This window comes from Catellatospora vulcania, assembly GCF_009720385.1.
Classification (GTDB): domain Bacteria; phylum Actinomycetota; class Actinomycetes; order Mycobacteriales; family Micromonosporaceae; genus Catellatospora; species Catellatospora vulcania.
Window position 1 is genome coordinate 277,567 of sequence record NZ_ML769304.1, and the last position, 43,420, is coordinate 320,986.

The 43,420-nt window shown below is 72.6% G+C and carries 37 protein-coding genes and 1 tRNA gene (1 of these 38 cut by a window edge); 20 read left to right on the top strand and 18 right to left on the bottom strand.

All coding sequences use genetic code 11. The features are described 5' to 3' along the window. From F6W97_RS11510 to F6W97_RS11535, 6 genes are all read right to left on the bottom strand, one after another. Nucleotides 1–256 carry the start of an NAD(P)H-hydrate dehydratase gene (locus F6W97_RS11510; protein WP_155370239.1) on the bottom strand. The gene continues 605 nt to the left of window position 1, outside the view, so only the first 256 of its 861 coding nucleotides appear in the window; its start codon is at nucleotides 254–256; the stop codon falls past the left edge of the window. Then, entirely contained in the window at nucleotides 240–962 is a 723-nt protein-coding gene (locus F6W97_RS11515; protein ID WP_155370240.1) for a histidine phosphatase family protein, read from the bottom strand. The genes F6W97_RS11510 and F6W97_RS11515 overlap by 17 nt, the downstream gene beginning before the upstream one ends. Nucleotides 963–1,110: 148 nt before the next feature. Then, nucleotides 1,111–1,899: an SDR family NAD(P)-dependent oxidoreductase gene (locus tag F6W97_RS11520; protein ID WP_230686608.1), complete on the bottom strand. Its 789-nt coding sequence runs from the start codon at nucleotides 1,897–1,899 to the stop codon at nucleotides 1,111–1,113. Nucleotides 1,900–1,958: 59 nt separating this feature from the next. Next, nucleotides 1,959–3,392 (bottom strand): uracil-xanthine permease family protein, encoded by a 1,434-nt coding sequence (locus F6W97_RS11525; protein WP_230686590.1) that lies wholly within the window; start codon nucleotides 3,390–3,392, stop codon nucleotides 1,959–1,961. Between the two features lie 169 nt (nucleotides 3,393–3,561). After that, complete coding sequence (locus F6W97_RS11530; RefSeq protein WP_196279089.1) at nucleotides 3,562–5,304, bottom strand: putative bifunctional diguanylate cyclase/phosphodiesterase; 1,743 nt, start codon at nucleotides 5,302–5,304, stop codon at nucleotides 3,562–3,564. Nucleotides 5,305–5,466: 162 nt separating this feature from the next. Then, a complete protein-coding gene (locus tag F6W97_RS11535; RefSeq protein WP_230686591.1) occupies nucleotides 5,467–8,100 on the bottom strand; it encodes a discoidin domain-containing protein in 2,634 nt (877 codons plus the stop codon). A 431-nt stretch (nucleotides 8,101–8,531) separates the two neighbouring features. Here F6W97_RS11535 and F6W97_RS11540 point away from each other — a divergent pair, with 431 nt between their 5' ends. Beyond that, nucleotides 8,532–9,392 carry an MEDS domain-containing protein gene (locus F6W97_RS11540; protein ID WP_155370243.1) on the top strand — a complete coding sequence of 287 codons (861 nt, stop codon included), beginning with the start codon at nucleotides 8,532–8,534 and terminating at the stop codon, nucleotides 9,390–9,392. Further along, a complete protein-coding gene (locus F6W97_RS11545; protein WP_155370244.1) occupies nucleotides 9,389–9,820 on the top strand; it encodes an ATP-binding protein in 432 nt (143 codons plus the stop codon). Before F6W97_RS11540 ends, F6W97_RS11545 begins: the two co-directional genes overlap by 4 nt. A gap of 6 nt (nucleotides 9,821–9,826) precedes the next feature. Here the strand turns inward: F6W97_RS11545 and F6W97_RS40590 are convergent, their stop codons facing one another. Next, nucleotides 9,827–10,426 carry a response regulator gene (locus F6W97_RS40590; protein ID WP_230686609.1) on the bottom strand — a complete coding sequence of 200 codons (600 nt, stop codon included), beginning with the start codon at nucleotides 10,424–10,426 and terminating at the stop codon, nucleotides 9,827–9,829. Between the two features lie 50 nt (nucleotides 10,427–10,476). Continuing rightward, nucleotides 10,477–11,715: a sensor histidine kinase gene (locus F6W97_RS40595; RefSeq protein WP_230686592.1), complete on the bottom strand. Its 1,239-nt coding sequence runs from the start codon at nucleotides 11,713–11,715 to the stop codon at nucleotides 10,477–10,479. A 133-nt stretch (nucleotides 11,716–11,848) separates the two neighbouring features. On the opposite strand from F6W97_RS40595, the gene F6W97_RS11555 reads away from it, so the two are divergent. The 3 genes from F6W97_RS11555 (at nucleotide 11,849) to F6W97_RS11565 (ending at nucleotide 14,869) form a co-directional block, all read left to right on the top strand. Then, on the top strand, nucleotides 11,849–12,751 hold the full coding sequence (locus F6W97_RS11555; protein WP_155370245.1) for an ABC transporter ATP-binding protein: 903 nt from the start codon (nucleotides 11,849–11,851) through the stop codon (nucleotides 12,749–12,751). Beyond that, nucleotides 12,748–13,524 carry an ABC transporter permease gene (locus F6W97_RS11560; protein ID WP_155370246.1) on the top strand — a complete coding sequence of 259 codons (777 nt, stop codon included), beginning with the start codon at nucleotides 12,748–12,750 and terminating at the stop codon, nucleotides 13,522–13,524. The genes F6W97_RS11555 and F6W97_RS11560 overlap by 4 nt, the downstream gene beginning before the upstream one ends. Nucleotides 13,525–13,684: 160 nt before the next feature. Further along, on the top strand, nucleotides 13,685–14,869 hold the full coding sequence (locus F6W97_RS11565; RefSeq protein WP_155370247.1) for a DUF2207 domain-containing protein: 1,185 nt from the start codon (nucleotides 13,685–13,687) through the stop codon (nucleotides 14,867–14,869). Nucleotides 14,870–14,929: 60 nt separating this feature from the next. Here the strand turns inward: F6W97_RS11565 and F6W97_RS11570 are convergent, their stop codons facing one another. Continuing rightward, nucleotides 14,930–15,805, bottom strand: coding sequence for a CE1 family esterase (locus F6W97_RS11570; RefSeq protein WP_155370248.1), 876 nt, complete (start codon nucleotides 15,803–15,805; stop codon nucleotides 14,930–14,932). Nucleotides 15,806–15,860: 55 nt separating this feature from the next. Here F6W97_RS11570 and F6W97_RS11575 point away from each other — a divergent pair, with 55 nt between their 5' ends. From F6W97_RS11575 to F6W97_RS11590, 4 genes are all read left to right on the top strand, one after another. Then, entirely contained in the window at nucleotides 15,861–16,472 is a 612-nt protein-coding gene (locus tag F6W97_RS11575; RefSeq protein WP_155370249.1) for a PadR family transcriptional regulator, read from the top strand. A gap of 22 nt (nucleotides 16,473–16,494) precedes the next feature. Next, on the top strand, nucleotides 16,495–17,106 hold the full coding sequence (locus tag F6W97_RS11580) for a hypothetical protein (RefSeq protein WP_155370250.1): 612 nt from the start codon (nucleotides 16,495–16,497) through the stop codon (nucleotides 17,104–17,106). Between the two features lie 143 nt (nucleotides 17,107–17,249). Next, nucleotides 17,250–18,437: an RtcB family protein gene (locus F6W97_RS11585; protein WP_155370251.1), complete on the top strand. Its 1,188-nt coding sequence runs from the start codon at nucleotides 17,250–17,252 to the stop codon at nucleotides 18,435–18,437. Between the two features lie 233 nt (nucleotides 18,438–18,670). Next, nucleotides 18,671–19,789, top strand: coding sequence for a DUF3103 family protein (locus tag F6W97_RS11590; protein WP_155370252.1), 1,119 nt, complete (start codon nucleotides 18,671–18,673; stop codon nucleotides 19,787–19,789). A 46-nt stretch (nucleotides 19,790–19,835) separates the two neighbouring features. On the opposite strand, the gene F6W97_RS11595 is transcribed toward F6W97_RS11590, so the two are convergent. Beyond that, nucleotides 19,836–22,637: a poly(A) polymerase gene (locus F6W97_RS11595; RefSeq protein WP_155370253.1), complete on the bottom strand. Its 2,802-nt coding sequence runs from the start codon at nucleotides 22,635–22,637 to the stop codon at nucleotides 19,836–19,838. Nucleotides 22,638–22,781: 144 nt separating this feature from the next. Here F6W97_RS11595 and fdhA point away from each other — a divergent pair, with 144 nt between their 5' ends. Further along, on the top strand, nucleotides 22,782–23,984 hold the full coding sequence (fdhA, locus tag F6W97_RS11600; RefSeq protein ID WP_155370254.1) for a formaldehyde dehydrogenase, glutathione-independent: 1,203 nt from the start codon (nucleotides 22,782–22,784) through the stop codon (nucleotides 23,982–23,984). Here fdhA and F6W97_RS11605 read toward each other — a convergent pair whose 3' ends face one another. Continuing rightward, complete coding sequence (locus tag F6W97_RS11605) at nucleotides 23,985–24,926, bottom strand: ornithine cyclodeaminase family protein (RefSeq protein WP_155370255.1); 942 nt, start codon at nucleotides 24,924–24,926, stop codon at nucleotides 23,985–23,987. Further along, on the bottom strand, nucleotides 24,923–25,705 hold the full coding sequence (locus F6W97_RS11610) for an IclR family transcriptional regulator (RefSeq protein ID WP_230686593.1): 783 nt from the start codon (nucleotides 25,703–25,705) through the stop codon (nucleotides 24,923–24,925). The genes F6W97_RS11605 and F6W97_RS11610 overlap by 4 nt, the downstream gene beginning before the upstream one ends. Nucleotides 25,706–25,784: 79 nt before the next feature. Here F6W97_RS11610 and F6W97_RS11615 point away from each other — a divergent pair, with 79 nt between their 5' ends. The 4 genes from F6W97_RS11615 to F6W97_RS11630 all read left to right on the top strand — a co-directional run bounded on the left by F6W97_RS11615 (nucleotide 25,785) and on the right by F6W97_RS11630 (nucleotide 30,585). Next, a complete protein-coding gene (locus tag F6W97_RS11615) occupies nucleotides 25,785–27,092 on the top strand; it encodes an amidohydrolase family protein (RefSeq protein WP_155370256.1) in 1,308 nt (435 codons plus the stop codon). Then, nucleotides 27,089–28,156 (top strand): dipeptidase, encoded by a 1,068-nt coding sequence (locus tag F6W97_RS11620; RefSeq protein WP_230686594.1) that lies wholly within the window; start codon nucleotides 27,089–27,091, stop codon nucleotides 28,154–28,156. Before F6W97_RS11615 ends, F6W97_RS11620 begins: the two co-directional genes overlap by 4 nt. Before the next feature lie 56 nt (nucleotides 28,157–28,212). Further along, entirely contained in the window at nucleotides 28,213–28,884 is a 672-nt protein-coding gene (locus tag F6W97_RS11625; protein ID WP_155370257.1) for a class I SAM-dependent methyltransferase, read from the top strand. 615 nt (nucleotides 28,885–29,499) lie between these two features. After that, nucleotides 29,500–30,585, top strand: a complete 1,086-nt coding sequence (locus F6W97_RS11630; RefSeq protein ID WP_155370258.1) for a TerC/Alx family metal homeostasis membrane protein — start codon at nucleotides 29,500–29,502, stop codon at nucleotides 30,583–30,585. 48 nt (nucleotides 30,586–30,633) lie between these two features. Here F6W97_RS11630 and F6W97_RS11635 read toward each other — a convergent pair whose 3' ends face one another. Then, nucleotides 30,634–31,182, bottom strand: coding sequence for a hypothetical protein (locus F6W97_RS11635; protein WP_230686595.1), 549 nt, complete (start codon nucleotides 31,180–31,182; stop codon nucleotides 30,634–30,636). An 80-nt stretch (nucleotides 31,183–31,262) separates the two neighbouring features. Further along, nucleotides 31,263–32,162, bottom strand: coding sequence for an NAD(P)-dependent oxidoreductase (locus F6W97_RS11640; RefSeq protein ID WP_155370259.1), 900 nt, complete (start codon nucleotides 32,160–32,162; stop codon nucleotides 31,263–31,265). A 153-nt stretch (nucleotides 32,163–32,315) separates the two neighbouring features. Between F6W97_RS11640 and F6W97_RS11645 the strand changes: the two genes are divergently transcribed. The 6 genes from F6W97_RS11645 (at nucleotide 32,316) to F6W97_RS11670 (ending at nucleotide 38,578) form a co-directional block, all read left to right on the top strand. After that, entirely contained in the window at nucleotides 32,316–33,512 is a 1,197-nt protein-coding gene (locus tag F6W97_RS11645) for an MFS transporter (RefSeq protein WP_230686596.1), read from the top strand. 35 nt (nucleotides 33,513–33,547) lie between these two features. Continuing rightward, nucleotides 33,548–33,928 carry a DUF1304 domain-containing protein gene (locus F6W97_RS11650; protein ID WP_155370260.1) on the top strand — a complete coding sequence of 127 codons (381 nt, stop codon included), beginning with the start codon at nucleotides 33,548–33,550 and terminating at the stop codon, nucleotides 33,926–33,928. 149 nt (nucleotides 33,929–34,077) lie between these two features. Beyond that, nucleotides 34,078–35,835 (top strand): DEAD/DEAH box helicase, encoded by a 1,758-nt coding sequence (locus F6W97_RS11655; RefSeq protein WP_155370261.1) that lies wholly within the window; start codon nucleotides 34,078–34,080, stop codon nucleotides 35,833–35,835. 234 nt (nucleotides 35,836–36,069) lie between these two features. Then, nucleotides 36,070–37,035: an aliphatic sulfonate ABC transporter substrate-binding protein gene (locus tag F6W97_RS11660; RefSeq protein ID WP_155370262.1), complete on the top strand. Its 966-nt coding sequence runs from the start codon at nucleotides 36,070–36,072 to the stop codon at nucleotides 37,033–37,035. Beyond that, on the top strand, nucleotides 37,032–37,886 hold the full coding sequence (locus F6W97_RS11665; protein ID WP_155370263.1) for an ABC transporter permease: 855 nt from the start codon (nucleotides 37,032–37,034) through the stop codon (nucleotides 37,884–37,886). Before F6W97_RS11660 ends, F6W97_RS11665 begins: the two co-directional genes overlap by 4 nt. Further along, nucleotides 37,859–38,578, top strand: a complete 720-nt coding sequence (locus F6W97_RS11670) for an ABC transporter ATP-binding protein (protein ID WP_155370264.1) — start codon at nucleotides 37,859–37,861, stop codon at nucleotides 38,576–38,578. The genes F6W97_RS11665 and F6W97_RS11670 overlap by 28 nt, the downstream gene beginning before the upstream one ends. A gap of 95 nt (nucleotides 38,579–38,673) precedes the next feature. Here F6W97_RS11670 and F6W97_RS11675 read toward each other — a convergent pair. The 4 genes from F6W97_RS11675 to F6W97_RS11690 form a co-directional block, all read right to left on the bottom strand. After that, nucleotides 38,674–38,746: transfer RNA gene (locus tag F6W97_RS11675), tRNA-Cys, on the bottom strand. 42 nt (nucleotides 38,747–38,788) lie between these two features. Then, the gene (locus F6W97_RS11680; protein ID WP_155370265.1) at nucleotides 38,789–39,328 is read right to left on the bottom strand and encodes a flavin reductase family protein; all 540 of its coding nucleotides are present in this window, start codon (nucleotides 39,326–39,328) and stop codon (nucleotides 38,789–38,791) included. 129 nt (nucleotides 39,329–39,457) lie between these two features. After that, the gene (locus F6W97_RS11685) at nucleotides 39,458–41,407 is read right to left on the bottom strand and encodes an ABC transporter ATP-binding protein (RefSeq protein ID WP_155370266.1); all 1,950 of its coding nucleotides are present in this window, start codon (nucleotides 41,405–41,407) and stop codon (nucleotides 39,458–39,460) included. A gap of 95 nt (nucleotides 41,408–41,502) precedes the next feature. After that, nucleotides 41,503–43,314: an ABC transporter ATP-binding protein gene (locus tag F6W97_RS11690; protein WP_155370267.1), complete on the bottom strand. Its 1,812-nt coding sequence runs from the start codon at nucleotides 43,312–43,314 to the stop codon at nucleotides 41,503–41,505. Between the last annotated feature and the right edge of the window lie 106 nt (nucleotides 43,315–43,420).

The window sequence follows — 43,420 nt, forward strand, 5'->3', positions numbered from 1 at the left end:
GCAGGTCGAGCACCAGCGCCTCGGGCACCTGGATGCTGAGCGCCGTCGCGGTCGACTCGGCCACCGCGAGCTGGAGCACGCCCGCCCCGGCGCGCAGCGCGGCGACCCCGGCCAGCAGCACCGCACCGGGTGTGTGCCGCGAGCCGCCGACGATCAGGGCGGTGCCGCGGCTGTCCTTGGCCCCCGCGACCTCGGGCAGCGGCCAGTCGCGCAGCAGCTGGACGGTGACGATGGCAGGTTCAGACCGGTTCGGCACGCAGGCCCTCCTCGCGGGTCGGGGTGGTGTCGCGGGCGCGCAGGTGGGCGACGTCGTTGAACTGCTGCGGCGTCAGGCGGCCGGCGCCGTCGCGAACCCAGGTGCTGACCGAGGTGTTGACGATCGCCTCGGCCCGGCTCAGGTCCAGCAGCCGCGCCTCGTCCAGGTCCTCGACGAGATAGCGGATGATCTGCACGACCACGTCGTGGGTGACCAGCAGCACCCGCCGGTCGCCGTGGTCGCGGCGCAGGTCGGACAGCAGCGTCCGGATCCGCAGCGCGACGTCGGCCCACGACTCGCCGCCGGGCGGCCGGTAGTAGAACTTGCCGAGCCGCTGGCGGCGGTCGGCCTCGGTCGGGTGCAGCTCCTGCACGCCGCGGGCGGTGAGCAGGTCGAGGATGCCCAGTTCCCGGTCGCGCAGCCGCTCGTCGTAGGACAGCCGCAGGTCCAGGCCGTCGGTCATGGCCTTGGCCGTCTCCGTGGTGCGCAGGTAGGGCGAGACCAGCACCAGGTCGGGCCGCGGCACGCCGGCCAGCCAGCCCCGCGTGGCGGCGGCCTGTTCGCGGCCGAGGTCCGACAGGGGCACGTCCGGGTCGCGTGGCGCGAGGTCCAGCCGCTGTGCCCCCGAGCCCTCGGCGAGCACCGCGGCGACGTTGCCGACGCTCTCGGCATGCCGCACGGCCCCCAGCCACGCCAACTCGCCCATCTCTCCCCCTGTCCACGCACGAGGTGATTGAGGTACCCGCCCACTGCCCGTTGACACCTGCCGAACGGCCCCAGGTACGTGATCATGAGGTTGTGCCGGGGACACGCCGTCGAGCCGTGCCATAGGCTCATGATCAACGTGGAGGGGGTCAGGGCAGGATGGCGTCGACGTAGCCGCCGTCGACGCGCAGGGCGCCGCCGGTGGTGGCGGAGGCCTGGTCGGAGCACAGGTAGGCGACCATGTTGGCGATCTCCTCGGGCTCGATCAGGCGCTGGATCAGGGAGTACGGCCGGTGCTCGCGCATGAAGCGCTGCTGCGCCTCGTCCCAGGGCAGGTCGTCGCCGACCAGTTCGGCGACGAAGGTCTCCACGCCCGCGGTGTGGGTGGGCCCGGCGATCACCGAGTTGACGGTGACCCCGGTGCCGGCCGCCGCTTTGGCGTACCCGCGGGTGACCGCGAGCAGCGCCGTCTTGGTGACGCCGTAGTGCACCATCTCGACCGGGGTGACCACGGCGGAGTCGCTGGCGATGGACTGCACGCGACCCCAGCCGCGCGCCATCATGCCCGGCAGGTACAGCCGGATGAGCCGGACCGCCGAGAGCACGTTGACCTCGAAGAAGCGGAGCCACTCGGCGTCCTCGACCTCCAGCACCGGCTTGGCTTCGAAGATGCCGAGGTTGTTGACGAGGATGTCGAGCTGCGGCACCGCTTCGAGCATGGCCGCCGCGCCCTCGGCGGTGGCCAGGTCGGCGGCGACCGCGGTGACCGTCGCGTCCGGCACGGTCTCGCGCAGCCGGGCCGCGGCGTCCTCGGTCGACGCGCCGCGGCCGTTGACCACGACGTGCGCGCCGCTGCGGGCCAGCCGCTCGGCGATGGCGTACCCGATGCCCTGGGTGGAGCCGGAGACGAGCGCCGTGCGCCCGGACAGATCGATCATCACCGGACCATCATGGCAGCGGGCAGGCCCCCGGCAGGGCCGATCGGGACATGGCGCGGTTACGCGTCGGCGGCGCCGCGCTGCTCGGCCGGCGACACCCCGACGCCGGGGCAGGGCCGTTCCAGGTTCTGCTGCTCGCGCAGGTGCGCCGGGGCCAGCCAGCGGGCCAGGTGGTAGCCGGCGATGGTGACGATGGTGCCCAGGGCGATGCCGCTGAGCTGGAACGTCGGGCTGAACACCAGGGAGGTGTCGCCGATCGCGATGATGATGCCCGCGGCCAGCGGCACGAGGTTGATCGGGTTGCCGAAGTCGACCCCGTTCTCCTTCCAGATCTTCGCGCCGAGCAGGCCGATCATGCCGTACAGCACGACGGTGATGCCGCCGAGCACCCCGCCCGGGGTCGCCGAGATGACAGCCCCGAACTTCGGCGAGAAGCCGAACAGGATCGCCACGATCGCCGCGATGAAGTACGCCGCCGTCGAGTAGATCCGGGTCGCCGCCATCACCCCGATGTTCTCCGCGTACGTGGTCGTCGGCGAACCGCCCACGGAGCTGGCCAGCACCGTGGCGACGCCGTCGGCCCCGATGGCCTTGCCCATCACCGGGTTCAGGTCGCGGCCGGTCATCTCGGCGACCGCCTTGACGTGCCCGGCGTTCTCGGCGATCAGCGCGACCACCGCGGGCAGCACCAGCAGGATGAACGCGAACGTGAAGGCGGGGGCGTGCCAGCCGGCGACCTCGTTGCCGTCGGCTCCGGTGGTGGTGTGCGGCGGGAAGCCGAGCCAGGGCGCGGCGGCCACCCCCGACCAGTCGACCCGGTCATGGGTGGTCGGGCCGGCCGACCCGGGCAGCACCGAGGTGATCGGACCGATGACCCGGTCGAGCAGCCACGACAGCAGATACCCGAAGATCAGGCCGAGGAAGATGGCGATCCGGCCCACGAAACCGCGCGCGGCGACCGCGACCACGATGACGAACGTCATCGTCACCAGGGCCGTCCACTGGTCCTGCGGCCAGTAGACCGAGGCGACGACCGGGGCCAGGTTGAAGCCGATCAGCATGACCACCGCGCCGGTGACCACCGGCGGCAGCACCGCGTGCAGCACCCGGAAGCCCAGCAGGTGGATGAGCAGGCCGACCAGCGCGAGCACCAGACCGGCCACCAGGATCGCGCCGGTGACCTGGGCGGAGTCGCCGCCCTGGGCCCGGATCGCGGCGACGGCGCTGACGAACGACGCCGAGGTGCCAAGGTAGCTGGGCACGATGCCCTTGACGATGAGCAGGAAGCAGATGGTGGCGACGCCGCTCATCATGATCGCGAGCTGCGGGTTGAGTCCCATGACGACCGGGAAGACGAACGTCGCCCCGAACATCGCCACCACATGCTGCGCCCCCAGGCCCACCATGCGCGGCCACGACAGCCGCTCGTCGGGCGCGACGACCTGGCCGGGCGGTGGCGTCCTGCCCCCGTAGACCTCACGCCATCCGAACACCGGCCACCCCACGCCCCGCTCGCGCCACTGGAATCCGCCCTGCTCCGGCCTGCACGGCCGGCCGGGCTGATCACCAGAATGCACGGCGCGGGGCCGAACGGCGGCCGGGCCACGCCGGACGGGTACCCGTCGCGGGCAGCGGCCCGGCGCAAGCGCGGGGCCGTCGGGCTCAGCGAGCCGTGCGGGCGGTGTGCGGCCGCGCCTTGGTCTCACCGGCCAGCAGCGTGGTCAGCGCGTTCAGCGGCATCGGGTGGGCGAGGTGGTAGCCCTGGGCGTGGACGACGCCGAGCCGCGCCAGCTCGGACAGCTGTGCCGCGGACTCGACGCCCTCGGCGGTGACCCGCAGCCCGAGGCCGTGCGCGAGGTCGGTGAGCAGCTTGACGACCGCGTGGTCGCGCGGATTGTGCAGCATCCCGGACACGAACGCCCGGTCGATCTTGATGCCGTGGATGGACAGCGTCGACAGGTAGCGCAGGTTCGTCGACCCGGCCCCCATGTCGTCGAGGGTCAGCCACACGCCGAGCGAGATCAGCCGCTCCAGCCGCGGCCCGGCGTCGGCCAGCGTCTGCAGGTCCGCGTCCTCGGGCAGCTCCAGTCGCAGCCGAGAGGCGGGCAGACCGGTATCGGCCAGCGTCCGCACGACCGTCTCGTCGAACGGGCCGGCCAGGGTCGGCGCGGACAGGTTCACGTTGACCCACTTGGGCGACTGCTCGCCCAGCTCCTCGTCCATCGCGACCAGGTCGGCGCAGGCACGGCGCAGCACCCAGCGGTCCAGCGCGGGCAGGTGCCCGGCTCGGCGCGCCCCGGGCAGGAAACGGCCGGGCGGCAGCAGGCCCATGGTCGGGTGCTGCCAGCGCACCAGCGCCTCCACCGAGGCCACCGACCGGTCGTTGACCCGCACGATCGGCTGGTAGTGCAGCCGCAGCTCGCCCTGCTCGACGGCCTGGGCGACGGTCCGGTCGACGAGGTCGACGTCGCCGGCCAGCCCGGCCTCCACGCCGACGGCCAGCTCGACCTGGTTGCCGCCGGCCTGCTTGGCCCGGTACATGGCCATGTCCGCCTCGCTGACCAGCGTCTGCGGGTCGGAGCGGTTGCCGGACACGGCCACCCCGACGCTGGCGTACGGGTGCAGGTCCGGGTCGTGGCGGCCGTCGCGGGCCGAGATCGCCAGCAGGCACCGGCGGCCGAGTTCGAGCGCCGCCTCCTCGGCCGGTGCGCCCCGCCGCACCCGGGCGAGCACGGCGAACTCGTCGCCGCCGAGCCGGGCCGCGATCTCCCCCGGTCGCATCGCGTCGCACAGCTGGCGGCCGACCAGGGTCAGCACCGCGTCGCCGGCCTGGTGGCCGTGCGAGTCGTTGATGCGCTTCATGCCGTCGATGTCGAGGAAGGCCACCGCGACGCGGTCGCCGTCCGCCCCGGCGTCCGTGCACGCCGCCGTCAGCACATCGAGGAAGTGGGCCCGGTTGGCCAGGCCGGTGAGGTCGTCGCGTACGGCGCGGTCGGCGAACTGGGTGGCGAGGGCGTCGAACAGGTGCGCCGCGGACACGGTGCCCACCCGGCCGCCGTCGAGGTCCACGACCAGGTCGTCGTACCGGCGCTCAGCGGGCCGCGTGCGCAGCAGGTGGGACGCGGCTACCACGGTGGTCGCGCCCGGAAGGCGCACCGGGGACCAGTCGGCGATCGCGGAAACCGGACGTTGCCGCCACAACAACCGTCCATAGCCCATAGGCCCCGACATGGCCTGGTCGAAGCGTCCCCGCATGATCAGGCCCAGCCGGTCGCCGTCGGCGACGATCACCGCCATCAGGTCGCTGCGCGCCCGGAACGTCGACTCCAGCGACTCGCACGGCGTACCTGCCTCCACCACCAGCGCGGCACGCGCCAGCGTTCCGATCTCCCCCGCGATCGTCACCCCGTCACCTCCATGTGCACGGCTGACCGACCCCACGAAGACTAGCCACGACCTGTACAAACATCCAGGTCCATCGGTGTTTTTCCCGGGACGCGGAAAGGCCGACCCGGCACACCGGCCGGGTCGGCCTTCGATCATTCACCTAGTTGCGGACCACCCGGGTCACGGGTAGTTGGTGACGGTGCTCGGCACGGTGGCGGTGCCCTGCGCGGGACCACCGGTGGTGTTGATGACGTTGTCGATCACACCGTTGCCGCCCAGCGACACCGTGGAGATGCTGTGGAACTTGACGTTGGGGTTGTTCGGCGTCTCGATGCCTCTCGCGGCGTGGATCGTCGGATCCACGTTGAAGTAGCAGTAGACGCCCAGACCCCAGGCCTCGTGGCTGGTCACCGTGTCGGCCACCTTGTACGCGGCGTAGCCTCTGGTGGCCCCGTTCATGTAGGCCGCCTGGTTCGGCGGGTCGTAGGGCAGCTCGTTCTGGAAGAAGATCGTCTTGCCGCCCTGGCCGTTCCAGACCACGTTGTACTTCTGGTAGTGCTCGACGAACAGGCCGGTCGCCAGCACGTTGTTGCCGTTGACGATGACGCCGTAGTCGGCCGTGTTGACGGTCCAGCCGATGCCCGCGCCGTGGTCGCCGCGCCATGCCCAGATGTGGTCGACGATCACGTTGTTGCTGTTGACCAGCAGGCTGGTGGTGGCCTTGCCGGCGTGCGCGCCGCCGATCCGGAAGAACACGTCCGAGATCGAGGTCGGGTTGCCGGCGTGGCTGGCCGCCGACCCGTTCGGGCCGAGCTGCAGCAGCACCGGCGAGTTGACCGGGCCGGCGTCGAACAGCAGGCCGGCGATCTTCACGCCGTCCACGTCGGCGACGGACATCGGGATGGCGCCGGTGTCCGGGATGATCGTCGCGTAGCCGAGACCTAGCACCACGGTGTCGGGGCGGTTGATGTTGATCGTGCCACTGGTGTGGTAGACGCCCGGCGTGAACAGCAGGTGCAGGCCCTGGGCCAGCGCCTGGTTGATGCGCGCCGCGCTGTCGCCCGGCTTGGCCACGTAGAACGAGGTCAGCGGAAGCGAGGTGCCCGGGGTGGAGCCGCCGGCCCAGGTGGTGCCGGAGGCGTTGGTGCGCAGCGACGGGACGAAGACGCGGTAGGCGCCGCCGCCGTCGATGTACAGGTACGGCTTCTCCCGGCTCTGCGGGGTGTTGGCCAGCGTGGTGTAGACCGGGTTCGGGAAGCCGTTGGCCGGCGCGCCCTGCACACCCGAGAACACCATGTTCCACACGCCGTTGACCCAGCTGCCGATCTGGCTGTCCCGGGTGTACCACTGCTGCTGCGAGTAGGGCCCGACCGAGCCGGAGACCCGGCTGTCGGCGATGTAGCCGCCACTGGCCCAGCCGTAGCCGTTCGGGGCCAGGTTCAGGTCGCCGTGGATGTCCATGCGCCGGAACGGAGCGGCCTGCGAGACGGCCCACCGGGTGAACCCGGCCGACGGGTAGACCGACAGGTTCTCGGCCGAGCGCCAGAAGTTCTGGGTCGCGTTGCCCTGGAACCAGCCGGCGTCCACGGTCACGTCGCCGTTGATGCGGACGTCACCGGGGTTCTGACCCAGACCCATGATCGAGGTGTAGAAGCCGATCTGGGCGTTGAACCCGCTGTAGGTGCCCGGCTTGAACGCCAGCGCGTAGCGCTGCAGGCCGAACTGGTTCGACTCCATCTCGTTGAAGACGGCGTCGACCTGCGACTGGATCGTCGCTCCGGACATGGAGGGGTCGAAGACCTTCACGTTCGGGCCGAGCGAGCCGCCACCCGGGATCGGGTCGCCGCTGGGGCTGGGCGACGGCGATGCGCTGGGGCTGGGCGACGTCGGGGTGCCGGAGCGCACGGCGACCTCCCACAGCGAGTAGCCCCAGCCGGTGGCCCGGGCGGTCATGTAGATGCGCACGTAGCGCGCCGAGGCCGACGCGTTGATGGTGGCGGTGCCGCCGGTGCCGGTCGTGGTGCTCCAGACCGTGGTCCAGGTGGTCGCGTTGCCCGACACCTGGATCTGGTACGCCGTGGCGTAGGCCCCTTCCCAGGTCAGGATGACCTGACAGATGGGGGTCGCCACGCCGAGGTCGATCTGCAGCCACTGCGGGTCGGCGAAGGCGCTGGACCAGCGGGTGGTGCCGCTGCCGTCGACGGCGTTGGAGGCCGGCGTGCCGGCGTTCTCGACCGAGGACGCGGTGGCGGGCTTGCCCTGGGCCACGTTCGTGGCGCCGCAGCCGCCGGTGCCGCCGCCGATCTCGCCGTAGACCTGGAACTCCCACAGCGAGTAGCCGTAGCCGGTCGCCCGCGCGGTGCCGTACACCCGCACGTAGCGGCCGGAGCCGGTCACGTTGATCGTCTGCACGCCACCGGTGCTGGTGGTCGTGCTGTAGACGGTGGTCCAGCTCGTGCCGTTGGCCGAGGTCTGGATCTGGTACGCGGTCGCGTAGGCCGCCTCCCAGCGCAGGATGACCTGGCTGAGGGTGGCGGTGTCACCGAGGTCCACCTGGATCCACTGCGGGTCGCTGGCCGCGCTCGACCAGCGGGTGCCGGTGTTGCCGTCGACCGCGGCCGACGCGGGCGTGCCCGCGTTCTCCACCGACGACGCGGTGGCGGGCTTGCCCTGCGACAGCAGCGTCACCGCGGCGTTCGCCGTGCTGTTGCCGATCACGACGAAGTAGGCCATGAGCATCACGCCGACGACTGCGAGGACGAGGGCGTAGAGGGGTCTGCCGCGGGATACGGCCAGACGGGGGACGGGTTGCATCTCTTCTCCCTGCTAGGGGACTCCGGACGGGGCCGGCCGGCCTGTGCGATCAGGACGGTCGGTGGACGGTAGAGAGCGCTCTCTGAAACAGAGGGTTGTCGTTTGTTCGATAGCTGTCAAGGGCATGTTTCCGCCGTGTGACACGGAGATCCGCTCAGAAGGTGCCCTGGCAGCGCTTTTGTTGCCGGGTACAGCATTCCGGCGGGCGAGTTGGCACGACCCGGATATGTGGATCATGGGAGAGCGATTGCCCACGATCGTCGGCGACCGGGACGGGACAGCCACCTGCCCGGCTGGACGTCAGGGTGGGGAATGTCCGATCATGTGGCGGAAGATGTGGCGTATGCCGCAGAACATGCAGGCCGACATGGTTAGGCGGGCAGACCGCCGGGTAATGACGGCTTGCCAGCCGCGCCGAGGAAAGGAACCCCATGGCGGATGCGGTGACCGTTGACGAGATCAACCCAGGCGACCACGCGTGCCTGACGTTCACCGACCCCGATGAGCGTCTGGACCTGGTCGCCGAGTTCGTCGCGGACGGCCTGCACCGCGGCCAGCGGGTGATCTGCTTCACCGACGCGCTGACCCCCGACGAGCTGGCCGAGGAGCTGGCCATGCGCGAGGTCGCCACCGCGGCGGCCATCGGCCGCGGCCAGCTCACGATGTACACCAGCCAGGACGCCCCGGCCGTGGACGGCGGCGCGACCGCCGAACGCATGGTCGCCCTCATCGCACAGGAGCGCCACCAGGCCGCCCGGCGCGGCATGCCCGGCCTGCGGGTCAGCGCGGACATGTGCTGGGCGGGCCGTCCGATCGCCGTCGACCAGCTGGTCACCTTCGAACGGCAGGCGGCGACCCTGTTCACCGACGGGCGGCTGACCGCGATCTGCCAGTACGACCGGGAGACGTTCGACTCCGTGACGCTGGCCTTCGCCACCGACGCCCACCACAAGACGGTCGCGGCGCTGGCCTACCACGACACTCCGCTGCTGCGGATCTGCCGCCAGCACCGCCCGCCGGGGGTGCGCGTCGCCGGCGAGATGGACTACACCCACCTGCAGCCACTGCAGCAGGCGCTGACCGAGACACTGCGCCTCGACGACAACATCCACCTCAACCTGGTCAAACTGCGGTTCATCGACGTCACCGCGGCCACCGCGATCATCAAGGCGGCCGCGGCCCTGCCCGCCGGGCGGCGCATGACCGTGGCCTGCCCGCCGACGGTGGCCGCGGTGCTCGACGCGGTCGGCGCCGAACACGTGCCGCAGCTCGCACTGCAGAGGCAGTCATGACCGCCGAAGCCGACCGGTTCCCGGATCCCTCACCCGCGATGGCCGATCCGCCCGGGCTCGACACCGTCTTCGTCGCCGACGACCTGTACGCCCTGCGGGCCTCGGTCGCCGCCCATGCGGGCGAGTTCGGCCTGGCCGAACCGGGCCTGGGCCGGCTGCTGGTGGTGGCCACGGAACTGGCCACCAACGCGATCCGGCACGGCGGCGGGCGCGGGCGGCTGCGGCTGTGGCGCCAGGACGGCGCGATCTACTGCGAGGTCAGCGACGACGGGCCCGGCATCGCCGACACCGCCGCCGCGGGTATGCAGCAGGTGCCGCTGAGCACCGAGGGCGGCCGCGGCCTGTGGGTCGTCCGCCAGTTCACCGACGAGGTGCGCTTCACCGGCCGCGACCCCGGCATCGTCATCACCGTCAAGATCCAGCTCTGACCGCGGTCACGGCGCGAGGCCCGTGTCGTGGGCCAGCAGCGCGATCTGCACCCGGTTGTTCAGCTCCAGCTTCGCCAGCAGGCGCGACACGTACGCCTTGACCGTGGCGACGCTCATGTGCAGGCGCACGCCGATCTCGGCGTTCGACAGCCCCTGCCCGATCGCCACCGCCACCTCCCGCTCCCGCTCGGTCAGCCGGGCCAGCAGGTGCTCCGCTCGCGCCGCACGAGCCGCCCCCGTGCCCGAGGTCACCTGGTCGATGAGCCGCCGGGTGACCGACGGCGACAGCATCGGCTCCCCCGCGGCGACCCGGCGCAGCGCGCGTACCAGCTCCGCGGGCGGGGTGTCCTTGAGCAGGAAACCGCTGGCCCCGGCCCGCAGCGCCCGCAGCACCTGCTCGTCGGCGTCGAAGGTCGTCAGCACCACCACGTCGGGCGCGTCCGGCCGCCGCCGCAGCAGCTCGGTGGCGGTCAGCCCGTCCAGGCGCGGCATCCGGATGTCCATCAGCACGATGTCGGGCGTGTGCGCGGCCACCGCAGCCGGCACCTCGCTGCCGTCGGCGGCCTCACCGACGACGGTCAGGTCGTCCAGCCCCGCCAGCATCATCGACAGACCCGCGCGCACCAACGGATCATCGTCGACGATCAGCAGCCGGATCAGGCCGGCCACGGCTGCCACGTCCACAGCCGGAAGTCGCCCGCCGGGGTGCGCCCGTGCTCGATGCGCCCGCCGGCCAGCGACACCCGCTCGGCGAGGCCGACCAGCCCGGTTCCGGTCCCCGGGATGCCGGGTCCGGCCGTCGCGCCGACCGGCGCGCGGCTGAGCACCTCGACGGTGATGCCGTGCTCCGGCCCGCCCTCGACGGCGACCCGCACCGCCGCGCCGGGCGCATGCTTGCGGGCGTTGGTCAGCCCCTCCTGGACCACCCGGTACGCGGTGCGCCCCGCATGTCCCGGCAGGGCGACCGGATCGGGCAGCCGCTGCGTCAGCTGCACCCGCATCCCGGCCGACTGCGACTCGGCGACCAGCTCCGGCAGGTCGGACAGGGTGGGCTGGGGACGTTCGGGCTCGTCGCCGGACTCGTCGGGCGCGCGGAGCACGCCGATGACCGCACGAAGATCCTGCAGGGCCTGGTGGGCGCTGTCGCGGATCACGCCGGCGGCGCGCGAGACCTCCTCCGGCGACGCGTCCGGCCGGAACTCCAGCGCCCCCGCGTGCAGGCTGAGCAGCGAGATCCGGTGCGCCAGCACGTCGTGCATCTCCCGGGCGATGCGGGTGCGCTCCAGCTGGCGGGCCTGCGCGACGCGCAGCTCCTGCTCGGCCTCGGCGCGTACGGCGCGCTCCCGCAGCGTGTGCACCAGCTGCCGGCGGGCCCCAACCACCAGCGCCCAACCGGTGATCATGGCGAGCACCAGCCAGGTCCACGCCACCGACGGCCAGAACGACAGCTCGCGGTCCGGGTACAGCCGCAGGTAGGGCAGCGACAGCACGGCGTGTGCCGCCCCGACGGCCAGCACCGCCCCCAGCCGCCCCCGCGCACCGAGCGTGATCAGGGCGACGACGGCCGCCCCGCCCGACAGCGGCGAGAACGCCCCCGCCACCGCCGTGGCCACGGCCAGCGCGAGCGGGAAGCGACGCCGCCAGAACAGCGCCACGCACAGCACCGCGCCGGCAACCACGTCGGCGAGCTGGATCACGTCCGGCACCGGCCGCCCGGCCGCCTCCAGGTCGTACACGGACAGCCCGATGAGCACCGCGACGGCGAAGCAGGCGAGGTCCACGGCCCAGTCCCGGGCGGTGCGCCGGCGGGCGGCTCCGTCCGGGTGCAGGTCGCCCGGCAGCAGGTGGCGCAGCAGGCGCGCGGGGTGGGCGGGGGTGGCGGCGGTGCTCGTCATGGTGGCTCCCAGGGTACGGGCGGCCTGGTCGGGCGGGTACCGACTTTGGTCTACGCCTGCCGTCGACCAAAGTCCGCGATCGTCGCCCTGCGGCCGCTGCGGGCCGGGTCCCGCGCCCGCCACGCTGGTACGCATGATCGAAGTCGCGCATCTCACCAAGCGCTACGGCGCGCAGACGGCCGTCGACGACGTGTCGTTCCGCTGCACGCCCGGCACCGTCACCGGCTTCCTCGGCCCGAACGGGGCCGGCAAGTCCACCACCATGCGGATGATCTGCGGGCTCACCCCGCCGACCGGCGGCCACGCCACCGTCGCCGGGCGGCCCTACCGGCAGCTGCCGAACCCCGGCCGGGAGGTCGGCATCCTGCTCGACGCCTCCGCCCAGCACCCGGGCCGCACCGGCCGCGAGACCCTCACCCTGGCCGCGCACCTCCTGCGGGTGCCCACCAGCCGGGTCGGCGAGCTGCTGACGCGGGTCGACCTGCCGGCGGCGGCCGCCCGCAAGCGGGTGGGCGACTACTCGCTGGGCATGCGCCAGCGCCTCGGCCTGGCGCAGGCGCTGCTCGGCGAGCCGCGGGCGCTGATCCTCGACGAGCCCGCCAACGGCCTGGACCCCGAGGGCATCTTCTGGATGCGCGGCCTGCTGCGCGACTTCGCCGACCGCGGCGGCACCGTGCTGCTCTCCTCGCACCTGCTGCGCGAGGTCGAGGCGGTCGCCGATCGCCTGGTCATGATCGGCAACGGGCGGGTCGTGGCCCAGGGCGCCAAGGACGAGCTGCTGTCCGGCGCCGGGATGCGGGTACGCGCCCTGGACCCCGCCGCGCTGCACGCCGCGCTCGCCGCGGCCGGGCTGTCCGCCTCCCCCGCCGACGGCGGCGCGCTGCTCGTCGACGCCGAGGCCGAGGCTGTCGGCCGGGCCGCCGCCGCCGCGGGCGTGGTGCTGCTGGAGTTGCAGCCCGGCCGGGCCCGCGGCCTGGAGGAGATGTTCCTCAGCCTCACCAACGGCGCCACCTCTCCCGAAAGGACCGCCCGATGACCGTCACCGCCGTGCGCGAGGCCCCCGCCGTCGCGGCCACGTCCTTCTCCCCCGTCCCGCTGTGGCGGCTGACCGCCGTGGAGCTGCGCAAGATGGCCGACACCCGGTCCGGTGCGTGGCTGCTGGCCGTCGTCGGGCTGCTCGCCGCGGCCGTCGTCACGGTGCTGTCGCTGACCTCGGACGCCCCCGCGTTCGACTTCGCGGGCCTGCTCGGGCCGACCGTGCTGCCCGCCGCCGTGCTGCTGCCGGTGCTCGGTGTGCTGTCGGTGACCAGCGAGTGGTCCCAGCGCACGACCCTGACCACGTACGCGCTGGTGCCGCGGCGGATGCGGGTCGCGGCCGCGAAGGTGCTCGCGTCGCTGGTGCTGGCCGTGCTGGCGTACGCGGCGTGCCTGGCCGCCACCGCGGCGGCGCTGCCGTTCGCGGGCGGCCCCGACCCGTGGCATCTCAGCGCGACGGCCTTGGGCAAGGCGGGTTTGTTCCTCGTCGTCAACGTGCTGCTCGGGGTGGCGTTCGGCATGCTGCTGCTGAACTCGGCCCTGGCGATCGTGCTGTACTTCGTGCTGCCGATCGCGTGGAGCATCCTCGGCGAGATGGTCACCGCACTGGCCCGCCCGGCGCAGTGGCTTGACCTGTCGGTCACCTCGGGCCTGCTGCTGGAACCGGTGATGACGGGGCGGGACTGGGCCCGCCTGGGGACCTCGGTCGCGGTCTGGATCGTGCTGCCGCTGGTGCTCGGCCTGATCCGGGTCGCCCGCCGCGAAGTCAAGTGAGCCGGCGTCCCGGCAGCGGTTCACCTGCTGCCGGGACGTTCCAGCAGGTCCCGGTGCAGGCCGCTGCCCCGCCTGTGACAGCGGGATGACCTCGCCCGTGGACGTGCGCCCTCCGCCGTCCGTCCACGACGAGGTGGACGGTGCTCGATATCGTCGCCGCATGGCCGACTCCTTGACGGATCTGACCGTCGCACCCCCGGCCGTGGCGGCCCTGCTCGTGCAGCCGCGACGGGTCGCGGCCGCCGGGGCGTACGCGACCATGCTCGACCTCATCGCGCGAGGTGTCCTGGTGACGGACGTGGCGGCCGGGACGGTCCAGGCGCCCCAGCCGCAGCCCGCGGGGCTGGCGCCGTACGAGAAGCAGGTCTTCGACGCCGTCGTCGCCCGGGTGCCGGGCGGATCCGGGCCGGTCCCGCTCGGCGCGATCGACCTCGGCTCCCCGGAGCAGGCAGCGCAGTGGCGTGAGCGGTTCACCGACCTGGTCGCCGAGGCCGCGACCGCCCGTGGGCTGGTGCGCCCGCGCGCTCCGCTGAGCGTGCGGGTCGCGCTCTGGAGCGTCTTCACGGTCCTGTGGGTCGGCGCGGCCGTCGTGGTGTGGCAGGCCGACCGCGCCCCGCTCGCCATCGCCGTGGTGCTCGTCGCGCGCCTGGTCTCCCTGCCGTTCCGGCTGCTGAAGCGGCTGGTGCCGGACGGCCGTGGCGTGGCCCTCGCGGCCCGGTACGCCCGGCTGCGCGCCGAGCCGGGCATCGGGCCCGGCGACCCGCGCGTGGCGTACGCCGTGGCCGCCGGGGCGCGCCCGCCCTGGCTGGGCACGTCTCCGTTCGCCGACGGCAGGCAGTCGTTCGCGTGGTCGCGGCGCGACGGGACGTGGCGGCGGGTCGCGGTCGTCGACGGTCGCGGGTTCACGTTCGGCTGGTCGCCGTGGGCGGCGCTGCTGTCGATGATACCGGCTGCGGTGTTCTTCGGGATCTGGCTGCTGCTGCTCGGCATGTTCTCGGCCGACCTGCGCGTCCAGGGGGCGGTGAGCTGGCCGGCGCTGCTGCTCGCGGCAGGCTGGGTGCTCTGGATCCTCGCGGTCGCCGGGATCGCGCTGCTCGGCTACCGCGGCCTGCACGACGTCCTGCGCCCAACACGGATCGTCAGCGGACCGGTGATCTGGCTGGAATCCGGTGTCGGCGACGAGACCACGACGTACCGCGTGGCGGTCGACGACGGCGGCGACGTCGCCGTCCGCTACGAGATCGCCGCCTCGCTCTACCACCGGCTGCGCAAGGACGGATGGCTGCGGCTGGAGGTGACCCCGAAGCTCGGTCACGTACGCCGGGCGGAGATCGTCGACGGTTAGCCGGCCCGCCCGGCCCGCCCGCCCGGCCCGCTCGTCGCGGCGGCCGGGCAGGCCGTGGCGCTACGGCAGGCTATGGCGGGCGAAGAACTCGGCGATCAGGCTGGACGCGTCGACAGGGTGCTCGCGGCTGTTCGGCCACTCGTGGGCCATGGCCGGGATCGCATACACGACATGCTCGCCGCCGTTGGCGCAGCCGGACACGCGGCGCTCGGCCTTGCCGCGCGCGCCGGCGATCGGGGTGACCACCGGCTCGGCACAGCCCGCGGCCTCCCGCCAGGACTGGTTCGTGGTGCTCCACGCGGGCGAGAGGATGTCCTGCCCGCCCTGGAACGTCACCACCGACACCGGGTTGGCCGCGCCGAGCGACGCGGTCCACGCGGCCACGTTGTCCATCCGGCCGCTGACCGGCGCGATCGCCGCGAAGCGGCCAGGCAGCTCCCGGGCCAGCCGGTAGCTGAACGCGGCGCCGGCGGAGAAGCCTGCGACGTGAACGCGCTTGCGGTCGGCGTGCCAGGTGGACACGAGGTGGTCGACGAGGGCGGCGATGAATCCGATGTCGCCGCTGGCGGGGTCACCGGCGGTGCCCGGATCCCACGAGCCGCCCGCGCCCTGCGGGTAGGCGACCAGGAACCCGGCCCTGTCCGCGAGCGGGCTCATGCCGCTCTGGCCCGCCGCGCCCGCGCTGGTGCCGGGCCTGCCGTGCAGCACCAGGACCAGCGGCAGCGTCTGTCCCGGCTGGTAGCCGGGCGGCGCGTGCAGGGTGTAGTCGCGTTTCACCCCGGCGTGCACGATCGCGAGACGGTGGTCGCCCGGTCCGGGCTGGTCCGGCGGCAGGCTCAGCGCCGGGCTCGGGCTCGCCGCGGGCGGCGTCGGCGCGGCGGGGCTACAGGCGGTGAGTACGGTGACGATGCCGAGCAGGGCGAGGACTCGTTTCACGGGTACCCCCTATGTCAGAGTTGACATGTCAGAAGTTACATAGTGAGGAGGCGGTATGGCGGCCGTCGAGAGTGACGATTCGGCAACGACGGCCGGCTCGACGCTGGGCTACGCGCTGCTGTCCCTGCTCACCCGCGGCCCGGCCACCGGCTACCAGCTGACCCAGCAGGTCAAAGCACCCCTCGGGCACTTCTGGACGGCCCGGCACAGCCAGATCTACCCCGAACTGGCCCGCCTCGCCGCCGCGGGCTGGGTCGACTCCGTCGAGCAGGCGGGACCGGGCCCCCGTGCGAAGAAGACCTACGCCATCACCGCATCCGGGCTCGCGGCCCTGCGCGCGTGGCTCGTGATCCCGCCGACCGCCCAGCCGCGCAGCGAGATCACCCTGAAGGCGTATGCCGCCACCAGCGCCGACCCCGCTGCCATGGCCGCCGTCTACATCGACCTCGCCGAGCGGTCCGCACGCCTGCTCGCGGAGTACGAACAGGACGCGGAACGGATGCGCGCCGCCGGCCAGGACGATCCGGTCCACCCCCGGTTCGGCAACTTCGCGGTGCTGATGATGGGCATCGAGTCGCAGCGCGCCGTGCACCGCTGGGCCCGCTGGCTGGCCGCCTGCCTGCGCACCGGCCACCCCGTGGCCTACGGCGAACCCCCTGCGGATTGAACCGCCCCGATACCGTACGGCCGTGGCCGATATCGAGCGCGTCGTGGCGTACCTGCCGTTTGTGCTGGCGGTGCTGTACCTGGTGCTGGCGGCCGTCGCATGGCGCGCCATGCGCCGCTGGGGCGCCATCTGGATGCTGCTGCTGTTGCTGCCCGCGGCGGCGTTCTGCTCGATGACGGGATCGCGCACCACGGACGAGCTGGTGGCCTCGTGGCACGCCGAGCGCGGTGACGGCGTGGCGGGCCGGTTCGTGGCCACCGAGGTGAACGTGAACGACTCGACGCCGGCCGCGGAGACCTGGATCGGCACGTTCATCGCGGAGGATCACGACATCCGCGACGGCGTACGCCTGGACAATCCACCGCCCGACATGCGGCCCGGCACCGCCGTGCCCGCCCGCGACACCGGAGCCACCCTGGCCGTCTACGGCGACGGCCCGCACGGGGCCTTCCAGGACCAGTTGATCATGGCGAGCATCCAGGCCCTGCTGTGGCTGGCCCCGGGCCTCTGGCTGCTGTTCGCGGTGCTGCGCAGGCGGCGGATCACGCCCGCGCACCAGCTGTCGGGCACGGGCGACGACACCGGTCTGGACCATCCCGTGCCCGACTTCACGGACTCGGACGACGACGACTGACTACCGTCTCGCCCGTCGGGCGACCTGGCGCAGCACGCCGATGGTCGCTCGCACGCTGCGCGCGGGACACTGATATTGAGTGGCCAGACGGCACGCGGCTCGGCACACTCCTCAGTCGGCGCCAACGACGGGGGAACACCGAAATGCCTTTCCAGACCATCAGTGACACTGCAGCGCCGCTGCGGCTGTGGGCCGATCCCGCGGCCGTGGACGAACGCGCCATGGACCAGCTCCGCAACGTCGCCGCCCTGCCGTGGACGCATGCCGTGGCCGTGATGCCCGACGTGCACGTCGGCATCGGCGCGACGGTCGGCTCCGTCATCGCCATGCGCGGCGCGGTGGCTCCGGCCGCCGTCGGCGTGGACATCGGCTGCGGCATGACCGCACAGTTGACGTCGCTGCGAGCCGGCGACCTGCCCGACGACCTGGCCAGGTTGCGGGCCGCGATCGAGAAGGCCGTGCCGGTCGGCATGGGCCTGCACCAGCACTCGGTCGACGTCGACCACCTCAACACGGGCCTGCGCGGCTGGCACCGGTTCTGGACCGATTTCGACGACCTGTCGGCCCAGCAGGTGCTGCGGCGCAAGGGCCGGGTGATGCAGCAGCTGGGCACGCTCGGCGGCGGCAACCACTTCATCGAGGTGTGCCTGGACGGCGAGGGCCGGGTGTGGCTGATGCTGCACTCGGGCTCCCGCGGGGTCGGCAACGACCTGGCGCAGTACCACATCGCCAAGGCCAAGGACCTGCCGCACAACGCCGACCTGCCGGACCCGGACCTGGCCGTGTTCGTCACCGGCGAGCCGACGATGGAGGCCTACCGCCGGGACCTGTTCTGGGCGCAGGACTACGCCCGGCGCAACCGGGCGGTGATGATGGCGCTGCTGCGCGAGGTGGTGCGTAAGCAGTTCAAGAAGGTCGCCTTCGAGCCGGAGATCTCCTGCCACCACAACTATGTGGCGGAGGAGACGCACGACGGGCAGGAGCTGCTGGTCACCCGCAAGGGCGCGATCCGCGCGGGTGCGGGCGACTTCGGCATCATCCCGGGCTCGATGGGCGCGTCGTCGTTCATCGTGCGGGGCCTCGGCTCGGCCGCGGCGCTGCAGTCGGCCTCGCACGGCGCGGGCCGCAAGATGAGCCGCAACGAGGCACGCCGCCGCTTCAACACCCGCGACCTGGCCGAGCAGACCAAGGGCGTCGAGTGCCGCAAGGACAACGGTGTCGTGGACGAGATCCCCGCCGCCTACAAGGACATCGACGAGGTCATGGCCCAGCAGTCCGACCTGGTCACCGTGGTCGCCCGCCTCAAGCAGATCGTCTGCGTCAAGGGCTGAGACGAAGGAAGGGCACCTTCACCACGCCATGCGTCGTGAAGGTGCCCTTCCTGACACCGCAGTGCTGCTGAGCAGCGTCGTGGCGGGGGCTGCGTGAACGCGGGCCGAACTCCCCGTGCACATGATCGGCAAGCCTTGCCTTCGGCATGCCGGACGGTCCACTATGTACCGCATCCATTGAGACACATGAGATCCTGCGCCACGAGCGCGGGATCGGATGCGAAGGAGACGTCATGCGCCCATCGCCCCTGCGCCATCTCGTCCTACCGGTCTGTATCGCGGCCGCCGCCGTGCTCACCGCGTCCCCGGCCACCGCGCACGTCCCCCACCAGGCCATCGCGCAGCAGTCCCCCGCGCTCGCCCCGGCCGGGGTCGCGTCCACCCTGGACACCCTCGCCCGGCAGGTGGCCGCCTCGCTGACCGACCCCTCCGCGCGCCGCGCCCTGGTCTCCGCGGTGCGATCCGGTCCCGTCGACCTGTCCACGCTGCGGGCCGGCACCGCCCTCACCGGCCGGGTCGACACCGCCGACCGGGCCGTACGCGCCGCCAAGGGCCTGCCTGCGTCCGTCGGCTCGCTGGTCCGGGCCCGCCTGGCCGCCGACGGCATGTCCGCCGCCCTCGCCGCGGGCGCCGTCCCGCTGGTCGCCGCCGCCCCCGGTGACGACGAGGCCGCGGCGATCGTCGCCTACGAGCCCGACGGCCGCCGCGTGCTGCTCGACCCGGCCCGCGTGCCCACCCGCCCCGTGATCGTCGTCGAGGTGGACGTCGCCAAGGCGCTGCCCGCCGGCCTGGACATCCTGCGGCAGGCGCTCGCCCAGCGCGGCGTCTCCCCCGTGTCCGCGCCCGCCGCGCTCGCGAACGGCGGCTACTGGGCCACCAAGGTCAACGCCGTCCGGCTGTCCGACGACCAGGAACCGTGGATCAAGGGCGCGGCCGAGGTCTACAGCATCGTCAGCGGCTTCGGCCTCGACGGCCACCCCAAGGTCGACGTCGTGCAGATGCCCTACCTGGACCACGACGGCACCACGTACTACCCGAACCAGCTGCTGGTGCACTTCTCCGCGTACAAGTACAACCTTGCCGACGTCGTGATGATGGAGGACGACGGCGACACCAACTACCAGCAGCTCGCCCAGGCCATCGCCGCGGTGCTGCTGACCATCGCCGACGTCGGGGCGTACATCCCGCTGGTCGACGCGATCCTGTCGGCCATCCCGACGTCCTGGTGGACCGACGACCCCGACTTCGTCGACGCCTGGTACACCCTGTCCACCGCGAGCAGCGGCCGGCTCAACGGCGCGGGCGCCCACGGGTGGCTGGAGGTCAGCCCGTACTGGGTGGCCCCGCTCTGATCACCTCCGCCGTGGGCCCGCCGCGAAACGGGCCCACGGCAGCAGCTCAGCGCAGGGTCGGGACCGCGCCGTTGTCGACCACGGCCACCTCGACGCCGGGCAGTTCCCCGGCCCACCGCCGGGCGGCGGCCAGCGCCGGACCCGTTTCGGCGCGGCCGAGACCGACGGCGTAGCGGGTCACCGCCCCCGTCTCGAACGGCCGCGGCCAGGCGTGCGCGTGGGTGGCCCCGGCCTCGCCGAGCAGGCTCAGCAGGGCGCGCATCCGCCCGCGGACCCGGCCGGGTGTCGCCTCGTCGCCCCGGACCTCGACCACGAGCCAGTGGGCGTGCCGCCGGTGCAGCGGTGGCGGCGCGGTGAGCAGCGGCCACCACGCCTCGACACCGACCCCCGACGCCTCCTCCGTGGTCTCCCACGCCTGGTAGAGCTCCTGGACGAGCAGCTCCCACCCGCCCGGTCCGACCTGGTCGGCGCAGCTGCGCACGGGCGCGGTCGGCGTCAGCAGGGCGCCTTCGGGATGTACGCCGCCGACGTCGCCGGTCAGCGACACCGCCTGCCGCCAGTCCCATGCGGCCCAGTCCGCGAAGAACCGCCGCAGCAGCGCCTGCGCGGTCGCGTCGACCGGCGCGCCGAGCACGGTCCGTGCGGCGAGCACCGACCAGGCCAGACCGGGCAGCCCGCCGAACGGCGCGCTGTCGAGCCCCTTCGCTCGCGCCCAGCCCTTCACCTGTAGCGCGAGCAGCGCGAACGCGGCGTGCCGGGAGCCGGTCGCGGCGCGTACCGCAGCGGCGTCGCTGACCGCGCTCAGCGCCACGGCGGCGTCCTGCCCCAGCTCGGCGCGGCGGCCGACCGCCTCGGCGGGATCGAGCCCACCCGTGCCGACCGCCACCAGGTCCACGTCGAGGTCCCCGACCGACAACCGCAGCCTGGGCACCCGGGCCTCGGCCACCGACCGCACCGCGACCGCGTCGGGCAGCGCCCGCGTCACCCGCGCCGCCACCTCGGCGAGATCGGCCTGGCCCGGCAGCGCCGCCACCAGGTCCAGGTCGGCTCCCGGCAGCGCGCAGCCCATCCGCCGCGATCCGGTGACGTGTACGACGCCCTCGGCGAACGCCCCGGCCAGGCGCTCGACGACGGAGGCCACGCCTGCCTCGACGGCCGACGGGGTCGGGGTGGCCTCGGTGTCCGGGTGGGGCGGGTCGGGCAGCCAGCGCAGGTCGCCGGCGCCGAGCGTCAGCACGGCGCGCGGGCGCATCGGCTCGTCGCCGCGCCGCGACAGCAGCACCAGCTCGCCGACCTGCGCCCGGGACTCGCCGAGTGCGGCGGCACAGGCGGCGGCGACCCGCTGCGGGTCGCGGCTGCGGCCCAGGGTCAGATGCGGCGTGAAGCCCTCGGCCCGGCCGCGGCAGCGCGGGAATAGCTGCCGCAGCGCCTGCCAGAGGCGATGCCAGGGGGCGTCACCGTCGGCGGCCGGGTCGAGCCAGATCGTCGCGTCGTCGCGATGGCCGAACGTGTGCACGCCGCCCAGCCGCACCGGGAACGGCGGGACCTCGGCTGCGGCCGCGGCCAGCAGCGGCGCGGCCCGCTCGAAGTCGGCCTCGGGCACGAACCCGAACAGCACGTTCACGTGCGGCGGCCAGCGGTGGAACTGCGGGTCGTGGGCCTGCCGCAGCTCCTGGACCGCCGGCCACAGCCGCTCGGGCGGCAGCCAGGCCAGCGCGGTCCGCGCGGTCGGCGCCACGTCGAGCACGTCGTTCTCGCTCGCCCCGGCGACTGCCAGGTCGACCACCACGCCGTAGTGGTCGGACGGGAAGAGCCCGTCCGGCTCGGGGCGGTCGCCGATCAGCACGGCCGAGGTGGCCGCGGCGCCGCGCAGCAGGACCCGGTCCAGCCGCCGGGCCGCGCCGGACAGCGAGGACACCGCCGCCAGCGGATTGGCGACCGGGTCGAAGGTGGGTGTGGCGTCGCCCGGCCCGTGCACCTGTGTCCAGGCGTCGTCCATGCCGAGCATCGCGGTCGGCGCGCTGCCGTCGTCGTTGAAGTCGCCGAGCAGCACCACGTCGGCCCCGATGTCGGACAGGCCCTCCGCCAGCAGGGTCAGCTCGTCCTGCCTGCGCCGCGCGCCGTCGGCCGAGTGGTCGCTGCTCAGGTGCGTGGCCGCGACGGCCAGCGGCCCGGCCGCGGTGTCGACGACGATCGCGACGACGGCTTTGTGCGGGGCGAGCCGGTGGCTGCCGACCTCCCGTACGGGCAGCCGGCTGAGCAGCACCAGCCCGCCGGGGACGGTTTCGTCGAGTGCGGAGCTCACGGTGTACCGGTCGCGTGTCCAGGGCGCGGCGCACAGCATGGTGAGCAGTTCCGCTTCGACCTCCTGCAGCGCGATGACGTCGGCGTCGGCGGCCTCGATCGCCGCCAGCAGCAGTGGCCGCCGCCGGGCGGTGTCGATGCGGTCGCTGTCGTACCGGTTCCAGAGGGTGTTCCAGGTGAGCAGCCGCAGCCGGCCGGGTGCGGCGGGTTCCGGGGCGGGCGCGGGACGCCAACCCCGGCCCGGCTGGAAGGTGTGCGCCGTGCCCGGCGTGAAGAACGGCGCGGGCAGCAGGCCCTGGTGGCGCACGAGACCCGCGCCGGAGGTGTCGACCCGGTCGACGCCGGTGGCGCGATCCCAGACGAGCACGCCGTCGGCCTCGATGAACATCACCCGGTGCCACGGGACGTCGCCGCCGGGCTTGAACGCGGGCAGCGGCACCCGCTTGGGCCCGGCCCCGCGCTGGCGTACGCCGAGCACGAAGCGTTCCGGGTCGAACCGCGGATCCCAGCGCACCCGGTGGTAGATCTGCTCGCTGGTACGCATGTCCCCCGCCTGTCGTTGATCGACCCAAGTATTCCCACAGGCCCGCCCCGCACCTACCGGATTTCGCCTCAGCGATCGCGTTAAAACGTCTCTGAACTGGGAAAATGGAAAGGAAGTGCCGATACACGACTGGGGGTGGCACCGATGCCGGGCAACAAGACCGTCGTCTACCAGGGCCCTGGGCACGTCAGCGTCGAAGACCTCGACTACCCGAAGCTGGAACTACCGGAACAGCACCGCAAGATCAACCATGGCGCGATCCTGAAGGTCGTCGCCACCAACATCTGCGGCAGCGACCAGCACATGGTCCGCGGCCGCACCACCGCCCCGGAGGGGCAGACACTGGGCCACGAGATCACCGGCGAGGTGGTCGAAGTCGGCCCTGATGTCGAGTTCATCAAGGTCGGCGACCTGTGCTCGGTGCCGTTCAACATCGCCTGCGGCCGGTGCCGCATGTGCATGGAGGGCCACACGGGCGTATGCCTCAACGTCAACCCGGCCCGCGCCGGTGCGGCGTACGGCTACGTGGACATGGGTGGCTGGCGTGGCGGCCAGGCGCAGTACGTGCTGGTGCCGTACGCGGACTTCAACCTGCTGAAGTTCCCGGACAAGGACCGGGCCATGGACAAGATCCTGGACCTGGCCATGCTGAGCGACATCTTCCCGACCGGTTACCACGGCTGCTACACCGCGGGCGTGACCACCGGTTCCACGGTCTACATCGCCGGGGCCGGACCTGTCGGGCTGGCGGCGGCGACGTCGGCGTTCCTGCTGGGCGCGGCGGTCGTCATCGTCGGCGACCTCAACGAGCAGCGGCTGGCCCAGGCCCGCAGCTTCGGCTGCGAGACCGTCGACCTGACCGAGGATGCCGCGCTCGCGGAGATGATCGAGCAGATCACCGGTGACCCGGAGGTCGACGCCGCGGTCGACGCGGTCGGGTTCGAGGCGCGCGGGCACGGCGCGGACGCCGGCGAGGAACCGGCCACGGTGCTCAACGACATCATGTCGATCGCCCGGCCGGCGGCCCGGCTGGGTGTGCCGGGGCTGTACGTGACCGGCGACCCGGGCGGCAAGGACGAGGAGGCCAAGGTCGGCAGCCTGCGTGTGCGCATCGGGCTGGGCTGGGCGAAGTCGCACAGCTTCACCACCGGGCAGTGCCCGGTCAAGAAGTACAACCGGCAGTTGATGATGGCGATCCTGCACGACCGCACGCACATCGCCAAGAACGTGCACGCCACGGTGCTGCCCATCGACGACGCCCCGAAGGGTTACACCGATTTCGACCACGGCGCGGCGAGCAAGTACGTGCTCGACCCGAACCGCGAGCTGGTCGGCGCGGGCGTCTGACTACATGGCCACGGCCGTGCCGACGCCATGGGCCCGCGCCCAGTCGTGCACGACCGCGGCGGCGGCCACGTCGAGGGCGCCGTGGCCGGTCGACTTGAACACCGTCAGCCCGCCCCGGCCCGCGCGGCCGGGGCGGGCGCCGTCCAGCACCGCGCCGAGCAGCGTGACCCGGCCCGGGTCGAGACCCTGCAGTTCGTACGCCCCGGCGGGCGGCGCGGCGGTGACCGCCCCCGGCCACTCCGCGAACAGCGTGCCGTCGGCGACCACGGCCGGGTCGAGTTCGTGCCCGTGCGAGCCGCCTACCGAGCTGACATGCACGTCTTCGCGCAGCCAGGCCCTCGGGAAGAGCGGCTCTGTCGCGCCGGTGCAGCAGAACACCACGTCGGCGTCGCGTACCGCGGCCTCGATGGTCGCCGCCTCGGCCTTCGGGTGCCGGGCCGCCAGTTCCGCCGTGCGGGCGGCGTCCCGGCCGCCGACGACGACCGGGATCGTCGCATCCAGCGCCGCGAGCATGGCGACCTGCGCGGTGGCCTGCACGCCGGCGCCGAGGACGGCGACCCGGGACGGTTGCGGCAGCAGTGCCCGCATGCTGAGCGTCGCCGACGCGGCGGTGCGTACGGCGGTCAGCGGCTCGGCGTCGAGCAGGGCACGCACCCGGCCGTCGTGCTCGTCGAACAGCGCCACCAGGCCGCGATGTGAGCTGCGCCCGGACTGCCCGGGGCTGGAGAACACGGAGACCAGCTTGGCGGCGAGGCCGATCCCTGGGACGTACGCGGGCATCGCGCCGAGCAACCCACCGGGCGCCTGGGCGGCGATGCGCGGCGGCGCGCTGACCTCGCCCCGGCTCAGCGCGACGAGCGCGACCGAGACCGCGTCGAGCACCCGCAGCAGGTCGAGCCCAGCCCTGGTCTGCTCCTTGTCGAGCACGAGCACCTGGTTCATCGAAGGTTCCCCTCGGGGGTGGCGGGCTTGGCGGCGGCCCGGTCGGTCAGGATCGAGGCCAGTGCGGTGGCGGCTTCGGCCAGCGCGTGTTCCAGTCCGGCCAGCCGGGGTACGCCGAACTCGGCGTCGGGTCCGACGAGGGTGACGGCGCACAACGGCCCGCCACCCGCGGCGACGACCGCCCGGCTCATCGACCCGATCACCTTGTCGTTGCGGCCGTGTTCGACGGCGAAGCCGGTGTCGCGCACCCGGGCGATGTCGGCGAGCAGGCCGCCGGGGCCGTCCAGCGGGTGCCCCGCGGCCTGGGCTACGGCGAGATACGGCGTACGGGCCTGCTCGTCGAGCTGGGCGACGAGAGCGAGCGGCCCGGCGAAGCGGTGCACGGGCAGCGCCTCGTCGCGCAGATCGCTGATCATCTCCAGGCGGGGCGGGCGCACCACGTCGATGACGCGGGACCGGTCGGCTTCGAGGACCTGCAGGTTGACCATCATCCCGGTGCGCTCGGCGAGCGCCTCCAGAACGGGACGGCACAGCGCGCCCAGTGACCGCGTCGCGGCCGACCGGGACACCTGCAAAGCCGCCGACCCGGGCAGGTAGTGCTCCCCTGCGCGCAGGACCCAGCCGCGGCGGACCAGGTCGAGCAGCACCCGGTAGGCGGTGGCGCGGTGCAGGCCGACGGCCTGGGCCAGCTCGCCGAGCCGGAGCGGGCGGTCGGCGCGGGCGACGGCCTCGATGAGGTCGAGCGCCTTGTCCACCGCCGAGCTGGCGGATCTCGGCACGGGTCGCCTCCTGGGGTACAGTGCACTGACGTTTCAAGTAACGATACAGACGTTACATCTGTTGTAACAAGGAGCACCGATGGCCCACGTGGACGAGCCCGCGCCGACCCCGTACGCCCCGCCCGAGCCCGGCACGGTCACCGCGTACCGCAACGCCACGCTCATCGACGGCACCGGCGGCCCGGCCCGGCCCGGCACCACGATCGTGGTCGACGGCGACGTGATCATCGAGGTCACGCCGGACGACCAGGTCACCGTGCCCGACGGCGTGGCCACGGTCGACGTCGGCGGCGCGTACGTCATCCCGGGCCTGATCGACTCGCACCAGCACCTGGCCACCCCGCCGAACCGGCCGGTCGCCGAGGCCGCGCTGCGCCGGCAGGTGTACGGCGGCGTCACCGCGATCCGCGACATGGCCGACGACCTGCGCCAGATCGCCGACCTGACCCGCGCCACCCGGACCGGCGAGATCCCCGGCCCCGACATCGCCTACGCGTCGCTGATGGCCGGGCCGACCTTCTTCGACGACCCGCGCACCTGGCAGGTCTCCCAGGGCGGCACCCCCGGCCACGTGCCGTGGATGCAGGCGATCGACGACGACACCGACCTGCCGCTGGCGGTCGCGATGGCGCGCGGCACCCACGCCACGGCCATCAAGGTGTACGCGGAGCTGCCCGGCTCGACCGTCGCCGCGATCACGGCCGAGGCCAAGCGGCAGGGCATCGGGGTGTGGGCGCACGCCGCGGTGTTCCCGGCGACGCCCGCCCAGGTCGTCGCGGCCGGGGTGGACGCGGTCTCGCACGTGACGCTGCTCGCCCAGGAGACCGCCGACGAGCCGCTGACGTCGTACAAGACGAAGGCCCCGGTGGACGTCGAGCGCCTGGTGCGCGACGGCGACCAGCGACTGGACGCCCTCTACGCCCTGATGCGCCAGCGCGGCACCGTGCTCGACGCGACCGGCAGCATGTGGACGTGGATGGCCGAGCAGGCCGACGACGCCGAGGGCAAGGCGCGGGCGCTGGCCAACGACGTGCTGTCGGCGAAGCTCACCGGCGACGCGTTCCGCGCGGGCGTGCTCGTCTCCACGGGCACCGACTACGAGACCGACCCCGAGCACCCCTTCCCGTCGCTGCACGCCGAGATGGCGTTCCTGGCCGACCGCTGCGGCATCCCCGCCGAGCAGGTCATCCGCTGCGCGACGCTGGTCGGCGCGATCAGTATGGGCGCGCAGGACACCATGGGGACCGTCGAGGCGGGCAAGCTGGCCAACTTCGTCGTGCTGGCCCGCGACCCGCGTGCCGACATGGCCAACCTGGACAGCATCGAGTACACCGTCAAGCGCGGCCGCCGCTTCGACCGCGGCGACTTCCGGAAGGACGAGCAGTGAGCACCGACTACATGATCATCAATGCGCTGGGCATCCTCGACAACCCCAACGCCGAGCACTCGCTGTCTGCCGCGCACAAGCTCGTCCAGGACAGCGACGACCTCACCATCGACGCGCGCACCATCGCCGACGCGCACGCCTCCGGCCTGACCGCGGTCAACATCACCCTCGGCTACACCATGGGCGACGCCGAGCCGTACCCCCACACCCTGCGCGAGATCGAGATCTGGGACCGGTTCGTCGCCGCCAACCCCGGCGACCTGGTCAAGGTGCTCACCGCCGATGACATCCGCGCCGCGCACCGCGACCGCAAGGTCGGCATCATCTACGGCTTCCAGAACGCCGTCGCCGTCGGCGACGACCCCACCCGCGTCGCCCAGTTCCACCACCTGGGCGTACGCGTCATCCAGCTCACCTACAACCAGGCCAACCACATCGGCGACGGCTCGATGGCCCCGGGCAACCGCGGGCTCAGCCCGTTCGGGCACGAGGTCGTCGAGGCGCTGTGCGACAGCCGGATCATGGTCGACCTGTCGCACAGCGGCGAGAACACCTGCCTGGAAGCCACCCGGGTGGCGAAGCTGCCGGTGTCCATCAACCACACCGGCTGCCGGGCCCTGGTCGACCTGCCCCGCAACAAGACCGACGAGGAGCTGCGGCTGGTCGCCGAGCGTGGCGGCTTCGTCGGCATCTACTTCATGCCGTTCGTCAACGCCACCGGCCACGCCCGCGCCGAAGACGTCGTCGACCACATCGCCCACGCGGTGAACGTGTGCGGCGAGGACTTCGTCGGCATCGGCACCGACGGCACCGTCACCTCCATCGACGACCTCGACGGCTACCGCGAGCAACTCGCCGAGCACGTCGCGCACCGGCAGGCCGCCGGAGTCGGCGCGGCCGGCGAGCGCGCCGACACGTTCCCGTTCGTCGAGGACCTGCGCGGCGTGGACCAGTTCCACAAGCTGATCCGGCTCATGGAGCAGCGCGGCTTCAGCTCCACCAGGATCGAGAAGGTCATGGGCCGCAACTTCCTCGACTACGCCGACCGCGTCTGGGCCGCCTGAACGCCCTGAGCGAACGAGGACCGCCGCCGGGCGGTCCCCTGCCTAATCTCGACGGCATGGGGACGGGGACGACAGCCGCGTACGACGCGCATGCCGACTGGTACAACGACTTCATGTCACCCGCCGCGGGTGAATACCTGCGGCGGGTCCACGCCACCATCGCCGAACTGCTCGGTCCGGGTGACGGGATCTGCCTGGACGTCTGCTGCGGCACCGGCGCGCACGCGCCCGCCGTCGCGGACCTCGGCTGGACACCCGTCGGGGTGGACCTGTCCGCCGGACAGCTGCGCCACGCCTTGCACCGGCTGCCCGTCGCGGTCGCCGACGCCGCCGCGCTGCCGTTCGCCGACGCTTCCCTGCCCGCCGCCGTATGCGTACTCGCCAGCACCGACGTGCCCGACTACGGCGCGGTCATCGCCGACATCGCCCGGGTGCTCCAACCCGGCGGCCGGTTCGTCCACCTGGGCGTGCACCCGTGCTTCATCGGCGCGTTCGCCGACTGGAGCGGCCAGCCGCGGGTCGTCGTCGACGAACGTTACGCCGACCGCGAGCACACGTTCGAGACCTGGAACCCCGACGGCGTACGCGCCCGCGTCGGCGGCTGGCACATCCCCCTAGCCGACCTGCTCAACGCGGTCATGACCGCCGGCCTGCACCTGGACCGGGTCACCGAAACCGGCGGCAACGCCGTCCCCGACCTGTTCGCCTTCACCGCCACCAAACCCTGACCCCGCCTTCACGGGTTGATCATGAACTTATGGCACGGCTCACCGGCGTGTCCCCGCCACAACTTCATGATCACCGCCGTCCTCGGGCGGGCGGCCGAGATGATCGCTGTTTGAGGTCGAAACCTGGGGCCAGACCGCAGTTCATGACACGAAACAGCGATCTACGCGGCATTACGAGCCGCCCCTGCCAGTCGATCATGAGGTTAGGGCGGCGACACGCCGGTGAGCCGTGCCATAAGTTCATGATCGACGCGGAGGGTTCAGCGGTGGCGCAGGCGGTCTTCACCCGGGCCGCGGTACGGCGGGGTCATCAGTGCCAGCCCGGCGATGATGCCGCACGCCAGCAGCAAGAAGGTGATCACGAACTCGATCATCGTCCCCTCTCTCGAACGACGGCTTCCCTTCCACGGTCGTCGCACGGCCCGGCCACGGCAAGCGCACCCGCCCCACCCGTCACCCTCAGGAAACTCACAGTCGGCACCGGTACTTTGACCTGCGAGGGGAGTACCTCGACAGATCGCTCCGGTCAGTACGGCCGGCCTTCCGGCCCCGGGCGGTCGCCCGCGCTTCGCGCGGGTGAGGGAGACCTCAGACGCACACGTCTGGAGTCTCCGCATGCCTGTCGACACCTCTGCCGCTGCCCTGACCACCATCGGCACCCCGTGGCTGTGGGCGGCCACCGTCCTGGTCCTGCTCGGACTGCTCGCCGTCGACTTCGCGATCACCCGCCGCCCACACGCGGTGAGCATGCGCGAGGCGGTCGGCTGGACCGTCTTCTACCTCGCGCTGCCCGTCGCCTTCGGCTTCTTCGTCTGGTGGCGGTTCGGCGGCACACCCGCGGTCGAGTTCTTCACCGGGTACGTGGTGGAGAAGTCCCTGTCCGTGGACAACCTGTTCGTGTTCATGCTGCTGCTGGCCGCGTTCGCGGTGCCCGCGCAGCTCGCGCAGCGGGTGCTGCTGTACGGCATCGTCGGCGCGCTCGTGCTCCGGGCGGTCTTCATCGCCGCCGGCGCCGCCGTGCTGCAGACCGGCACCTGGGCGTTCGTCCTGTTCGGAGCGGTGCTGCTGGCCACCGCGGTGAAGGTGATGCGCGACGCGCTCCGCGGCGGCGCGCACGAGATCGACATCGACAAGATGCGCAGCGTGAGGATGCTGCGCCGGTTCATGCCGGTCACCGACGAGTACAACGGCTCCAAGCTGACGGTCCGCCGCGCCGGTGTCCGTACGCTCACCCCGATGGCGCTGGTCGTCGCCGCGGTCTTCATGACCGACGTGGTGTTCGCCGTCGACTCGGTGCCCGCCGTGTACGGCGTCACCGAGGACCCGTACCTCGTCTTCGCCACCAACGCGTTCGCGCTGCTGGGCCTGCGCGCGCTGTACTTCGTCCTGCACAACGCGCTGAGCAGCCTGCGCTACCTGAACCACGGCCTGGCGCTCATCCTGGCGTTCATCGGCGTCAAGCTGGTGCTGCACTGGGCGCACGGGGTCTGGCCGGTGCTGCCGGAGGTGCCGACGCTGCTGTCGCTGGCCGTCATCATCGGCGTTCTGGTCACCGTCACCTTGGCGAGCATTGCCGCCAACCGCCGCGACGCCCGCGCCCTTGCGGCAGCGGCAGCGGCCGAGGACGAGGACCGGGACCGGGACCGGGACGAACTGGGCGGCACCCGGTCGCCCGCGGAGATCACCGCCCCGCGACGCTGACCCCTGCCTCGGACCGCCGACGCCGCACCGCGGGCGCTCGGCGGTCCGTCAGGCCGGACCCGGGCCACCGGCTGCGAAGAGGTCCCCCTGGTCTGCCTCGCCGAGGTCCGCGCCGCTGTGCGAAGGCGCGGGCCGGGACGCGACCGGTGCGGAGAACAGCCGTCGGCCCGAGGCGTCCTTGCGGCCGCTCACCTGGCACGTCGCCAGCCGGACCGGGAGCGCGGGCGTGGTGAACGGACCTGCGCCCCAGCGCAGCCACACCGCGACCCGGCCCTCCGCCGCCTCGGCGGTCAGCTTCTCCAGTGTGCGCCGCCGCTCGGACTGGTCGATCTCCACCACGACCGGGGGCAGTCCCGATCTGGCGATGCCCACGTCCACCCACGAATGCCGGTCCTCGTACGGCGGCGGCAGCTTCACCACGCTGGCGGCCCTGCGGTACACGCGCCAGCCCTGCGCGGTGCCCCACGCCAGCACGGCCTCGGTCAGCAGCTCGGTCACCTGGTCGGCATCACGATCGGCGAAGGCCACCGCGGCCAGCCACCCCTGCAACGACTCCGCGACCAGGTCCGCGTCGCCGTCCACCATGCCGTCCTCCACCGGCCCACCCTAATACGGCGGTTCCGCCGATCCCCGGGCCGGACGACGGGCCGCACGGGCCTGGTCGCGGTGCCGCCGTCTCAACGGCCGGGAGCGTCACCGCGCAGCGTCGAGCCCGCCTGGTCGAGCACCTCGATCAGCACCGCGATGTCGCGGTCGCCGTAACCAAGTTCGTCGGCACGGGTCAGCAGCGCGTCGCTGACCTGCGCCGCGGGCAGGCTGACGCCCAGCGTTTCCGCGGTGGCCAGGGCGAGGCGGATGTCCTTGCGCATCAGCAGCACGTCGAACCAGCCCTCCGCCGGCTGGTCGACCAGGAAATCGGCCCGGGCACGCAGCGAGGGCGAGCCGATCGCGCTGCCGTTCATCACCTCGATCGCCTTGCGGCGGTCGACGCCGCCGCGTTCGGCCAGCAGCACGCCCTCGCTGAAGGCCAGCAGCTGCGCGGCGAGGCTGTCGTTGATCGCCAGTTTGAGCAGCAGCGCCTCGGCGTTGGCGCCGATATGGGTCACCTGCCGGCCCAGTTCGAGCAGCAGCGGCTCCGCCTGCTCGTACGCGTCCCGATCCCCGCCGACCATGATCGCGAGGCTGCCCTCCTCGACCGCGCCGACGCTGCCCGAGACCGGCGCGGCGAGCATGCGCGCACCGGCCGCCGACACCTGCTCGCCGAGCCGGGTGCTGGCCGCCGGGCTGACGGTGCTCATGTCGATGTAGATCTTTCCGGCGGACAGTCCGGCGAGGATCCCGTCGCCGCCGGAGGTGACCGCGTCGAGGGCGGCGTCGTCGGTCACCATGCTGAAGACGACCTGCGCCGCGGCGGCGACCTCGCGTGGCGTGTCGTGCCAGACCAGGCCGTGTCCGACCAGCGGCTCCGCCTTGGCGCGGGTGCGGTTGGTGCCGTGCACCCGGTGTCCGCGGCCGAGCAGCCGGTCGGCCATGCGGCCGCCCATGGCGCCGAGGCCCACGAAACCGATGTCACCCACCGCGTGCCCCCTGCCTGCCGCGCCGCTCGCCACCTGCCCCGCTCAGGATGGCACGAGACTCGTGCTGGCGAGGACGGCATCGCTCAGGTTGTGGCCGGTGGCAGCGGACAAGCCCCTGGAACGCGTCTGCCAGGCATCAGGCATGATCGCGAAGTGAAGTCTCCTGCGACCCCGATCCGCATGTCCGTACTGGCCCTGTCCTACTTCGCGTTCATCAGCCTGGGGCTGCCGGACGGCCTGCTCGGCGTGGCGTGGCCGTCGATGAGCGCCGACCTGGACGTCCCCCGGGAGACGATCGGTCTGCTGCTCATCCCGTCGACCTGCGGCTACCTGATCTCCAGCGTTACGGCCGGGTTCGTGCTGTCCAAACTCGGCGTCGGCCGGCTGCTGGCCGGCAGCACCGCGCTGGCCAGCCTGGCGCTGTTCGGCTACGCCCTGTCCCCCGCGTTCGCGTTCACCATGGCCGCCGCCCTGTTCGCCGGTTTCGCGGGCGGCGCGATCGACGCGGGCCTCAACGCGTACGCCGCGTCGGCGTTCGGCCCGCGGCACATGAACTGGTTGCACGCGTTCTTCGGGCTGGGCGTGGCGATGGGCCCGCTCATCATGACCGCCGCCATCCAGTACGGCAACGCGTGGCGGCCCGGCTACTTCGTGGTCGCGACCGGGCAGGCAGTGCTCGCCGTCGCGTTCGTGCTCACCGCCCGGCAGTGGACGCAGCGGCCGGCGCCCGAGCACGCCGCGCACGAGACGCACGGCGGCCCGATCCGGGCCCGGGACACGCTCAAGCTGCCCGCGGTCTGGTTCAGCGTGCTCACCATCGCGGTGTACGTCGCGCTGGAGGTCGCCGCGGGCCTGTTCGCGTACCAGCTGCTCACCGAGGGCCGGGGCATGAGCGACGCGGTCGCGGGGGTCTGCGTGTCGGCGTACTGGGGCAGCCTGTTCGTGGGCCGGGTGCTGCAGGGCTTCGCAGCCCACCGGTTCCTGCCGGGCCAGACCGTGGTGTGGTCGATCGGCGGGATGGCCGCGGGGGCGGTGCTGGTGGCGATCCCCGGGCCGGGCTGGCTGGCCGCGTTCGGGTTCATGGTCATCGGCTTCGCGGCGGCGGCGGTGTTCCCGCTGTTCACGCTGCTGACCGCGGAGCGGGTCGGGGTCGCGCACGCCGACCGGACCATCGGCCTGCAGATGGCGGGCGCGGGCCTCGGCGGCTCCATCATCCCGGCGATCATCGGCGTGGTGCTGGGCACGTGGGGCGTCAACGCGCTCGGCCTCAGCCTCGTCGTGCTCGCGGCCGCCCTGATCGTCGCGTACCTGGCCGCGACCCGGACCCGGCACCCGCAGCCGACCGCGTGACCGAGCCCGCGGGCGCGTGAGCGACAATCGCGTTCATGAACGTGGTGGCTCAGGTGTTCGCGGTGCTCGCCGGTCTGCTGCATGTGCTCATCTTCACGATGGAGAGCGTGCTGTTCCGCCGCCCACAGGTGCACGGGCGGTTCCGGGTGCGCTCCCAGGACCTCGACGCGGTCCGGCCGTGGGCCTTCAACCAGGGCTTCTACAACCTGTTCCTGGCCCTGGGCGCGCTGGGCGGCGTGGTGGCCGTGCACACCGGACACGCCGCCGTCGGCTCGGCCGTCGCCCTGTTCGGCTGCGCCTGCATGCTCGGCGCGGCCGTGGTGCTGGTCGCCACCGACCGCCGGATGGCCCGCGCCGCCGTCATCCAGGGCCTGACCCCGCTGGTCGCCCTGGCTGCCGCGCTGCTCGCCGGCTGATCAACGCCAGGTCAGCGAGGGTTCGGCCGGCAACGCGGCCCCGGAGCCCGACACGACGGCGCGGTGCGGCGATCTGCGCAGCACACGCCTCCGAGAGCGCGATCGCAGGGTACCGTCCAGGGTGGCAGTTCTGCCCGGGTAGCGTACTGATGACCCGGAATTGTCGAGCAGAAGGCGGAACATTGAGCCAGGAGCCCTCAGCGGCCACGTCCGAAGAGACCGTCACCTTCGCCGACCTCGGCCTGCGGCCCGAGTTGACGAAGGCGCTCTCGGCGCTGGGCTACGAGGAGCCGACGCCGATCCAGCGTGAGGCCATCGGCCCGCTGCTGGCCGGCAAGGACCTGCTGGGGCAGGCCGCCACCGGCACCGGCAAGACCGCTGCGTTCGCCCTGCCGCTGCTGCAGCAGTGGGCCGACAGCGCCGACGGCCGCACCAGCGTCGACCCGACCGCGCTGATCCTCGTGCCCACCCGCGAGCTGGCCGTGCAGGTGTCCGAGGCGGTCCACCGCTACGGCCGCGACCTCGGGGTGCGCGTGCTGCCGATCTACGGCGGGCAGCCCATCGGCCGCCAGCTGCAGACCCTGCGCCGCGGCGTCGACATCGTGGTGGCCACCCCGGGCCGGGCGCTGGACCACATCGGCCGCGGCACGCTGCAGCTGGCCGAGCTGCGCACGGTCGTGCTCGACGAGGCCGACGAGATGCTCGACATGGGCTTCGCCGAGGACATCGAGGCGATCCTCCAGGAGACGCCGGACACCCGGCAGACCGTGCTGTTCTCGGCGACCATGCCGTCCCGGGTGGAGGGTCTGGTCAAGCGCTACCTGCGCGACGCGGCCCGGATCCAGATGGGCCGAGCGACCCAGGCGCCGGGCGAGTCGCCGAAGGTCCGCCAGAGCGCGTACGTGGTGGCCCGCGCGCACAAGCCGGCCGCGCTCGGCCGGGTCCTCGACGTCGAGGCGCCCACGGCGGCGATCGTCTTCTGCCGCACCCGCGAAGAGGTCGACCAGCTCACCGAGACCATGAACGGCCGCGGCTACCGGGCCGAGGCGCTGCACGGCGGCATGAGCCAGGAGCAGCGCGACCGGGTGATGGGGCGACTGCGCGCCGGCACGGCCGACCTGCTGGTCGCCACCGACGTCGCCGCCCGCGGCCTGGACATCGAGCAGCTCACCCACGTCATCAACTACGACGTGCCGTCGGCCCCCGAGGCGTATGTGCACCGGATCGGGCGCGTCGGCCGGGCCGGGCGCGAAGGCGTCGCGGTGACCCTCGCGGAGCCGCGCGAGCACCGCATGCTCAAGGCCATCGAGCGGGTCACCCGCCAGCGCATCACCATGGAGAAGATCCCCAGCGTCGCCGACCTGCACGCCCGGCGGCTGGAGATGACCCGGGCCGCGATCCACGAGAGCCTGCTCGAGGACGAACTCGACCGCTTCCGGGTCGTCGTGGAGAGCCTGGCCGACGAGTACGACATCGTCGAGGTCGCCCTCGCTGCGGTGAAGGTCGCGCACGAGGCGATGGGCAACGCGCCCGACGACGAGGTCATCCCCGACATCGCCGAGCCCGTCGAGCGCCGCGAGCGGCCCGGGCAGGGCGACGGCCGTCCCCGGGGCGGCTCGCGCGGCCCCGCCGCCGGTGCGGTCAAGCTCTTCATCGGACTCGGCCGGCGCAACGGCGTACGCCCGCAGGATCTGGTCGGCGCGATCGCCGGTGAGGCCGGTCTGCCGGGACGCGACATCGGCGCGATCGAGATCGCGGACCGGTTCTCGCTGGTCGAGGTCCCATCGGAGGCGGCCGACGACGTGATCCAGGCGCTCCGGAACGCGACGATCAAGGGCAAGCGCGTCAGTGCCCGCCGTGACCGCGACCGCGACCGTGAGGCACCGCCGCGCCGCCAGCGCTGGTAGCCGGTCCCACCACGAGCGAAAGGGCTGTTCCTGTCTACGGGCGGGGGCAGCCCTTCGGCCTAAGTAAACTGAGTTGGCCGGCTGCGATCCAGGTCAAGTGCTATTCCCATAAATCCTATGGGGTTGATAGCCTTTTGCCACCGCGCGCGGGCTGCCCCGGCATTCCCGCGTTACCGGGCACGCTCCCCCGTCATCGGTGACGAGATCCGGCTTCCATCCCTCAGGAGATACTTCATGCACGTTCGGCCTGGACTTTCCCGCCGCTCACTGCTGGCGGCGCTCGCGGCGGCACCGCTGTCCGCGACCCTGCTGTCGGCCTGCGGCAGCGACGAGCCGGCCGCCGCCGGGCAGCCGCTGCGCATCGGCTACCAGCGCTTCGGCGGGCTCAGCCTGGTCAAGGCGCGCAACGCCGCCGACCCGAAGGCCACCTGGTCGCTGTTCGAGAGCGGACCCGCGCTCACCGAGGGCCTCAAGGGCAAGGCGATCGACATCGGACAGACCGGCGAGGCTCCGCCGATCTTCGCCGCCGCCGGAAAGATCGACTTCAAGATCATCGGCACCTCGGCCCCGGTGCCCAAGGGCGAGGCCGTGCTCGTCAAGCAGGCCAAGGGGTTCAAGACCTTCGCCGATCTCAAGGGCAAGAAGGTCGCGCTCAACAAGGGCTCCAATGTCAACTGGCTGCTGGTGAAGCTGCTGGAGAAGTACAACCTCAAGATCACTGACATCGACGTCAAGTACCTCAAGCCCGCCGAGGCACGACCGGCCTTCGACGGCGACCAGGTCGACGCCTGGATCATCTGGGACCCCTACTTCGCCCTGGCCGAGCAGCCCGGCGTGGCCGTGCTGGAGGACGCCACCGGACTGGCCAGCAACCGCGAGTACCTGCTCGTAGACCCGACCGCGCTGGAGCAGAAGACCGACCAGATCGGCGCGTTCTTGAAGGCGTACCGCACGGTGACCGACTGGGGCATCGCCAACCCGGCCGAGCGGGCTGCGGTGCTCGCCCCGGAGCTGAAGATCGAGCTGGACGTCGCCACCCGCGCACTGTCGCGCAGCGCCCAGCCCCTCGCCGCGATCACCCCGGAGATCGGCGACGAGCTGCAGGCCATCGCGGACGGCTTCGCCGCGCTCCAGCTGATCCCTGAGAAGATCGACATCAAGTCCCGCATCGACGGCCGCTTCGCCGAGACGCTGCGATGACAGCCGCACCGCGGACGGTGGCTCCGGCCACCGTCCGCACCACCCCGGCCGACGCGGTGACACCTGCACCGGGCCGGCCCACCCGGCCGCGCCCCGGCCGGCGCCTGCTACGCCTGGTCAGCCCGATCGTGCTGCTGGCCGTCTGGGAGGCAGCCGCTCAGACCGGCCTGCTGCCGCCGGAGAAACTGCCGGCGCCCAGCGCGGTGCTGCAGACCGGCTGGCGGCTGACCGCCGAGGGCACGCTCGCCGTGCACCTGCTGGACTCGCTGCAGCGCGCGGCGATCGGCCTGGCCCTCGGCGGCGGGCTGGCCCTGCTGCTGGGCGCGGTCGCGGGCCTGCTGCGCATCGGCGACGACCTCGTCGACCCGCCCGTGCAGATGGCCCGGATGCTGCCGCACCTGGGCCTGGTCCCGCTGCTGATCATCTGGGTCGGCATCGGCGAGGAGCTGAAGATCACGCTGGTCGCGCTGGGCAGCTTCTTCCCGATCTACTTCAACACCTACGCCGGTATCCGCGACATCGACGAGCGCCTCGTCGAGGCGGCCCGCACCTGCGGCCTCGGCCAGCTTGCCCGGCTGCGGCACGTGGTGCTGCCCGGCGCGCTGCCCTCGCTGTTCCTCGGCCTGCGCCTGGCCATCGGCGCGGCCTGGCTCAGCCTCGTCGTCGGCGAGCAGGTCAACGCGCAGACCGGCATCGGCTTCCTGATGATGGAGGCGCGCGAGTTCGCCCAGACCGACGTGGTGCTGCTCGGCCTGCTGGTGTACGCGCTGCTGGGCCTGCTGTCGGACCTGTTGCTGCGATTCGCGGAGAGGAGGACCCTGTCATGGCGACGCGGCCTCAAGGCGACCTGAGCCCCGTGCTGACCGCCGACGGCGTGCGCCGCTCGTTCGGCGCCACCGTGGTGCTGGACGGCGTCGAGCTGGCCATCGCGCCCGGCGAGGTGGTCGCGCTGCTCGGCGGCAGCGGGTCGGGCAAGAGCACGCTGCTGCGCATCCTCGCCGGGCTCGACCCCGACGCGTCCGGAACGGTGCGGCGTCCGCTGCACCAGGCCGTCGTGTTCCAGGAGCACCGCCTCCTGCCGTGGAAGCGCGTGCTCGACAACGTCTCGCTCGGGCTGACCGGCCCGGACGTGCGTGCCCGCGCCCGCGCGGCGCTGGCCGAGGTCGGCCTGCCCGATCGCGACACCGCCTGGCCCGCGGAGCTGTCCGGCGGGCAGGCACAGCGCGTCGCGGTCGCCCGCGCGCTGGTACGCGAACCCGAGCTGCTGCTGCTCGACGAGCCGTTCGGCGCGCTGGACGCGCTGACCCGGCTGCGCATGCAGCAGCTGTTCATCCGGCTGCGCGAGCAGCACGGTTTCGCGGCGCTGCTGGTCACTCACGATGTCGACGAAGCACTGCTGCTGGCCGACCGCACCCTGGTGCTGGAGGGCGGCCGCCTGGTCGAGGACGCCCCGGTCCCGCTGGCGCATCCGCGCACACCCGACGACCCGGCTTTCGGCACACTGCGCCGCCACCTGTTGGAGCGACTGGGAGTGGCCGCCTAGACCGCCTGCCGGCCCTCCTGGTGGGCCGGCAGGCGCCTTTGTCCACGACACCTGCGCGCCGTCCCCGGCGGGCACACGTCCACGCAGGGGACGAGTGGGGCCGGCCGGATTCGCACCGGCGTCCTCCCGCTGTGCAGGCGGGCGCGACGACTTCTGCGCTACGGTCCCAGGCCATTATCCACAATCGAACCGTCGCGGGCGTACCCGGTTTCAATGCGACAGCTGCGCGTACCCGCCCATGTGGTACAGCAGCGGCTCGCCCGGATGGTGTTCGGCGCTGACCGGGCGGCCCAGCACGATCGCGTGGTCGCCGACCGGGATGCGCTCGACCACCTCGCAGATCAGCACGGCGAGCACGCCCTGCAGCAGCGGTGTGCCGTAGGGGCCCTGCCGCCAGAGTGTGGTGTCGGCGAAGCGGTCGACGCCGCGGGCGGCGAAGGTGCGGGCGACGTCCTGCTGCCCCTCGGCCAGCAGGTGGATCGCGACGTGGCGGGCCTGCGAAACAGTGGGCCAGCTGGTCGAGTCGCGGTCGAGGCAGAACGAGACGAGCTGCGGCCGCAGCGACACCGAGGTGAACGAGGTGGCGGTGAATCCGACGGGCGGGCCGCCGGGCCGGCCGGGCGCGGTCACCACGGTGACCGTGGTGGCGTGCCGGCGCAGCAGGCCGAGGTAGCGGTGCAGTTCGATCCCGCCGACGGCGGGTCCGGGCAGGTCGTCGGCGGCGGTGGGCGGCAGGGCGGTGAGCGTCATGGGGGTGCCTCTCGGGGCGGAGGTGACTGTTGGCGGGGCGTCACCGCCGACATCGCTTCGCGCTCATACCCCGACGCTAGCAGCGCGAAGGCGTTAAGTCACTATCTCCTATGGGAAATATAGGTTTTGTCACTGGTGGCGCGACCAGGTCGCGAACATGTCCGCGTAGCGGCCCTCGGCGGCCAGCAGCTCGGTGTGCGATCCGATCTCGACGACACCCGACTCGTCGAGCACCACGATCCGGTCGGCCCGCATCGCCGTGGACAGCCGGTGCGCGATGAGCAGCGCGGTCCGGCCCTCCAGCAGCCGGTCCAGCGCCTGCTCCACCCGCAGCTCGGAACGCAGGTCCAGGTTGGAGGTCGCCTCGTCGAGCACCACCACGCGCGGCTGGGCCAGGAACGCCCGCGCCAGGGCCAGCAGCTGGCGCTGGCCCGACGAGACCGACTGCCCGCGCTCGTGCAGCGGCGTGTCGAGCCCGGCCTCGGTGCGTTCGACCAGGTCGCGCAGGCCGACCGCGTCGATCGCCGCCCAGATCTCGGCCTCGCTCGCCGCCGGCCGGGCGAACGCGACGTTGTCCCGGATCGAACCGGCGAACATGAACGGCTCCTGCGGCACCACCCCGATCTGGCGGCGCAGCGAGACCAGGCTGACGTCGCGCAGGTCGTGGCCGTCGATCAGGACCCGGCCGGAGTCCGGATCGTGCAGCCGGGTCACCAGTTTCGCCAGCGTGGACTTGCCCGCCCCGGTCGGCCCGACGCAGGCGATCGTCTCGCCCGCCTCGATGCGCAGGTCGACCCCGCGCAGCACCGGACGCGCCGGGTCGTACCCGAACACGACCCGCTCGAACACGATCCCGCCCGTCACCGGCGGCAGCTCGACCGGGTCGGCGGCCTCGGGCACCGTGGGCGCCTGCCCGAGCAGCCCGCGCAGCTTCACCACCGCGGCCCGGCTCTGCTGGTAGTTCGTGTACAGCTGCACCAACTGCTGCACCGGGGCGAAGAACGCGTTGAGGTAGAGCACGAACGCGGTCAGCTCGCCGATGCTCAGCTCGCCGCGCAGCACCATCCGCCCGCCGATGAGCAGCAGCAGCGCCATGCCGACCAGGCCGATGACCGAGGTGCCGGGACCGTAGATCGCGCTGATGTGGCCGGTGAAGTCGTTGGCGTCGCGGTAGCGGCCGACCACCGTACGGTGCTGGGCGATGTTGCGGTCCTCGCGGTGGTACGCGGTCACCACGCGCACCCCGTGCAGGCTCTCGGCCAGATCGGTGAACATGGCCGCGATCGCGTCCCGCTGGCGGGCATAGCCGACGTCGGAGGCCCGCCGGAACCACAGCGACGCCGCGAGCAGCGCCGGGACCACCAGCAGCAGCGTGATCGCGGCCAGCCCGGCGTCGTAGTGGAACAGCACCGCGGTCACCACGACCATGGTCAGCCCCTGCACCGCGAACTGGGCCAGCCCCTCCTGGAGCAGCTGCTGCAGCGACTCCACGTCCGACGACATCCGGGTCATGATGACCCCGGCCTTCTCGTCGGTGTAGTAGTCCATGGACAGCCGCTGCAGGTGGGTGAAGACCCGCACCCGCAGGTCGCGCATCGCGTCGGCGGCCAGCGAGCCCGTCTGTCGCATCCGCGCGGTCGTGGTGGCCCAGCCGGCCAGCACCGCGGCGGTGAACGCGCCCGCCGACCACAGCAGCACCGGCAGGTCGCGGGCGACGATGCCGTGGTCGATGCCGATCTGCACCAGGAACGGCCCCGCCTGCAGCAGCAGCGTCTCGGCCAGGATGGTCAGGCAGGCCGCCAGGAACACGCCGCGGCGGCGGGTCAGCAGTGACAGCAGGCTCAGCTCGGGCCCGCCCGCGGGGCGGTGCCGGAAGCGGTCCGCCGGCACGCCGTGGTCGGGCTCGGCCTCCTCCAACCGGCGCACTCCCACCGCCAGCTCGTCCGGCACCCCGGCGAACGGCAGCGTGTCACCGGTGCGCCGGGTGCCGCGGCCTGCCCCGACGGCGCTTAGACCGCCGATCGGGCCGCTGCCCGGTCCCCCGCCCGGCCCGCCGAACCCGCCCCCGAACATGCTCATGCCTTCTCCTCGCTACGCTCGTCGGCGGCATGGTGCCGGTCCACATGACGCGCTCGCTGCGCTCGCTCGTGTCCGCTCCTGCCCGGGTCGCCCGGTCATGCCGCGACCTGCTCGTCCAGCACGTCTGCCGCCTGCATGGTCGCCAGCACCTCGCGGTAGCGCGGTTCGGCCGCGAGCAGTTCGTCGTGGGTGCCCTGGGCGGCGACGCGGCCGTCGTCGATCAGCACGACCGTGTCGGCCAGCGCGATGGTCGACAGCCGGTGCGCGACGATGATCGTGGTGCGGTTCTGGAGCAGGTCTTGCAGCGCGGCGTGGATGCGCTGCTCGACGTGCACGTCCACGGCGCTGGTCGCGTCGTCGAGCACCAGCACCGGCGGGTTGACCAGCAGCGCGCGGGCGATCGCGACGCGCTGGCGCTGCCCGCCGGACAGGGTGTACCCGCGTTCGCCGATGACGGTGTCGTAGCCCTCGGGCAGCGCGCGCACGAAGCCGTCGGCCCCGGCGGCCTGCGCGGCGGCGGCGACGTCGGCCAGGTCGGCGTCCGGGCGGCCGAAGGCGATGTTGTCGCGGATGGACGCCGAGAACAGGAACGGCTCGTCGGGCACGATGCCGATCTGGTCGCGCAGGCTGTCCAGGGCGTGGTCGCGCACGTCGCGGCCGTCGACGCGGACACTGCCCGCGGTGGTGTCGTAGTAGCGGGCCAGCAGCCGGCCGAGGGTCGACTTGCCCGAGCCGGTGCGGCCCACGACGGCGACCGTCGTCCCGGCGGGCACGTGCAGGTCGAGGCCGCGCAGTGCGACCGTGCCGTCGGGGTAGGCGAACTCGACGCCCGCGAACTCGACCTCGCCTCGGATCCGGGCGCGTACCGGGTCGGCCTGCTCGGTGATCTCGCTGCTGGTGTCGAGCACCTCGTAGATGCGCTGTGCGGAGGCGGCGGCCCGCTGCCCCATCATGATCATCATGCCGAGCATGCGGAACGGCGGCTGGAGCATCAGGACGTACGAGTTGAACGCGACGATCGCGCCGACCGAGGTCCGGCCCTGGATCACCATCCAGCCGCCGCACAGCAGCACCAGCGCCAGGCCCAGCCGCGGCAGGTTCTCCAGCGTCGGCGACCAGCGGCTGCGGATGTAGGCGTCCCGCCGGTACGCCCAGCGCACCCGGTCGGCGGCCGAGGCCAGCAGGGTGACCTGGCGCTGCTCGCCGGCGAACGCCTTGACGATGCGCACCCCGTTGATGTTCTCGTCGACGACCGTGGCCACCTGCGCCAGCCGGGACTGGATCAGCCACGACACCGGGAAGATGGCCTTGCGCATCCACACGCCCAGCAGCGCGATCACCGGCATGGTGGCCATCGCGACCACCGCCAGCAGCGGGTCGATCGACACCATCAGCGCGAACGCGAACACCGCGATCAGGCACTGCACCAGGATCGACGGCCCGAACGCCAGGTACATCTGCACCGCGCGGATGTCCGAACTGGACCGCGACATCAGCTCGCCGGTCTGCACCCGGTCGTAGAAGCCGTACGGCAGCCGGATCAGGTGCGCGTACATGATGTTGCGCAGGTCGTACTCGATCTCGTACGCGGTGCGCAGCAGGTACCGGCGCGCCAGGTAGTTGACGAATCCGGCCACCACGGCGAGCCCGGCCAGCCACCACACGTAGCCGGTGAGGCTCGCGGTGCGCGCGATCAGCGCGTCGTCGATGCCCAGCCGCATCACGTTCGGGATCTGCACCTGCACCAGCAGGCCCACCAGGGACAGGCCGAGCGAGGTGAGCAGTAGCCAGCGGTGCGCCAGCACGATGGGCAGCGCGCGCCGCAGCCAGGACCGGCTCTGGTCGGGATCGATGGTCGACTTCGGGGGCGGATATTTCGGTGGCGCTGGCGGCGACGGCGCTGACATCACGCTCCAGGGGTCGGGTCTTGCGAACAGCGGTGACGACCCCGGGTCGTGGGGGGGGGGGGGGGGGGGGGCCCGCCCCCCCCGCCGAGGGGGGAGGGGGGAGAGC

Coding starts and splice junctions, on each gene's coding strand:
- F6W97_RS11515 (WP_155370240.1), bottom strand. CDS start 962: ATGGGCGAGTTGGCGTGGCTGGGGGCCGTGCGGCATGCCGAGAGCGTC.
- F6W97_RS11520 (WP_230686608.1), bottom strand. CDS start 1,899: ATGATCGATCTGTCCGGGCGCACGGCGCTCGTCTCCGGCTCCACCCAG.
- F6W97_RS11535 (WP_230686591.1), bottom strand. CDS start 8,100: ATGCAACCCGTCCCCCGTCTGGCCGTATCCCGCGGCAGACCCCTCTAC.
- F6W97_RS11540 (WP_155370243.1), top strand. CDS start 8,532: ATGGCGGATGCGGTGACCGTTGACGAGATCAACCCAGGCGACCACGCG.
- F6W97_RS11545 (WP_155370244.1), top strand. CDS start 9,389: ATGACCGCCGAAGCCGACCGGTTCCCGGATCCCTCACCCGCGATGGCC.
- F6W97_RS40590 (WP_230686609.1), bottom strand. CDS start 10,426: ATGATGCTGGCGGGGCTGGACGACCTGACCGTCGTCGGTGAGGCCGCC.
- F6W97_RS40595 (WP_230686592.1), bottom strand. CDS start 11,715: ATGACGAGCACCGCCGCCACCCCCGCCCACCCCGCGCGCCTGCTGCGC.
- F6W97_RS11555 (WP_155370245.1), top strand. CDS start 11,849: ATGATCGAAGTCGCGCATCTCACCAAGCGCTACGGCGCGCAGACGGCC.
- F6W97_RS11560 (WP_155370246.1), top strand. CDS start 12,748: ATGACCGTCACCGCCGTGCGCGAGGCCCCCGCCGTCGCGGCCACGTCC.
- F6W97_RS11565 (WP_155370247.1), top strand. CDS start 13,685: ATGGCCGACTCCTTGACGGATCTGACCGTCGCACCCCCGGCCGTGGCG.
- F6W97_RS11575 (WP_155370249.1), top strand. CDS start 15,861: ATGGCGGCCGTCGAGAGTGACGATTCGGCAACGACGGCCGGCTCGACG.
- F6W97_RS11585 (WP_155370251.1), top strand. CDS start 17,250: ATGCCTTTCCAGACCATCAGTGACACTGCAGCGCCGCTGCGGCTGTGG.
- F6W97_RS11590 (WP_155370252.1), top strand. CDS start 18,671: ATGCGCCCATCGCCCCTGCGCCATCTCGTCCTACCGGTCTGTATCGCG.
- F6W97_RS11595 (WP_155370253.1), bottom strand. CDS start 22,637: ATGCGTACCAGCGAGCAGATCTACCACCGGGTGCGCTGGGATCCGCGG.
- fdhA (WP_155370254.1), top strand. CDS start 22,782: ATGCCGGGCAACAAGACCGTCGTCTACCAGGGCCCTGGGCACGTCAGC.
- F6W97_RS11605 (WP_155370255.1), bottom strand. CDS start 24,926: ATGAACCAGGTGCTCGTGCTCGACAAGGAGCAGACCAGGGCTGGGCTC.
- F6W97_RS11615 (WP_155370256.1), top strand. CDS start 25,785: ATGGCCCACGTGGACGAGCCCGCGCCGACCCCGTACGCCCCGCCCGAG.
- F6W97_RS11625 (WP_155370257.1), top strand. CDS start 28,213: ATGGGGACGGGGACGACAGCCGCGTACGACGCGCATGCCGACTGGTAC.
- F6W97_RS11630 (WP_155370258.1), top strand. CDS start 29,500: ATGCCTGTCGACACCTCTGCCGCTGCCCTGACCACCATCGGCACCCCG.
- F6W97_RS11650 (WP_155370260.1), top strand. CDS start 33,548: ATGAACGTGGTGGCTCAGGTGTTCGCGGTGCTCGCCGGTCTGCTGCAT.
- F6W97_RS11655 (WP_155370261.1), top strand. CDS start 34,078: ATGACCCGGAATTGTCGAGCAGAAGGCGGAACATTGAGCCAGGAGCCC.
- F6W97_RS11660 (WP_155370262.1), top strand. CDS start 36,070: ATGCACGTTCGGCCTGGACTTTCCCGCCGCTCACTGCTGGCGGCGCTC.
- F6W97_RS11665 (WP_155370263.1), top strand. CDS start 37,032: ATGACAGCCGCACCGCGGACGGTGGCTCCGGCCACCGTCCGCACCACC.
- F6W97_RS11670 (WP_155370264.1), top strand. CDS start 37,859: ATGGCGACGCGGCCTCAAGGCGACCTGAGCCCCGTGCTGACCGCCGAC.
- F6W97_RS11680 (WP_155370265.1), bottom strand. CDS start 39,328: ATGACGCTCACCGCCCTGCCGCCCACCGCCGCCGACGACCTGCCCGGA.
- F6W97_RS11685 (WP_155370266.1), bottom strand. CDS start 41,407: ATGAGCATGTTCGGGGGCGGGTTCGGCGGGCCGGGCGGGGGACCGGGC.
- F6W97_RS11690 (WP_155370267.1), bottom strand. CDS start 43,314: ATGTCAGCGCCGTCGCCGCCAGCGCCACCGAAATATCCGCCCCCGAAG.